The organism is Variovorax sp. P5_A3, from assembly GCF_056400665.1.
Genome location: NZ_JBFUKW010000001.1, coordinates 284,922 through 341,638 on the forward strand (window position 1 = coordinate 284,922; position 56,717 = coordinate 341,638).

54 protein-coding genes and 1 pseudogene (2 of these 55 cut by a window edge) are annotated in these 56,717 nt (G+C 65.3%); 38 read left to right on the top strand and 17 right to left on the bottom strand.

What is annotated here, in order from left to right; translation table 11 throughout:
• Nucleotides 1-507, bottom strand: partial view of a 5-dehydro-4-deoxyglucarate dehydratase gene (gene kdgD / locus AC1D3B_RS01265; RefSeq protein ID WP_478188844.1) — the 5' portion only. The gene continues 405 nt to the left of window position 1, outside the view; the window shows 507 of its 912 coding nt (coding positions 1-507); the start codon lies at nt 505-507; its stop codon lies off the left edge, out of view.
• 37 nt (nt 508-544) lie between these two features.
• The gene (locus tag AC1D3B_RS01270) at nt 545-1,519 is read right to left on the bottom strand and encodes a Bug family tripartite tricarboxylate transporter substrate binding protein (RefSeq protein WP_478188845.1); all 975 of its coding nucleotides are present in this window, start codon (nt 1,517-1,519) and stop codon (nt 545-547) included.
• A gap of 523 nt (nt 1,520-2,042) precedes the next feature.
• Here AC1D3B_RS01270 and AC1D3B_RS01275 point away from each other — a divergent pair.
• Nucleotides 2,043-4,265: a glycoside hydrolase family 28 protein gene (locus AC1D3B_RS01275; protein WP_478188846.1), complete on the top strand. Its 2,223-nt coding sequence runs from the start codon at nt 2,043-2,045 to the stop codon at nt 4,263-4,265.
• 110 nt (nt 4,266-4,375) lie between these two features.
• Here the strand turns inward: AC1D3B_RS01275 and AC1D3B_RS01280 are convergent, their stop codons facing one another.
• A complete protein-coding gene (locus tag AC1D3B_RS01280) occupies nt 4,376-5,218 on the bottom strand; it encodes a FadR/GntR family transcriptional regulator (protein WP_478188847.1) in 843 nt (280 codons plus the stop codon).
• Nucleotides 5,219-5,378: 160 nt separating this feature from the next.
• On the opposite strand from AC1D3B_RS01280, the gene AC1D3B_RS01285 reads away from it, so the two are divergent.
• From AC1D3B_RS01285 to dnaJ, 13 genes are all read left to right on the top strand, one after another.
• Nucleotides 5,379-6,197 (top strand): NAD-dependent epimerase/dehydratase family protein, encoded by an 819-nt coding sequence (locus AC1D3B_RS01285; protein ID WP_478188848.1) that lies wholly within the window; start codon nt 5,379-5,381, stop codon nt 6,195-6,197.
• A gap of 63 nt (nt 6,198-6,260) precedes the next feature.
• Entirely contained in the window at nt 6,261-7,247 is a 987-nt protein-coding gene (locus tag AC1D3B_RS01290) for a TRAP transporter substrate-binding protein (protein WP_478188849.1), read from the top strand.
• Between the two features lie 10 nt (nt 7,248-7,257).
• Nucleotides 7,258-7,752: a TRAP transporter small permease gene (locus AC1D3B_RS01295; RefSeq protein ID WP_478188850.1), complete on the top strand. Its 495-nt coding sequence runs from the start codon at nt 7,258-7,260 to the stop codon at nt 7,750-7,752.
• Entirely contained in the window at nt 7,743-9,095 is a 1,353-nt protein-coding gene (locus tag AC1D3B_RS01300) for a TRAP transporter large permease (RefSeq protein ID WP_478188851.1), read from the top strand. The genes AC1D3B_RS01295 and AC1D3B_RS01300 overlap by 10 nt, the downstream gene beginning before the upstream one ends.
• A 2-nt stretch (nt 9,096-9,097) precedes the next feature.
• Nucleotides 9,098-10,108, top strand: a complete 1,011-nt coding sequence (locus tag AC1D3B_RS01305) for a lactonase family protein (protein WP_478188852.1) — start codon at nt 9,098-9,100, stop codon at nt 10,106-10,108.
• An 11-nt stretch (nt 10,109-10,119) separates the two neighbouring features.
• Complete coding sequence (gene garD / locus AC1D3B_RS01310; protein ID WP_478188853.1) at nt 10,120-11,712, top strand: galactarate dehydratase; 1,593 nt, start codon at nt 10,120-10,122, stop codon at nt 11,710-11,712.
• A gap of 88 nt (nt 11,713-11,800) precedes the next feature.
• Nucleotides 11,801-12,793 (top strand): Bug family tripartite tricarboxylate transporter substrate binding protein, encoded by a 993-nt coding sequence (locus AC1D3B_RS01315; RefSeq protein WP_478188854.1) that lies wholly within the window; start codon nt 11,801-11,803, stop codon nt 12,791-12,793.
• 67 nt (nt 12,794-12,860) lie between these two features.
• Nucleotides 12,861-13,712, top strand: coding sequence for an archaetidylserine decarboxylase (gene asd, locus AC1D3B_RS01320; RefSeq protein WP_478188855.1), 852 nt, complete (start codon nt 12,861-12,863; stop codon nt 13,710-13,712).
• Nucleotides 13,713-13,885: 173 nt separating this feature from the next.
• Nucleotides 13,886-14,221 carry a winged helix-turn-helix transcriptional regulator gene (locus AC1D3B_RS01325; RefSeq protein ID WP_478188856.1) on the top strand — a complete coding sequence of 112 codons (336 nt, stop codon included), beginning with the start codon at nt 13,886-13,888 and terminating at the stop codon, nt 14,219-14,221.
• An 81-nt stretch (nt 14,222-14,302) separates the two neighbouring features.
• A complete protein-coding gene (locus AC1D3B_RS01330) occupies nt 14,303-14,653 on the top strand; it encodes an FKBP-type peptidyl-prolyl cis-trans isomerase (RefSeq protein WP_478188857.1) in 351 nt (116 codons plus the stop codon).
• A gap of 138 nt (nt 14,654-14,791) precedes the next feature.
• The gene (gene grpE, locus AC1D3B_RS01335; RefSeq protein ID WP_478188858.1) at nt 14,792-15,358 is read left to right on the top strand and encodes a nucleotide exchange factor GrpE; all 567 of its coding nucleotides are present in this window, start codon (nt 14,792-14,794) and stop codon (nt 15,356-15,358) included.
• An 80-nt stretch (nt 15,359-15,438) separates the two neighbouring features.
• The gene (gene dnaK, locus AC1D3B_RS01340) at nt 15,439-17,397 is read left to right on the top strand and encodes a molecular chaperone DnaK (RefSeq protein WP_478188999.1); all 1,959 of its coding nucleotides are present in this window, start codon (nt 15,439-15,441) and stop codon (nt 17,395-17,397) included.
• Nucleotides 17,398-17,497: 100 nt separating this feature from the next.
• Nucleotides 17,498-18,631 carry a molecular chaperone DnaJ gene (dnaJ, locus tag AC1D3B_RS01345; protein WP_478188859.1) on the top strand — a complete coding sequence of 378 codons (1,134 nt, stop codon included), beginning with the start codon at nt 17,498-17,500 and terminating at the stop codon, nt 18,629-18,631.
• A 141-nt stretch (nt 18,632-18,772) separates the two neighbouring features.
• Here dnaJ and AC1D3B_RS01350 read toward each other — a convergent pair whose 3' ends face one another.
• From AC1D3B_RS01350 to AC1D3B_RS01360, 3 genes are all read right to left on the bottom strand, one after another.
• Nucleotides 18,773-19,498, bottom strand: coding sequence for a molybdate ABC transporter substrate-binding protein (locus AC1D3B_RS01350; RefSeq protein WP_478188860.1), 726 nt, complete (start codon nt 19,496-19,498; stop codon nt 18,773-18,775).
• Nucleotides 19,495-20,484 (bottom strand): tripartite tricarboxylate transporter substrate binding protein, encoded by a 990-nt coding sequence (locus AC1D3B_RS01355; protein WP_478188861.1) that lies wholly within the window; start codon nt 20,482-20,484, stop codon nt 19,495-19,497. The genes AC1D3B_RS01350 and AC1D3B_RS01355 overlap by 4 nt, the downstream gene beginning before the upstream one ends.
• 158 nt (nt 20,485-20,642) lie before the next feature.
• Entirely contained in the window at nt 20,643-21,314 is a 672-nt protein-coding gene (locus AC1D3B_RS01360) for a FadR/GntR family transcriptional regulator (RefSeq protein ID WP_478188862.1), read from the bottom strand.
• A gap of 120 nt (nt 21,315-21,434) precedes the next feature.
• Here AC1D3B_RS01360 and AC1D3B_RS01365 point away from each other — a divergent pair, with 120 nt between their 5' ends.
• The 5 genes from AC1D3B_RS01365 to AC1D3B_RS01385 all read left to right on the top strand — a co-directional run bounded on the left by AC1D3B_RS01365 (nt 21,435) and on the right by AC1D3B_RS01385 (nt 28,562).
• Nucleotides 21,435-22,307, top strand: coding sequence for a fumarylacetoacetate hydrolase family protein (locus tag AC1D3B_RS01365; protein ID WP_478188863.1), 873 nt, complete (start codon nt 21,435-21,437; stop codon nt 22,305-22,307).
• 39 nt (nt 22,308-22,346) lie between these two features.
• On the top strand, nt 22,347-23,330 hold the full coding sequence (locus AC1D3B_RS01370) for a tripartite tricarboxylate transporter substrate binding protein (protein ID WP_478188864.1): 984 nt from the start codon (nt 22,347-22,349) through the stop codon (nt 23,328-23,330).
• Between the two features lie 484 nt (nt 23,331-23,814).
• Nucleotides 23,815-25,737, top strand: coding sequence for a PrkA family serine protein kinase (locus AC1D3B_RS01375; RefSeq protein WP_478188865.1), 1,923 nt, complete (start codon nt 23,815-23,817; stop codon nt 25,735-25,737).
• A gap of 27 nt (nt 25,738-25,764) precedes the next feature.
• Entirely contained in the window at nt 25,765-27,048 is a 1,284-nt protein-coding gene (locus tag AC1D3B_RS01380) for a YeaH/YhbH family protein (RefSeq protein WP_478189000.1), read from the top strand.
• Nucleotides 26,934-28,562 (top strand): SpoVR family protein, encoded by a 1,629-nt coding sequence (locus tag AC1D3B_RS01385; RefSeq protein WP_478189001.1) that lies wholly within the window; start codon nt 26,934-26,936, stop codon nt 28,560-28,562. The genes AC1D3B_RS01380 and AC1D3B_RS01385 overlap by 115 nt, the downstream gene beginning before the upstream one ends.
• A gap of 9 nt (nt 28,563-28,571) precedes the next feature.
• Here the strand turns inward: AC1D3B_RS01385 and AC1D3B_RS01390 are convergent, their stop codons facing one another.
• Genes AC1D3B_RS01390 through aroQ form a run of 3 tightly spaced genes read right to left on the bottom strand, consistent with a single transcriptional unit; the run spans nt 28,572 to nt 30,771 of the window.
• Nucleotides 28,572-29,207, bottom strand: a complete 636-nt coding sequence (locus AC1D3B_RS01390; protein WP_478188866.1) for a DNA-3-methyladenine glycosylase I — start codon at nt 29,205-29,207, stop codon at nt 28,572-28,574.
• A complete protein-coding gene (locus tag AC1D3B_RS01395; protein WP_478188867.1) occupies nt 29,207-30,319 on the bottom strand; it encodes a mandelate racemase/muconate lactonizing enzyme family protein in 1,113 nt (370 codons plus the stop codon). Before AC1D3B_RS01395 ends, AC1D3B_RS01390 begins: the two co-directional genes overlap by 1 nt.
• Entirely contained in the window at nt 30,316-30,771 is a 456-nt protein-coding gene (aroQ, locus tag AC1D3B_RS01400) for a type II 3-dehydroquinate dehydratase (RefSeq protein ID WP_478188868.1), read from the bottom strand. Before aroQ ends, AC1D3B_RS01395 begins: the two co-directional genes overlap by 4 nt.
• A gap of 65 nt (nt 30,772-30,836) precedes the next feature.
• Between aroQ and AC1D3B_RS01405 the strand changes: the two genes are divergently transcribed.
• The 4 genes from AC1D3B_RS01405 to AC1D3B_RS01420 are packed head-to-tail and all read left to right on the top strand — an operon-like array spanning nt 30,837 to nt 34,353.
• On the top strand, nt 30,837-31,943 hold the full coding sequence (locus AC1D3B_RS01405; protein ID WP_286567130.1) for an S-(hydroxymethyl)glutathione dehydrogenase/class III alcohol dehydrogenase: 1,107 nt from the start codon (nt 30,837-30,839) through the stop codon (nt 31,941-31,943).
• A gap of 17 nt (nt 31,944-31,960) precedes the next feature.
• Complete coding sequence (locus tag AC1D3B_RS01410) at nt 31,961-32,863, top strand: alpha/beta fold hydrolase (protein WP_478188869.1); 903 nt, start codon at nt 31,961-31,963, stop codon at nt 32,861-32,863.
• A complete protein-coding gene (gene fghA, locus AC1D3B_RS01415; RefSeq protein ID WP_478188870.1) occupies nt 32,860-33,726 on the top strand; it encodes an S-formylglutathione hydrolase in 867 nt (288 codons plus the stop codon). Before AC1D3B_RS01410 ends, fghA begins: the two co-directional genes overlap by 4 nt.
• A gap of 18 nt (nt 33,727-33,744) precedes the next feature.
• On the top strand, nt 33,745-34,353 hold the full coding sequence (locus tag AC1D3B_RS01420; protein ID WP_478188871.1) for a 3'-5' exonuclease: 609 nt from the start codon (nt 33,745-33,747) through the stop codon (nt 34,351-34,353).
• Here the strand turns inward: AC1D3B_RS01420 and AC1D3B_RS01425 are convergent.
• The gene (locus AC1D3B_RS01425; RefSeq protein ID WP_478189002.1) at nt 34,350-34,838 is read right to left on the bottom strand and encodes a gluconokinase; all 489 of its coding nucleotides are present in this window, start codon (nt 34,836-34,838) and stop codon (nt 34,350-34,352) included. The genes AC1D3B_RS01420 and AC1D3B_RS01425 overlap by 4 nt on opposite strands.
• Before the next feature lie 117 nt (nt 34,839-34,955).
• On the opposite strand from AC1D3B_RS01425, the gene AC1D3B_RS01430 reads away from it, so the two are divergent.
• Genes AC1D3B_RS01430 through AC1D3B_RS01440 form a run of 3 tightly spaced genes read left to right on the top strand, consistent with a single transcriptional unit; the run spans nt 34,956 to nt 40,877 of the window.
• Complete coding sequence (locus AC1D3B_RS01430; protein WP_478188872.1) at nt 34,956-38,171, top strand: efflux RND transporter permease subunit; 3,216 nt, start codon at nt 34,956-34,958, stop codon at nt 38,169-38,171.
• Between the two features lie 4 nt (nt 38,172-38,175).
• Entirely contained in the window at nt 38,176-39,399 is a 1,224-nt protein-coding gene (locus tag AC1D3B_RS01435) for an efflux RND transporter periplasmic adaptor subunit (protein WP_478188873.1), read from the top strand.
• Nucleotides 39,396-40,877, top strand: coding sequence for an efflux transporter outer membrane subunit (locus tag AC1D3B_RS01440; protein WP_478188874.1), 1,482 nt, complete (start codon nt 39,396-39,398; stop codon nt 40,875-40,877). The genes AC1D3B_RS01435 and AC1D3B_RS01440 overlap by 4 nt, the downstream gene beginning before the upstream one ends.
• On the opposite strand, the gene AC1D3B_RS01445 is transcribed toward AC1D3B_RS01440, so the two are convergent.
• Entirely contained in the window at nt 40,828-41,916 is a 1,089-nt protein-coding gene (locus AC1D3B_RS01445) for a PA0069 family radical SAM protein (RefSeq protein ID WP_478188875.1), read from the bottom strand. The genes AC1D3B_RS01440 and AC1D3B_RS01445 overlap by 50 nt on opposite strands.
• A 119-nt stretch (nt 41,917-42,035) precedes the next feature.
• Between AC1D3B_RS01445 and AC1D3B_RS01450 the strand changes: the two genes are divergently transcribed.
• Nucleotides 42,036-42,392 carry a DOPA 4,5-dioxygenase family protein gene (locus AC1D3B_RS01450; protein ID WP_478188876.1) on the top strand — a complete coding sequence of 119 codons (357 nt, stop codon included), beginning with the start codon at nt 42,036-42,038 and terminating at the stop codon, nt 42,390-42,392.
• A gap of 9 nt (nt 42,393-42,401) precedes the next feature.
• Here the strand turns inward: AC1D3B_RS01450 and AC1D3B_RS01455 are convergent, their stop codons facing one another.
• On the bottom strand, nt 42,402-43,058 hold the full coding sequence (locus AC1D3B_RS01455; RefSeq protein ID WP_478188877.1) for a glutathione S-transferase family protein: 657 nt from the start codon (nt 43,056-43,058) through the stop codon (nt 42,402-42,404).
• A 115-nt stretch (nt 43,059-43,173) separates the two neighbouring features.
• Here AC1D3B_RS01455 and AC1D3B_RS01460 point away from each other — a divergent pair, with 115 nt between their 5' ends.
• Complete coding sequence (locus AC1D3B_RS01460) at nt 43,174-44,391, top strand: polyhydroxyalkanoate depolymerase (protein ID WP_478189003.1); 1,218 nt, start codon at nt 43,174-43,176, stop codon at nt 44,389-44,391.
• Here the strand turns inward: AC1D3B_RS01460 and AC1D3B_RS01465 are convergent.
• Nucleotides 44,388-45,308 (bottom strand): LysR family transcriptional regulator, encoded by a 921-nt coding sequence (locus AC1D3B_RS01465; protein ID WP_478188878.1) that lies wholly within the window; start codon nt 45,306-45,308, stop codon nt 44,388-44,390. The genes AC1D3B_RS01460 and AC1D3B_RS01465 overlap by 4 nt on opposite strands.
• A gap of 82 nt (nt 45,309-45,390) precedes the next feature.
• Here AC1D3B_RS01465 and add point away from each other — a divergent pair, with 82 nt between their 5' ends.
• Complete coding sequence (gene add / locus AC1D3B_RS01470; RefSeq protein ID WP_478188879.1) at nt 45,391-46,464, top strand: adenosine deaminase; 1,074 nt, start codon at nt 45,391-45,393, stop codon at nt 46,462-46,464.
• Between the two features lie 13 nt (nt 46,465-46,477).
• Nucleotides 46,478-47,464 (top strand): Bug family tripartite tricarboxylate transporter substrate binding protein, encoded by a 987-nt coding sequence (locus AC1D3B_RS01475; protein WP_478188880.1) that lies wholly within the window; start codon nt 46,478-46,480, stop codon nt 47,462-47,464.
• A gap of 116 nt (nt 47,465-47,580) precedes the next feature.
• Here the strand turns inward: AC1D3B_RS01475 and AC1D3B_RS01480 are convergent, their stop codons facing one another.
• Nucleotides 47,581-48,021 (bottom strand): CBS domain-containing protein, encoded by a 441-nt coding sequence (locus AC1D3B_RS01480; protein WP_478188881.1) that lies wholly within the window; start codon nt 48,019-48,021, stop codon nt 47,581-47,583.
• A 131-nt stretch (nt 48,022-48,152) separates the two neighbouring features.
• On the opposite strand from AC1D3B_RS01480, the gene AC1D3B_RS01485 reads away from it, so the two are divergent.
• Complete coding sequence (locus AC1D3B_RS01485; RefSeq protein WP_478188882.1) at nt 48,153-49,463, top strand: O-acetylhomoserine aminocarboxypropyltransferase; 1,311 nt, start codon at nt 48,153-48,155, stop codon at nt 49,461-49,463.
• Nucleotides 49,463-50,260, top strand: coding sequence for an alpha/beta fold hydrolase (locus AC1D3B_RS01490; RefSeq protein ID WP_478188883.1), 798 nt, complete (start codon nt 49,463-49,465; stop codon nt 50,258-50,260). The genes AC1D3B_RS01485 and AC1D3B_RS01490 overlap by 1 nt, the downstream gene beginning before the upstream one ends.
• A 13-nt stretch (nt 50,261-50,273) precedes the next feature.
• Here the strand turns inward: AC1D3B_RS01490 and AC1D3B_RS01495 are convergent, their stop codons facing one another.
• From AC1D3B_RS01495 to AC1D3B_RS01505, 3 genes are read right to left on the bottom strand one after another with little or no spacing between them, the layout of a single operon-like run.
• Nucleotides 50,274-50,936 (bottom strand): NAD-dependent epimerase/dehydratase family protein, encoded by a 663-nt coding sequence (locus tag AC1D3B_RS01495; protein ID WP_478188884.1) that lies wholly within the window; start codon nt 50,934-50,936, stop codon nt 50,274-50,276.
• A gap of 22 nt (nt 50,937-50,958) precedes the next feature.
• Complete coding sequence (locus AC1D3B_RS01500) at nt 50,959-51,342, bottom strand: thioredoxin family protein (protein WP_478188885.1); 384 nt, start codon at nt 51,340-51,342, stop codon at nt 50,959-50,961.
• 42 nt (nt 51,343-51,384) lie between these two features.
• Complete coding sequence (locus AC1D3B_RS01505; protein ID WP_478188886.1) at nt 51,385-52,602, bottom strand: YihY family inner membrane protein; 1,218 nt, start codon at nt 52,600-52,602, stop codon at nt 51,385-51,387.
• A 160-nt stretch (nt 52,603-52,762) separates the two neighbouring features.
• Between AC1D3B_RS01505 and AC1D3B_RS01510 the strand changes: the two genes are divergently transcribed.
• The 6 genes and pseudogenes from AC1D3B_RS01510 to AC1D3B_RS01535 all read left to right on the top strand — a co-directional run.
• On the top strand, nt 52,763-53,167 hold the full coding sequence (locus AC1D3B_RS01510) for a DUF2069 domain-containing protein (protein WP_478188887.1): 405 nt from the start codon (nt 52,763-52,765) through the stop codon (nt 53,165-53,167).
• A complete protein-coding gene (locus tag AC1D3B_RS01515) occupies nt 53,164-54,594 on the top strand; it encodes an FAD-binding oxidoreductase (protein WP_478188888.1) in 1,431 nt (476 codons plus the stop codon). The genes AC1D3B_RS01510 and AC1D3B_RS01515 overlap by 4 nt, the downstream gene beginning before the upstream one ends.
• Complete coding sequence (locus tag AC1D3B_RS01520; protein ID WP_478188889.1) at nt 54,591-55,421, top strand: thymidylate synthase; 831 nt, start codon at nt 54,591-54,593, stop codon at nt 55,419-55,421. The genes AC1D3B_RS01515 and AC1D3B_RS01520 overlap by 4 nt, the downstream gene beginning before the upstream one ends.
• Nucleotides 55,422-55,426: 5 nt before the next feature.
• The gene (locus tag AC1D3B_RS01525) at nt 55,427-55,918 is read left to right on the top strand and encodes a dihydrofolate reductase (protein ID WP_478188890.1); all 492 of its coding nucleotides are present in this window, start codon (nt 55,427-55,429) and stop codon (nt 55,916-55,918) included.
• Between the two features lie 421 nt (nt 55,919-56,339).
• A pseudogene (locus tag AC1D3B_RS01530) lies at nt 56,340-56,495 on the top strand (IS6 family transposase); the annotation flags it as partial.
• 81 nt (nt 56,496-56,576) lie between these two features.
• On the top strand, nt 56,577-56,717 hold the 5' end (the start) of the coding sequence (locus tag AC1D3B_RS01535; RefSeq protein WP_478188891.1) for an autotransporter-associated beta strand repeat-containing protein. It continues 6,915 nt past the right edge of the window; only the first 141 of its 7,056 coding nucleotides appear in the window; its start codon is at nt 56,577-56,579; its stop codon lies beyond the right edge, outside the window.

The window sequence follows — 56,717 nt, forward strand, 5'->3', positions numbered from 1 at the left end:
GCCGTCCTTGAAGCCCACGAGGTTCGGGCAGCGTTCGGCCAACCTTTCGAGCGTGGCCGGATAGAGCCTGCTCTGGCCGCGGTTGTAGACGATGACGCCGAACTTCACGCTCTTGCAGACGGCTTCGACGTGCGCCGCGAGGCCTTCCTGGCCGGCTTCGGTGAGGTAGTGCGGCAACAGCAGCACGCCGTGCGCGCCAGCCTGCTCGGCCGCCTGCGCGCACTGGATTGCGAAGCGCGTCGGGCCGCCGGCGCCCGCGATGATCGGCACCACGCCGCGGCAGGTGTCGACGGCGGTCTTGATGATGCCGGGGTACTCGTCGGCGGTCAGCGAAAAGAATTCACCCGTGCCGCCGGCAGCGAACAACGCACTGGCGCCGTAGGGGGCCAGCCATTCGAGGCGCTCGACGTAGCCCTTCTTGTCGAAGCTGCCATCGGCGTCAAAGTCGGTCAGCGGAAACGACAGCAGGCCGGAGCCCATGATGGATTTGAGTTCTTGAGGAGTCATGTCAGTGTGAGTGAGGCGAAGGGGAAAGAGTCAACGGCTAGTCGAGCTTGATCTGCGCGGCAGTGACGACCTTAGCCCAGCGCGAGCGTTCCTTCTCGAAGAACTGCTCCTGCTCGGTCGGTGTCATCGTCACGACTTCGGCGCCCTGACCGGCCAGGCGCGAGCGGATGTCCGCCGTGCGGATGATCGCGATCAGCTCCTTGTTAAGGCGCTGGACCAGCGCATCCGGCGTGCCGCGGGGAACGAGCACGCCTTGCCAGGTGCCGGATTCGAAGCCCGTCACGCCCTGCTCCGCGATGGTCGGCACGTCGCCGATCAGCGGCATGCGCGTGCCCTTGGAAACGCCGAGCACCTTGAGCTTGCCGCTCTGGACGTGCGGCAATGTGGCGAGCATGCCGTTCATCAGCACCTGGGTCTGGCCTGCGACGGTGTCCTGCACCGCCTGGACGCCACCCTTGTAAGGCACGTACTGCCAGCGCGCCCCGCTCGCGCGTTCGAGCGCGACGCCCGCCAGATGGGGTGCGCTGCCGGTGGCCGTCACGGCGAAGTTCAGGTCGCTCTTCTTGGAAAGCGCGACCAGTTCCTTCAAGTTGTTGGCCGGCACGGACGGATGCACGACGAGAAGGTGCGGCGAATAGGCCAGCATGGTCACGCCGCGAAGGTCCTTCGACGGGTCGAAGGACAGCTTCGTGTAGACGGACGGACTGATGGCCAGCGCACCCACATCGCACAGCAGCAGCGTGTAGCCGTCGCCAGGGGCCTTCGCGACGAAATCGGCGCCCAGGTTGCCGTTGGCGCCAGCCCTGTTCTCGACGATGACCGATTGCTTCAACGCTTCCGACAGCGGCTGGCTGATGGAACGGGCAATGATGTCGGACGACCCGCCCGGCGGGTACGGCACGACGATACGGATCGGCTTTGACGGCCAGTTGTCGGCCGCCTGGATGCTGCCAGCGGCCATCAGGCCACCGCCGAGCGCGCCGATCATGAGATCACGTCGATTCAAGGGCATGGATTTGTCTCCGGATGCGAATGGATGGGAAAGAGGCCGGCACTTTGCGCTCGGCGTCTATAGTCAGCTTATCGGTTATCGTATAACTAGTCCGCCCACTTGTCCAGCCTCATGGTCCTCACCTTCGCGTGACATTGGCATCGCGGCGTCTGCCCAGGAGCACGATTCACTTGGGGTTTTCCCCTGTGACACGGACACAGTCGCACTGGCCGAAGTGCGTTGACACGGTCCTCTCATGGGTCGAATAATCGCTACTCTTGTATGACAACCGATAACTAACAACGACCGACGTACCGCTTTCGGGCGGTTCGCCTCAAGTCGAAAGATGGAGACCCCCATGAAAGAACCTCATACACGCGGCCGACCGACATGGATGGCCGCGCGCCGTCTGCACGGCACGACCGTCGCCCCTGCTTTCTGAAAACCCGCTTTCCGTCCCGCTGGCTCGCGACGGGAGGCGCCGCGTCGTTCGACGCGGAGGCTGAACGCTGCTTCAGGCCGGCCTTTCTTCAAAGGTGATTCCATGAACTTGCAGAAATCCGGATCGGCTCGTCGCAAGCCAATCGCTTCCTGGTGGCTGCCGCTCTTCGCGTCGGCCGTGCTTACGGCCTGCGGCGGCGGTGGCGGTGGCAACACCGGCGTCCTGCCGCAGGCCACCAGTCCGACGACCACGCCTGCGGTGATCCAGTCCGCCAACGCGGCACAGCCGGACGCGGCCCTGGCCAAGCCATTCCAGGTCGGTACCACGACCTTCGATCCCGACCTGCCCGCGGAGCCCGCGCTGCCGACCGATGCCCAGGTCTGCGCCACCCTCGAGGCCAGCAACACCCTGGTACGCCGCCCGGATGGCGCGCTGCCGCCGGAGGCCGACCCGTCCATCCCGGGCGTCGGCGTCGCGGTCAATGTCGCGACCGCGAATCCGGACCAGGCCCGCATCCAGGCCGCGCTGGACGCATGCGGTTCCGCTGTCGATGCAGCGGTCGGTGCGGGCATCGCGGCGGTCGACGCCAGCGCAACGGCCAGCCAGAAGGCCGCCGCGCTGCCGAACATCAACATCGCCGGCGCATCCGGCGAAGAGCTCGCAAAGCCCCAATACAAGGCGCCACAGTTTGCAGTGCGACTGGTGCCCAACCGCAGCGGCCCCGGCAACGGTTTCATCTCCGGACCGCTGACGCTGCCCTCGGGCGTGACGCTGTGGATCGACAAGGGCGCGACCCTGTACGCCACGCGTGACGTGATGGCCTATCTGCCCAAGACCACGCCCGCCAAGTACTGCGCCAACACCGCCGTCAGCGCGACACAGGCAGGCAGCTCGGGCAATTGCCTTCCGTTGATCGGCGGCGACTACACGGTCAACTCGGCCGTGGTCGGCGAAGGCAGCATCGACAGCCGCGCGTATGCGGAGATCGTCACGTCCAATGCGCTGTACCCGATCATGAAGGTGGACTTGAGCTGCTCCAACACCTACACGGCCTTCGCCACCAGCACACAGGCGCCCGACGGAACGCCATGCGACAACGGCGGCACCCAGGTCGACTCCAAGTCCTCGGTACGCAACATGACTTGGTGGGATCTCGCCTACCTGGGCAACATGGTGCAGAATGGCACCACCGGGTCCGGGTCGCAGTCCAACTTCCGGATGATGGTGTTCAACTACGCGAAGAACCTGACGCTCTACAAGGTCAGCCTGAACAACAGCGCCAACTTCCACGTCGTGCCCAGCGGCGTGGACGGCCTGACGATCTGGGGCGTCAAGGTGCAGACGCCTTCGCTCGCCGCCTTCGCCAATCCCGCGGGCAACGGCAATCCGCTGTACACGGGTCAGACTTTCAACGCCGACAACGTCAAGAACACCGATGCCTTCGATCCCGGCTCGGCATCCAGTCCCAAGTCCAACGCGCTGACGACGGGAAGCAAGACGACGACGGCCAGCAAGATGTCCTTCGACGGCTACCTGAAGAACTTCGTCTTTGCCTTCAACTACGTGAGCACCGGCGACGACGACATCGCGCTCAAGGGCAGCAACAATCCCAACGCCGTGGGCTTCGGCATCGACGGCAATCGCGGCAAGCGCAGCGATCGCGCCTACGGCATCGTGATCGCGCACAACCACATCTATTGGGGCCACGGCATCTCGATCGGCAGCGAGACCAACTCGGGCGTGACCAACGTTCAGGTCTACGACAACTCGTTCACGAATTCGGAGGAAGGCCTGCGCATCAAGTCCGACTACGCGCGCGGCGGCGAGGTCAGCAACGTCTTCTACAAGAACATCTGCATCCGGAACGCGCAGAACGCCCTGCTGTTCACCGCCTACTACAGCACCAAGGCCCTGCCGAGCGGCGGCCCGAAGGTCCCGAACTTCCACGACATCCACTTGAGCAATGTGCGCATCATGGAGGGCGCGGCGATCAAGCTGCAGGGCTTCGCAGCCAACACCGGCGGCTATTTCACGCCGAGCGCCGCCTACCCGACCGGCTATCTGCCGGCCTATCCGCTGGGTATGACGATGACCGACGTGGTGGCGGACAGCCCAGACCAGATCTCGACCATCGCGTCGGATGCCAACCTGACGCTCGATGGTGTCAACCTTCCGATCTTCGCCTCGACCGCCAATAGCGTCGCGCTCAATGGCGAAGCGACCCAAAAGGTCAAGCCGGAACGCGTGCTCGATTGCAGTCAGGCTTTCGTCGACTTCCCGGCGATCGGCGCATCGAACCCGTTCGGCACCCACTGGGCCCCCTGAAGCACCGCAGCGCCCGTCGAACCGGCGGGCGCTGCAGCGGAATGGAGGAGACGGCCAGGAATGAGGAATGCACTAAGGTCGTCAGTTGTCACACAACAAGACAACCTGCCTCATCCCTCGCCCTGCGCCTGCATATCCTGGGCCGCGACCTTCGCGGCCTCCTGGGCAATGCGCAGGCGCTCACGACTGTTCGTCAGGTGGATCCGCATGGCCGCACGCGCGGATTCGGGGTCCTGTCGAGCGATCGCCGCATAGATTTCCTCATGCTCGCGGTTCACGCGAACCAGGTACTCGCTGCCCTTTTCCTGGGTGCGTATCGCGTTGATGCGGGTTCGCGGAATGATCGTCGTGCCCAGGTGGCTCATGATGTCCGCGAAGTAGGGATTGCCTGTGGCCTGCGCGATCTCCAGGTGAAAGCGGAAGTCGGCAGGCACGGTGTTGGCCGCCTGCGCCACGTTGCGCTCGAACTCGTCGAGCGCTTCCCGCATCGCGTGCAATTGCGCGTCGGTACGGCGCGTCGCGGCCAACCCCGCGGATTCGGTCTCCAGGCTGATGCGGAATTCAAGCATCGCCAGCACATCCACCGAAGTGACCACGTCGCCCGCATCAAGCCGGAACACACCCCCACGCGGCTGCAGCACGAAGGTCCCGACGCCGTGGTGGGTCTCCACCAGCCCCGCCGCCTGCAGCTTGGAGAGTGCCTCCCGCACGACGGTGCGGCTGACACTGAAGGCCTGCATGATCTCGGACTCGGTCGGAAGCTTGTCGCCCGCGCGCAGCGCACCCTCGCGGATCTTCGTGCTGAGATCCTCCACCAGGCCGTGCGCCAGGCCGCGGGCACGCTGGCGCGGCCGCCCCACGAAGGCGTCTCCAGACATGGCGGAACCCGCGCTGTCGCCCGATGCGACTGGCAGCGCCTGAGCTAAGGGATTACCCGGGGTCAACGGTTGCATGCCACGATCATAATCCGAAGCTGTTGTACGACAACATATAAGTTTCAAATCGAGTCCATGATCATTGCGCAATTCGATCGTTGGCGCCATCCACGCCGGTCAGCTTTCAGCGCGGACTCGCGACCTCAATCCCATTCCTGATCCGGGAGACCTCTCCACCATGTCAACGACGAACCCTGACCGCAAGCTCGGTCGCCTGCTGCTGACCGGCGCTGCTGGCGGCCTGGGCAAGGTGCTCCGCGAGCGCCTGCGTCCTTACGCGGACGTGCTTCGCCTGTCCGACGTCGCCGCGCTGGCGCCGGCGCAAGGCGCGTTCGAGGAAACCGTCCCCTGCAACCTCGCCGACAAGGCGGCGGTCGATGCGCTCGTCGCAGGCTGCGATGCCATCGTGCACCTGGGCGGCGTCTCGGTCGAGCGCCCCTTCGAGGAAATCCTCGAAGCCAACATCAAGGGCGTGTTCCACATCTACGAAGCGGCGCGCCGGCATGGCGTCAAGCGCGTGGTCTTCGCCAGTTCCAACCACGTCATCGGCTTCTACAAGCAGAGCGAGCACCTCGATGCGCACGCCCTGCGCCGGCCCGACGGCTATTACGGCCTGTCGAAGTCCTTCGGCGAAGACGTGGCGCAGTTCTACTTCGACCGCTGGGGCATCGAGACCGTCAGCATCCGCATCGGCTCGTCGTTCCCCGAGCCCGCCAACCGCCGGATGATGAGCACCTGGCTCAGCTACCGCGACCTGACCAACTTGATCGAGAAGTCGCTCTTCACGCCCGACGTGCAGCACACCATCGTCTACGGCGTGTCGGCCAATCGGGACGTGTGGTGGGACAACGCCGCCGCCGCGAAGCTGGGCTTCGTGCCGCAGGACACGTCCGAGGTCTTCCGCGACAAGGTCGAGGCGCAGCCGCCGGTCGCGCCGACCGATCCCAACGCCATCTACCAGGGCGGCGCCTTCACGGCGCAAGGCCCCTTCGAGTAAGCCAGTTCTCCCAGAGTCCATCGCCGTTTCATTTCAGACATTCATTCAAACAGAGGAAGAGACATGAAGACTTCAAACCGCAACCTGCTGAGCCTGATCGCCACAGCCGTTCTTTCGCTCGCCGCCATGCACGCACAGGCACGCGACTTCCGTTCCGCGGAAGTGCACTCGAAGGATTTCCCGACCAACATGGCCGTCAAATACATGAGCGACCAGTTGTCGGCCGCGACCGGTGGCAAGGACAAGATCAAGATCTTTGCCGACAGCTCGCTCGGCTCAGAGAAGGACACGGTCGAACAGGTCAAGATCGGCGCGCTCGACATGGTGCGCGTCAGCAGCGCGTCGTTCCACGGCATCGTGCCCGAGTCGGTCATCCCGTCGCTGCCCTTCCTCTTCCGCGACATCGACCATTTCCGCCAGACCATGTACGGCCCGACCGGCGACAAGATCCTGGCCGCCTTCGAGAAAGCCGGCTTCATCGGCCTCGTCATGTATGAGAGCGGTGCACGTTCGGTGTATGCCAAGAAGCCGATCAAGAACGTGGCCGACATGAAGGGCCTGAAGATTCGCGTCCAGCCTTCCGACCTGATGGTGAGCCTGGTGAGCGCGATGGGTGCATCGCCAACGCCGATGCCGATCGCCGAGGTCTACACCGGCCTGAAGACCGGCCTGGTGGACGCCGCGGAGAACAACTACCCGTCCTACGAAGAGGCGAAGCACTACGAGGCCGCGCCCGTCTATTCCGAGACCATGCACGTCATGACGCCGGAAGTGCTGGTGTTCTCCAAGAAGATCTGGGACACCCTGCCGAAGGAAGAGCAGGCCGCGATCCGCAAGGCCGCCAAGGATTCCGTGCCCTACTACGTGAAGCTGTGGGAACAGCGCGAGAAGGACGCCAAGGCCGCTGTCGTCAAGGGCGGCGCCAAGATCGTTCCTGCCGCCGAGATCGACCGCAAGGCCTTCGTCGAGGCCGAGAAGCCCGTGTGGGACAAGTTCGCCGCCACGCCCGAGCTGAAGGCGCTGGTGCAGGAAATCACCGGCTCCAAGTGATGGCCCCGCAATGACCTTGCTGACCCAACTGAACGCGAGGCTGTCGCGCTGGACGATGTACCTCGCGTGCATCTGTCTGGCGGGGCTGCTGAGCGTCGTCGTCTATGGCGTGGTGCTTCGCTACGTCTTCAACGACGCTCCGCCCTATGTCGAACAGGTGGCGCTCCTGCTGGTGATCTCGGTGGCCATGTTCGGCGCCTCCGCCGGCGTGCGGGACGCCGGGCACATCGGCCTGGACTCATTGGTGAAGGCCTTGCCCGAGAAAGCGCAGTTCTGGTGCAAGGTCGTCGTCTACGTCCTCACCATCGCCTTTGCCGCCGCGCTCTTCCTGGGCGGGCTGGAGATGGCGATGTCGACACATGACGCCACCATTCCCACCCTCGGGATTTCCGAGGCGGTGCGCTACGTGCCGATCCTCATCGCCGGCATCCTCATCACGCTGTTCTCCATCGAGCACCTGATCTCCAAGTTCTCCGGCCACGAGGTCGTTCCATCATGGCATTGACACTCCTGTCCATCAGTTTTCTGGTGTTCCTGGTGCTCGGGATGCCGGTCGCGTTCGCGATCGGACTGAGTTGCCTGCTGACCTTCGCGTACGAGGGCCTGCCCTTCGAGACAGCCATCCAGATGATGGTGTCGGGCATGAACGTGTTTTCATTCCTCGCGATCCCGTTCTTCATCTTCTCGGGCGAACTGATGTTGCATGGCGGCATCGCCGACAAGATCGTCGCCTTCGCGCGCAGCCTCGTGGGCCACTGGAAAGGCGGGCTCGGCCTGGCCAACGTGGTCGCGTCGACGCTGTTCGGCGGCGTCTCCGGTTCGCCGGTGGCCGACACATCCGCCATGGGCGGCGTGTTGATCCCTGTCATGAAGCGCGAAGGCTACAGCGCGGCCTATGCGGTCAACGTCACGACGCATGCCTCGCTCTCGGGCGCGCTCATGCCGACCTCGCACAACATGATCATCTACGCCTTCGCCGCGCAAGCCGCGGTGGGCGAGATCGCGGGGCATGTGATCAAGGGCGTGTCGATCGGCGACCTGATGTTCGCCGGGCTGATCCCGGTGTTCTGGATCATGGTCTGCATGCTGGTCGCTGCCTATTGGCAGGCCGCCAAGTACGGCTATCCAAAGCGTGCGGACGGCACGACCGCGGTCGAGCGCTTTCCGGGCTGGGGCACGGTGCTGCGCACCTTCATCGCGGCCATCCCGGGCTTGTTGGTGATCGTCATCATCCTGTTCTGCGTGATGGAAGGCATCGCCACCGCGACGGAGGCCGCGGCGATCGCGGTGACCTATTCGCTGTTGCTGACGGTCGTCGTCTACCGCACGATGACGAGGCAGAACCTGCTCAGGTCGCTCGCCAAGGCATCGAAGACCACGGGCGTGATCCTGCTGCTGATCGGCGTGTCGAACATGCTGCGCTACCAGATGGCGTACCTCGAGATCCCCGACACGATCGAGGCGGCGCTGCTGGCGGCAACCACGACGCCCTGGCTGATGCTGCTGTACATCAACATCATCCAGATCTTCCTGGGCGTGTTCCTCGACATGGCCGCGCACATCCTGATCACCACGCCGCTGTTCCTGCCGCTGGCCATCCAGATGGGCGTCGGTCCGGTGCAGTTCGGGATGATGCTGCTGCTCAACTGCGCGCTGGGCCTGGTGCATCCGCCGGTGGGCACGGTGCAGTTCATCGGCTGCGCGATCGGGAAGATCTCGATCGGCGAGGCAACCAAGACAGCCTGGCCCTACTACCTGGCGATCTTCGTCGCCATCACGCTGGTCACCTACGTGCCCTGGTTCTCGACCTGGCTGCCGTCGATCATCAACGGCCATCCGGTGTTCTGACGATGTTCTGCGTCTACGTTTCCAACGCCGAGAGCGGCGACATCAGCGTCCTGCACCTCGACCCTCGGGAACGCTCGCTGGTGGCCGCGCAGAACGTGCCGGTCGGGGGGGAGGTGATGCCGCTCGCCTTGAGTCCCGATCGCCGGCGCCTCTACGCTGCGCGGCGCTCGGAGCCTCGCGAGGCGCTGAGCTTTGCGATCGACTCGAAGACAGGTCATCTCAGTGCCATCGGTGCCGCGACCCTGCCGCACAGCATGGCCTACATCGCGGCCGATCGCGGCGGCCGATACCTGCTGAGCGCGTCCTATGGCGGCAACCAGATCGCCGTCAACGCCATCGACGCCGACGGCGTCGTGCAGGCCACGCAGCAGGTGGTGCAGACCGGCCCCAATGCGCACGCGATCCAGGCCGATCCGTCGAACCGCTTCGTCTTTGCAAGCACGCTGGGCGCCGGCGTAGTGGTGCAGCTTCGCTTCGATGCGGCCACCGGGCAACTGACGCCCAACACGCCGCCGACACTGCAGCCGCACGCGCCAGCGAGCCCCCGGCACTTCGTGTTCAGCCCGGATGCGCGCTTCGTCTACCTGCTCAACGAGCTGGATGGCGCCATCGACGTGCTCGCCTTCGATTCGACGACCGGCACGCTGGCGCCTCTGCAGACGATCAGTTCGCTGCCGCCTGCCTTCAGCGGCGACCCGTGGGCCTCCGACCTGCACCTGACGCCGGACGGACGCTTCCTCTACAGCAGCGAGCGCCGCTCCAACACCATCGCCGCGTTCCGTGTCGACGCCGCGAACGGCGCGCTCGCGCTCATCGGCCACGTGCCGACCGAAGCGCAGCCGCGCGGCTTCCACATCACGCCCGATGGCCGCTTCCTGATCGCGGCCGGGCAGCTCTCGCATCGACTGCGCCTGTACGAGATCGATGCACAGACGGGGTCTCTGCAGGCGATCGGCGAATGTCCCGTCGGCCGCGGACCCAACTGGATCGAGAGCATCATGCTCGACAGTTGATCGAGGATCCCATGACTTCTTCCGCTTCGGAGCGCCCTCCGCTCTACATCACCATGCACGACCGCGACAACGTCGCGATCGTGGCCAATGACGGTGGACTGCCCGCCGGCACCGTCTTTGCGTCGGGCCTGACGCTGCGCGAGAAGGTGCCGCAGGCGCACAAGGTTGCGCTGGTCGATATCCCGGAAGGCGGCGAAGTCCGGCGCTACGACGTGGTGATCGGCTATGCCCTGAAGGCCATCGCGGCCGGCAGCTGGGTGCACGAGCGCCTGCTGAAGATGCCCGCCGCGCGCGAGCTCGAAGGGCTGCCCATCGCCACGGTCAAGGCGCCCACCATGCCGCCGCTGGAGGGCTTCACCTTCGAGGGCTATCGCAATCCGGACGGTTCGGTCGGCTCGCGCAACATCCTGGCGATCACGCAGACGGTGCAATGCGTGGCCGGGGTCACGGAATTCGCGGTCAAGCGCATCAAGGACGAACTGCTTCCGAAGTTTCCCAACGTCGATGATGTCGTGGCACTGGAGCACACCTACGGCTGCGGCGTGGCGATCGATGCGCCCGACGCCATCATCCCGATCCGCACACTGCGCAACATCAGCCTCAACCCCAACTTCGGCGGCGAGGTCATGGTGGTGAGCCTGGGCTGCGAAAAGCTCCAGCCCGAGCGGCTGATGCCGCCCGGAACGATTCCGTTGATCGACGAACGCAACGTGGCCGACGTCGGCGACAGCGCCGAAAGCAAGCTCGACGTCGTCTGCCTGCAGGACGACGCGCACGTGGGCTTCATGTCGATGGTCGATTCGATCATGCGGCAGGCGGAGGAGCACCTCGAACGCCTCAACGCCCGCCGTCGCGAGACCGTGCCGGCCAGCGAACTGGTGGTTGGCGTGCAGTGCGGCGGCAGCGATGCCTTCTCGGGCGTGACCGCCAATCCGGCGGTCGGCTTCTGCACCGACCTGCTCGTGCGCGCCGGTGCCACCGTGATGTTCTCGGAAGTGACCGAGGTGCGCGACGGCATCGACCAGCTCACCTCGCGCGCCACCACGCCCGAAGTGGCCGACGCCATGATCCGCGAGATGGCTTGGTACGACGCCTACCTCGACAAGGGGCGCGTGGATCGCAGTGCCAACACCACGCCCGGCAACAAGAAGGGTGGCCTGTCGAACATCGTCGAGAAGGCGATGGGCTCCATCGTCAAGAGCGGCAGCAGCGCCATCTCCGGCGTCATCTCGCCGGGTGAAAAGGTCCGGCAGAAGGGCCTCATCTACGCTGCCACACCGGCCAGCGATTTCATCTGCGGCACGCTGCAACTCGCCGCGGGCATCAACCTGCACGTCTTCACCACCGGCCGCGGCACGCCGTACGGCCTGGCCGAAGTACCGGTGATCAAGGTCGCGACACGCAGCGACCTGGCCCGCCGCTGGCACGACCTGATGGACGTCAACGCCGGCCGCATCGCGGATGGCGACGCCACGATCGAGGACGTGGGCTGGGAGCTGTTCCGCCTCATGCTCGACGTCGCCAGCGGCAGGAAGAAGACCTGGGCCGAGCAGTGGAAGCTGCACAACGCGCTGGTGCTGTTCAACCCGGCGCCGGTCACCTGAAAGAATACGAAGTTCGAACCCGGGCTTCCACGCACCGCGCCACAACGACAAGAAGCGCGGCAAATCCAACTCTCAACGGAGACAACACATGCAACGCCGCACCCTCATCCACACCGCCCTCGCCTCGCTTGCCGGCGGGCTTCCGGCCCTGCCTGCATTCGCGCAGGGTCAGTGGCCCACGGGCAAGACCATCACCTATCTTGTCCCGTTTCCCGCCGGCGGCACCACCGATGTGCTGGGTCGGCTGATCGGCCAGAAGCTCGGGCCTGTCCTGGGCACGACGGTCATCGTCGACAACAAGGGCGGTGCCGGCGGCAGTGTCGGTTCCGAGATCGCATCGCGCGCCGCGCCCGACGGCTACACGATGCTGGGCGGCACGATCAGTTCGCACGCAATCAACGTGAGCCTCTACCCCAAGATCGGCTACGACCCGCAGAAGTCCTTCGCGCCGGTCACGCTGATCGGCACGAATCCGGTGGTGCTGGTGGTCAACCAGGCGAGCCCTTACAAGACACTGAAGGACGTGCTGGAGGCCAGCAAGGCCAAGTCGGGCGGGCTCTCGTCGGCTTCCGCCGGGACCGGAACCTCGCAACACCTGGCGCTGGAATTGCTGGCCTACAAGTCGGGCGTCAAGTTCACGCACATCCCTTACAAGGGCAGCGGCCCGGCGATCCAGGACGTGATCGGCGGCCAGGTCGACATGATGTTCGACACCACCGTGGTGGCGGGCCCGCACATCCAGAGCGGCAAGCTGCGCGCGATCGCGGTCACATCCAGCAAGCGGCTGGCCTCGATGCCCGATGTGCCGACGGTCGCCGAGTCGGGCGTGCCGGGACTCAAGGATTTCGAGGTTGTGTCGTGGCAGGCGATTTTCGTGCCCGCCGGCACGCCCGCGCCAATCGTCGACCGCATGCACAAGGAGGTCCGCACGATCCTGGCGCAGCCCGACATGCAGGAAAAGCTCAAGGGCTTCGGCATGGAGCCGGCCGACATGACGACGGCGCAGATCGCCGCGTTCCAGAAGGCCGAAGTCGAGAAGTGGGCCCAGGTCATCAAGGCCGCGAACATCAAGCCTGAGTAGGTCTCGTCCTGCGAAATGCGCGGAAGGCGGTCGATAGAATCCCCCACCGCTTTTCTGGGATGACCACTTGTCCGATCGCTTGCCCGTCCTGCCGCAGTACCTGTTTCCCAAGCAGGCGCTGACCTCTTTCGCCGGCTGGGTCGCGGGCAAGGAACGCGGCGCGGTGACCACCTGGATCATCAGGCGCTTCGTGGCGAAGTACGACGTCAACATGGAAGAGGCGCTCGACAGCGACATCACGAGCTATCCCAGCTTCAACGAGTTCTTCACGCGGGCGTTGAAGCCGGGTGCGCGTCCGTTGGCGAAGGCCGATCTGGTGTCGCCGGTCGATGGCGCCATCAGCCAGTTCGGGCCCATCGAAGGCGACCAGATCTTCCAGGCCAAGAACCACAGTTATTCGACCACCGCCCTGGTCGGCGGCGACGCGACGCTGGCAGCGCAGTTCGAGCATGGCAGCTTCGCTACGCTCTACCTGAGTCCCAGGGACTACCACCGCATCCACATGCCATGCGACGGGCGGCTGCTGCGCATGATCTACGTGCCGGGCGACCTCTTCTCCGTCAATCCCACGACGGCTCGCGGCGTACCCGGCCTCTTCGCACGCAACGAGCGCGTCGTGTGCCTCTTCGAAACAGCGAAGGGCCCGTTCGTGCTGGTGCTCGTGGGCGCCACCATCGTCGGCAGCATGGCGACGGTGTGGCACGGCGTGGTCAATCCACCGCGCGGCGCCGAAGTGCGCGAATGGCGCTACACCGATCGGCAGGTCGTGCTGAAAAAGGGCGACGAGATGGGCCGCTTCCTGCTCGGCTCGACGGTCGTGATGCTCTTTCCCTCGCCGCCGCTGGACTTCAATCCAGCATGGTCGCCGGCTCGCCCGGTCCGGCTGGGCGAAGCGATGGCCAACTACGCGGCGCACTGAAGTGTCGGGGCTGCAACCCGCAGCCTGCTTGCCGTTACAGCTATAAAACTTGTAGCAAGCGTCCATCTGGGCTATAGTCGCCGGCCGTTTCGAGTGGTCACGAGCCAGTCACAAAGAACAAACGGGCCGCGCCAAGCGCCGCCCGGCCGCGGAGCCCCGAGGAGATGAAGTCGATGAGTAGCAAGGAAAACGCAGCCATCAGCCAATTGCTTGCGCTGCTGGAAGCCCGCTACGCGCTGCGCGTCCTCTGGGCCTTGCGGGATGGCCATGCCCAGACTTTCCGGCTCCTGCAGGACAGCGTCGGCAGCATCACGCCCAATACGCTCAATACCCGCATCAAGGAGCTTCGCGAAGCCGGCCTCGTGAACCACGGCAGCGAGGGCTACAGCCTGACGCTCAGCGGCCAGGACCTCCTCAAGCGCCTCTCCGACCTGCAGGCTTTCGCCGGCAAATGGCAGCAGGGCCAGGTCAGGAAGACGCCGCCGCCTCCGCCGCCTCCCGCGCCCTAGCAGGGCCGGCAGCGCGAACGGGGTGCCGCTCCGAGATCGTTAAACTGCGCGGTTTCCTCCCTCATTCCCAAGGAGCGCTCCATGCCCACCACTCCCTCTGGCCTGCAGTACGAAGACACCTCGGTCGGCGACGGCGCCGAAGCCAAGGCCGGCCACCACGTGCACGTGCACTACACCGGTTGGCTCTACAACGACGGCGTGCAAGGCGCCAAGTTCGATTCGAGCCGCGACCGCAACGATCCTTTCGCCTTTTCGCTCGGTGCCGGCCAAGTCATCAAGGGCTGGGACGAAGGCGTCGCCGGCATGAAGATTGGCGGCAAGCGCACGCTGATCATCCCGGCTTCGCTCGGCTACGGCGCGCGCGGCGCGGGCGGCGTGATCCCTCCCAACGCGACCCTGAAGTTCGACGTCGAACTCCTGGACGCCCACTGACCAGTTCGGGCATTACCCGTCTCCCCAAATGCGCCCTCACAGGCGCATTTTTTTGCTTGAAAACACCCCGGCAGACCTCAAATGGCTGCCTATTGTTCGTTTTCACTGTTTTCCGGCGTGGCCGCCGGCTTTTTGAGCATGACTGACCCGCAAAACCATCAAGAAAATCCACAGACCCTCCAGGGCGAGCCCAGCCCCGAAGAGCTGGAGGCGGCACAGGCCGCGAACGAAGTCGACGCGCTGGCCGCAGCCCAAGGCGAGATCGCCGCGCTGAAGGCAAAGAACGCCGAACTTGCCGACCAGTTCCTGCGCGCCCAGGCCGACGTGCAGAACGCGCGCCGCCGCGCCGACGAGGAAATCAGCAAGGGCCGCAAGTTCGCGATCGAAGGCTTTGCCGAAAGCCTGCTGCCGGTGCTCGACAGCCTCGAAGCCGGCCTGTCGATCCAGGACGCCACGACCGAGCACCTGCGCGAAGGCACCGAAGCCACCCTGCGCCAGCTCAAGAGCGCGCTGGAGCGCAACAAGGTGATCGAAATCGCGCCCGCGGCCGGCAGCAAGTTCGATCCGCACCTCCACCAGGCGATCTCCGTTGTGCCTGTGCCGGGCCAGGAGCCCAACACCATCGCCAACGTGCTGCAGAAGGGCTACACGATCGCCGACCGCATCCTGCGGCCCGCCCTCGTGACCGTCAGCAGCCCGAGCTGAAAGCCAACAAGAAACCCACAGGAAATCCCCGCTTCGTCCCTTGAATCGAACCGGGTTATCCACAAGTTCACAACAACCTCATTTCAGATCCCAGGAGAAAAAGCATGGCCAAAATCATCGGCATCGACCTCGGCACCACCAATTCGTGCGTGTCGATCATGGAAGGCAACACCACGCGTGTGATCGAGAATTCGGAAGGCGCCCGCACGACGCCTTCGATCGTGGCCTACCAGGAAGACGGCGAAGTGCTGGTCGGCGCCTCGGCCAAGCGTCAGGCGGTGACCAACCCCAAGAACACGATCTACGCGGTGAAGCGCCTGATCGGCCGCAAGTTCGAGGAAAAGGAAGTGCAGAAGGACATCGACCTGATGCCCTACACCATCACCAAGGCCGACAACGGCGACGCATGGGTCGAAGTGCGCAACAAGAAGCTCGCTCCCCAGCAGATCAGCGCCGAGATCCTGCGCAAGATGAAGAAGACCGCCGAAGACTATCTCGGCGAGACCGTGACCGAAGCGGTGATCACCGTGCCGGCCTACTTCAACGACAGCCAGCGCCAGGCCACCAAGGACGCCGGCCGCATCGCCGGCCTGGACGTCAAGCGCATCATCAACGAGCCGACCGCGGCAGCGCTCGCCTTCGGCCTCGACAAGCACGACAAGGCCGACCGCAAGATCGCCGTGTATGACCTCGGCGGCGGCACCTTCGACATCTCGATCATCGAGATCGCGGACGTCGACGGCGAGAAGCAGTTCGAAGTGCTGTCAACCAACGGCGACACCTTCCTGGGCGGCGAGGACTTCGACCAGCGCATCATCGACTACATCATTTCCGAGTTCAAGAAGGACCAGGGCGTCGACCTGAGCAAGGACGTGCTCGCACTGCAGCGCCTGAAGGAAGCCGCGGAAAAGGCCAAGATCGAACTGTCGAACAGCGCCGCGACCGACATCAACCTGCCGTACATCACGGCCGATGCCTCGGGCCCGAAGCACCTGAACATCAAGCTCACCCGCGCCAAGCTCGAAAGCCTGGTGGACGAGCTGATCGAACGCACCATCGCCCCCTGCCGCACCGCCATCAAGGATGCGGGCGTCAGCGTGTCCGACATCAGCGACGTGATCCTGGTCGGCGGCATGACCCGCATGCCCAAGGTGCAGGACAAGGTCAAGGAGTTCTTCGGCAAGGAACCGCGCAAGGACGTGAACCCCGACGAAGCCGTGGCCGTCGGCGCCGCCATCCAGGGCCAGGTGCTCTCCGGCGACCGCAAGGACGTTCTGCTGCTCGACGTGACCCCGCTGTCGCTCGGCATCGAGACCATGGGTGGCGTGATGACCAAGATGATCACGAAGAACACCACGATCCCGACCAAGTTCGCGCAGACGTTCTCGACCGCCGAGGACAACCAGCCGGCCGTGACGATCAAGGTGTTCCAGGGCGAACGCGAGATCGCCTCGGGCAACAAGCTGCTCGGCGAGTTCAACCTCGAAGGCATTCCTCCGGCATCGCGCGGTACGCCGCAGATCGAGGTGAGCTTCGACATCGACGCCAACGGCATCCTGCACGTCGGCGCCAAGGACAAGGGCACCGGCAAGGAAAACAAGATCACCATCAAGGCAAACTCGGGCCTGTCGGAAGACGAGATCCAGAAGATGGTGAAGGACGCCGAACTCAACGCGGCCGAGGACAAGAAGAAGGTCGAGCTGGCCCAGGCCCGCAACCAGGGCGAAGCCATGGTCCACAGCGTGAAGAAGTCGCTGGGCGAACACGGCGCGAGCCTGGATGCCGGCGAGAAGGAAAAGATCGAAGCCGCGCTCAAGGACGTCGAGGAAGCCCTCAAGGGTGAAGACAAGTCCGCGATCGAGGAAAAGACCAACACGCTGATGAGCGCCAGCCAGAAGCTCGGCGAGAAGATGTACGCCGACGCGCAGGCCGCGGCCGGTGCGGCAGGCGGCGCGGCGGGCCCTGGCCCGGAAGCTGCAAGTGCCCCGGCGGACGACAACGTGGTCGATGCCGAAGTGAAGGAAGTCAAGAAGGGCTGATCCTCATGCCCTGACACGAGGCTGGACCCGCTGCAAGGTGGTCCAGCCTTTTCCGCTTCCTGACCCTGCTTCCTGACGACGACTCCGCCCGACCCCGACCATGGCCACCAAACGCGACTACTACGAAACCCTCGGCGTTCCCAAGAACGCGAGCGAGGAGGAAATCAAGAAGGCTTATCGCAAGCTTGCGATGAAGCACCACCCTGACCGCAACCACGGGGACTCCAAGGACGCCGAGACCAAGTTCAAGGAGGTCAAGGAAGCCTACGAAATGCTGTCGGACACGCAGAAGCGCGCCGCCTACGACCAGTACGGTCACGCCGGCGTGGACCCCAACATGCGCGGCGGCCCGGGCGCCGAAGGCTTCGGCGGCTTCGCGGAAGCCTTCGGAGACATCTTCGGCGACGTGTTCGGCCAGCGCGGCGGCCGCCAGGGCGGCGGGCGCCAGGTCTTCCGCGGCAGCGACCTGAGCTACGCGATGGAGATCACGCTCGAGGAAGCCGCCGACGGCAAGGACGCGCAAATCCGCATCCCGAGTTGGGACGATTGCGGCACCTGCAAGGGCACGGGCGCCAAGCCCGGCACCAAGGCAATCACCTGTACCACCTGTCATGGCCAAGGCGCCGTGCAGATGCGCCAGGGCTTCTTCAGCGTGCAGCAGACCTGCCCGACCTGCCATGGCTCGGGCAAGATCATTCCGGAGCCGTGTGTCACTTGCCACGGCCAGGGAAAGATCAAGAACAACAAGACGCTGGAAGTGAAGATCCCGGCCGGCATCGACGACGGCATGCGCATCCGCAGCACGGGCAACGGCGAGCCCGGCACCAACGGCGGCCCGCCCGGTGATCTCTATATAGAGATCCGGCTCAAGAAGCACGAACTGTTCGAGCGTGACGGCGACGACCTGCACTGCGTGGTGCCGGTCAGCATCACGACGGCTGCGCTGGGTGGCGAGATCAATGTTCCGACGCTCAAGGGGGCGGCGGCGATCGACATTCCCGACGGCACCCAGAGCGGCAAGCAGTTCAGGTTGCGCGGCAAGGGCATCAAGGGCGTCCGGTCCAGCTATCCGGGCGACCTTTACTGCCACGTGCGCGTGGAGACGCCGGTCAAGCTCACCGAGCACCAGCGCAAGCTCATGAAGGAACTCGACGAATCGCTCAAGAAGGGCGGCGAGAAGCACAGCCCGACCGACAAGGGCTGGTTTGACAAGGCTAAAGAGTTCTTTAGCTGACCCCCAGGCTTCGCGCACTTCGTGTCGCTACGCCCACCCCCTTTCAGGGGGCAACACCGGCGGCCCGGCGGAGCCGGTTCCGCGGTGTTTCACGAACGGGTCAGGCTTCGCCGACCTTGGGGCGGAAGCTCATTTCCTGGATCAACCGTGTGAACGCGCGTCCGCTGGCCCGGACGCAGTGATTTCGAAACCGCCCTGCTCGCGAAGGCAGCGTGACCGGGGGCCGGCGATCAGTTCGACGAAGCGACGGGCCAATCCCGGTTCGCGTGCCGTCGAGCTCACTGCGGCCGAGTAGATGGTCGCCAACTCGAACGCCTCGGGTAACGCACCCACCAGCAAGATGCCCGGCGTGTACTTGATCTCGGTGATCTGTGTGCAGCCGATGGCACCGGGCCGCGGGTCGACAGCGAGTTCGCGCATCGCCGTGGCGCCGTTCGGAAAGGTGCGCAGGCGCGACGAAACGGCATCGGCAATGCCCAGCTTCTCCAGCACCGAGGCGAAATGGATGCCGGCGGTCGAGCGTTTCGCGTCGGGGAAATAGATCGAACTTGCCGCAAGCAGGCTGGCTTTCAAGGCTTCGGCTGTCGAGATGTCGGGCACCACCTCGCCTACTTTGACGGCGACGCCCGTGCGCACCCGGCCCAATGCGGCTTCCGAACCCGGCACCAACCGGCCTTCGGCCTGCAATGCGGAGATCATGGCCTCGGTGACGATCATCACGTCGCAGGGCTCGCCAGCCAGCAGCGCCTCCTTCATCGCGCCGACGGCGCCGAAACGGCCTTCGACCTTGGCACCGGTCAGTTCCAGAAAGACGCCCTGCAAGGCCTTGACCAAGCCCTGTGCGGCGCCGGCGCAAAGGATGTTCATTGGTCGGCCTTCGCGCCAGAAAGCTTCACGATGCGGGACCACTTCTCGATGTCTTCGTTCATGTAGCGCGTGAAGTCCGCTACGTTCATGGTCATCGGCGTCGCACCCTGCGCCTTCCACGCGCGAACCACTTCGGGGTTCGAGACGATCTTCACGACCTCGGCGTTCAGCCGGTCGACGATGGCGGCGGGCGTGCCCTTGGGGGCCATCAAGCCCAGCCAGATGGTGGCCTCGTATTTCGGAACCCCGGCTTCGTTGACCGTCGGCACATCGGGCATGACGGCGGAGCGCGCCAGTCCCGTGGTCGCCATTGCCTTGACCTTGCCGCTGCGGACGTGCTCCGTCATGGTCGGCACGGCATCGAACATCATGTCGACCTGGCCGCCCAGGACGTCCGTCCGCGCACCCGCGCTGCCGCGGTAAGGAATGTGAAGGATCGACACACCCGCCATCGCCTTGAAAAGCTCGCCGGCCATGTGGTACGGCGTACCGGGGCCGGAGGATGCGTAGGAAAGCGCGCCCGGCTTCGACTTCGCCAGCGTGATCAACTGGCCCAGGTTGTTGACCGGCAGACCGCTTCGGGCCACGAGCACCAGATCGGAATAGTTGATGGCGGCGACCGGCACGAAATCGCGCATCAACTGGAACGGCTTGTTCGGGATCAGCGATTCATTGAAGGTGTGCGCGTTCGACATCAGGAGCAGCGTGTAGCCGTCCGGCGGACTCTTCGCCACGGCGTCGGTGCCGATCACCGAACCGGCGCCGGGCCGGTTGTCCACGACGAATCCCTGCCCGAGCGCTTCCTGCAGGCGCGTGGCGATGAATCGCGCATACACGTCGGCGGGTCCGCCGGCGGCGAACGGCACGACGACACGCACGGGGCGCGACGGGTAGTCCTGGGCAGCGGCCCACGGCGCGATTGCAAGCAAGGCGACGACCCACCATCGGTGCTTGGCGCGCAGACTTCGAGCCCACAATGTCTTCACGGTTGTCTCCAGGCAGTGGGACGCGAGTTGCCGTCCGATGGCGCAACTATTGGTATGGATTGGTATCAATTTACGCCAATCGGAAACCAATATAACGACCGCCGGTTCCGGGGTCAATGCAGAGCCGGGTTTGTCCGCAATGGCCCCGCGGCGCCGGCTCAGTACCCAAGCAGGTTGCGGCGGACGTGCACGAGGTGCCCGACGCAGAGTTCGCTGGCGCGTGCGCCGTCGCGATCCTTCAGGGCGGCGACCAGTTCGCGATGTTCGCGCTGGTAGTCCAGGCGGCGCTCGGGTGTCGCGCTCTTGCGCTTGAGCATGCCCCACTCGCTTTGGGCTCGCACCTCGTTCATGCGCTGGAAGACGGTCGAGATGAAGGCGTTGTGCGCGGCATCGGCGATGGCCTCGTGCAGCCGACCGTCCCACAGTTCGAACTCCTCGATCGTGCCCGCGGCTTCGCCCTTGTCGCAGCAACTGTCCATTCGGTCGAAGTCGGCCTGGGTGGCGTTGCCGATCACCATCGCGATGATCGCGGGTTCTAGCACCAGGCGGGCACTCATCAGTTCCGCCGGGCTGGTCGCGAGCGGTGAACCGCCGTGGGTGATGTCCGCCAGCGCTTGCGTCACCTCGTCGCTGACATAGGTGCCGCTGCCCACCGTCTGCGTGATGAGTCCCTTGACCTTCAGGTCCGCCAGGACCCGGCGAACCGTCGATCGGCTGAGACCGTATTGCCCGCTCAGCTCCCGCTCGGTCGGCAACCGATGGCCGGCTCGCCATGCACGCGATTTGAGGTTCTCGAGAATGGTTTCCCGGAGGGTCAGGGCACTGTGCACGATCGCGAGGCTGAAAGGTTGAAGGGCGGGCGCGCCGATCGTATCAACCCGACCCGCGCAAGCTCTATTGTGCGCTTGGTATCGGATTGGTAGCATTTGGTCGACATTCAGGAGATCGTTTTGCGCGTTGCTACATATCAGTATCAAGGCCGGCGGCAGGTGGGCCTCATCTCGGACGATGGCGCGACCGTCCGGGCGTTTCAGTTCGACGCACCGCGAACCCGCCGCGGCGCGCTTGCCCTCATCGAGGAACGCGCTTCGGGCGCCACGCAACTGCCGCCGGTCGGCGAGCCCATCCCGTTCAGCGAAGTAAAGCTCGAAGCGCCGCTGCCCATGCCGCGCCGCAACATCTTCTGCGTGGGCCGGAACTACCACGCGCACGCCAGGGAACTGTCCGAATCCGTCTTCAAGGACAGCGCTGTCAAGACCGATGCATGGCCGATCGTGTTCACCAAGGTGCCCGAGTGCGTGGTCGGCCCCAACGACGAAGTCCGGCTGCCGGGCGAAGCGATCTCCGCCCAGATCGACTACGAAGCCGAACTGGCCGTCGTTATCGGCAAGGCCGGCCGCAACATCTCGCGCGACGATGCGCTGTCACACGTGTTCGGCTACACCATCGTCAACGACGTGACGGCGCGCGACGTGCAGATGCGCCACCAGCAATGGGACCTTGGCAAGTCCTTCGACACCTTCTGTCCGATGGGTCCGTGGATCGTGACCGCCGACGAACTGGACGGCATGCGCACCCGGGTGCGTTGCTGGGTCAACGGCGAGTTGCGGCAGGACGGGCAGACCACCGACCTCATCTTCGACATCCCGACACTGATCGAAACGTGCTCGCGCGGTATCACGCTCCATCCCGGCGACGTGATCGCGACCGGCACGCCGGCGGGCGTCGGCATGGGGCTGACGCCGCCGCAATACCTGAAGACGGGCGACGTGGTGCGCATAGAGATCGACGGGCTCGGCACGCTGGAGAACCGGTTCGCCTGAACCGCCCCTGCCCCCAAAGAAACTACGGAGACAAGTCACATGCATCAACCACGACGCGCGCTGCTGCGCGCGGCGCTCCTGGCAGCCGCGTGCTGCGCGACCACCGCCGCACTCGCGCAGGGCGGCTGGCCCGACAAGCCGATCACGATGATCGTGCCCTTCCCTCCCGGCGGCGTTGCCGACACGGTCGCGCGGCCGGTGGCCGAAGCGCTCTCGCGCGAACTGAAGCAGCCCGTGATCGTCGAGAACAGGGCCGGCGCGGGCGGCGCGGTCGGCATCGGCTTCGTGGCCCGCGCACCGGCCGACGGCTACACGGTGCTGCTGAGCCTCTCGTCGATCTCGATCCTTCCCGAGGCCGACGCGATCCTGGACCGCAAGCCGGCCTATCAGATGAACCAGTTCAAGCCGATCGCGCGCTTCACCGCGGATCCGACCGTGCTGGTCGTGCGCGCCGATGCACCGTGGAAGACGCTATCGGAGTTCATCGCCGACGCACGCGTCAAACCCGGTACTTACAACTACGGCAGTTCAGGCAACTACGGGACCATGCACGTGCCGATGGAGATGCTGAAGAACTCCGCCGGCTTCCGGATGACGCACATCCCTTACACGGGCGCGGGCCCGGCCATCGTTGCGCTGCTCTCGGGCCAGGTGGACGCGGTGGCCAGTGGCCCGTCTACCGTGGTGCAGCAGATCAAGGCCGGCAAGCTTCGCGCCCTGGCGCACTGGGGCGACAAGCCGCTTGCCGCATTGCCCGACGTGCCCAGCCTCGAGCGGGCAGGTTACAAGGTGAAGTTCGCGCAATGGTCGGGGCTCTTCGTGCCCGCCGCGACGCCGGACGACATCGTGCGCAAGCTGCGCGCCGCATCCGCCAGAGTGGCCGTGGATCCCGCCGTGGTGCAAGTCATCGAACGCGCTGGCAGCCCCCTGGCCTACCTCGATGCGCCCGAGTTCCAGACCTACTGGGACGCCGATGCGAGCACGATGACCGAGGCGGTGCGGAAGATCGGCAAGGTCGAGTAGAGCTTGCGCCAAAAGGCGTATAGCCTGCACGGAAAAGGCGGCCCCGACGGCCGCCTTTTTCCGTTGCGTCCGCTGGCTTGCAAATATTGCACCGCGATTGTCGCGCTTTGCGTGTTTGTCCGTATGCCTGCAGCCGAACAAGAGCGTTCAATCGAAAACAGATGTTAAAGAAATATGGAAGGAACGGACACGCGCTGATGACGAATCCCGACAGCTTCGGCCGTCGCGCGCGCACCGACTTCCGATTGTTTCGATCGACGCAACCGTCCTTTCCATGAACTTTTTCTGCTTCCTGTTGTTCTTACCCGAAAAGCAAGAAAAGCAATTTGCTCGACGCGTTGTTTGTTCTATGCTTTGATCAAGTTACTGCTTGGGGAGTTAATCCAAAGCGTGCACACATTACCTGGCACCATTCCTGCGAACGATGCAACGTGTGCAGCACGGAGACTCCGGGCAGCGCCCCGCTGACTCGATGGAGGTGTCTATGGATGTCATCAGCAACTTCGCCGCTCGTTACGAGCGTACGCGCGAAGAGGTCCTGTCCCTGCAGGAATATCTCGAGATCTGCAAACGGGAGCCCATGGCGTATGCCACAGCGGCCGAACGGATGCTCGAAGCCATCGGTGAACCCGAACTGGTGGACACGCGCAACGACCCCAGGCTGTCGCGCATCTTCGCCAACAAGGTCATCAAGATCTACCCGGCTTTCCGCGAGTTCTACGGCATGGAGGACGCCATCGAGCAGGTGGTGTCGTACTTCCGGCATGGCGCGCAGGGGCTGGAGGAAAAGAAGCAGATCCTCTATCTGCTGGGCCCGGTCGGCGGCGGCAAGAGCTCGATCGCCGAGCGCCTGAAGCAGCTCATGGAGCACGTGCCCTTCTATTCGATCAAAGGTTCGCCGGTCAACGAAACGCCGCTCGGCCTGTTCGATGCGACGGAAGACGGCGACATCCTCGAAAAGGAGTACGGCATCCCTCGCCGCTACCTGCAGCGCATCCTCTCGCCCTGGGCAGTGAAGCGCCTCGAGGAATTCGGCGGCGACATCCGCAAGTTCCAGGTCGTGAAGCGGTACCCGTCGGTGCTGCGCCAGATCGCGGTCGCCAAGACCGAGCCGGGCGACGAGAACAACCAGGACATCTCCTCGCTGGTCGGCAAGATCGACATCCGCAAGCTCGAGGACTACGCGCAGGACGATCCCGACGCCTACGCCTACTCCGGTGGCCTCTGCCTGGCCAATCAGGGCCTGCTGGAGTTTGTCGAGATGTTCAAGGCGCCCATCAAGGTGCTGCACCCGCTGCTGACGGCCACCCAGGAAGGCAACTTCAAGGGCACCGAAGGCTTCGGCGCCATTCCGTTCGACGGCATCGTTCTCGCGCACAGCAACGAGAGCGAGTGGAAGGCCTTCCGCAACAACAAGAACAACGAGGCTTTCCTCGACCGCATCTACATCGTCAAGGTGCCGTACTGCCTGCGCGTATCTGAAGAGATCAAGATCTACGAGAAGCTCGTGCGCAACTCGTCGCTCGCCGCAGCGCCCTGCGCTCCCGGCACGCTGCGGATGATGGCGCAGTTCTCAGTGCTCACACGCCTGAAGGAGCCCGAGAATTCGAGCATCTTCAGCAAGATGCAGGTCTATGACGGTGACAACCTGAAGGACACGGACCCCAAGGCCAAGTCCATCCAGGAGTACCGCGACTACGCCGGCGTCGACGAGGGCATGAGCGGCACCTCCACGCGCTTCGCGTTCAAGATCATCTCCAAGGTCTTCAACTTCGACAGCAGCGAGGTGGCGGCGAACCCGGTGCACCTCATGTATGTGCTCGAGCAGCAGATCGAGCGCGAGCAGTTCGCGCCCGAGACGGAGCAGAAGTACCTGTCCTACATCAAGGAGTTGATGGCGCCGCGCTACGCGGAGTTCATCGGCAAGGAGATCCAGACGGCGTACCTCGAAAGCTACTCCGAGTACGGCCAGAACATCTTCGACCGCTACGTGACCTACGCCGACTACTGGATCCAGGACCAGGAGTACCGCGACCAGGACACCGGCGAGGTCTTCGATCGCGGATCGCTCAACGCCGAGCTCGAGAAGATCGAGAAGCCCGCGGGCATCAGCAACCCGAAGGACTTCCGCAACGAGATCGTCAACTTCGTGCTGCGTGCGCGTGCCGGCAACGCGGGCAAGAACCCGCTGTGGACCAGCTACGAGAAGCTGCGCACGGTGATCGAGAAGAAGATGTTCTCCAATACCGAGGAGCTGCTGCCCGTCATCAGCTTCAATGCCAAGAGCAGCGCCGACGAACTCAAGAAGCACGAGGACTTCGTCAATCGCATGGTGCACAAGGGCTACACCGCCAAGCAGGTGCGTCTGCTGTGCGAGTGGTATCTACGCGTTCGCAAGAGCTCATGATGAGCTGAAGGAGTTCCGGCCGTGGCCATGCTGCAGCAGATCATCGACCGCCGGTTGTCGGGCAAGAACAAGTCCATTGGCAACCGCGAGCGTTTCCTGCGGCGCTATCGCGAGCAGATCGGTGAAGCAGTGCGACGCGCCGTCAGCGGCCGCGGCATCCGCGATCTCGAGCAGGGCGAGGACATCACGCTGCCCAAGCGGGATGTGTCCGAGCCGGTGTTCGGCCATGGCCAGGGCGGCGACCGCGAGTACGTGCATCCCGGCAACAAGGAGTACGTCAAGGGCGACCGCATCGAGCGGCCGCAAGGCGGCGGCGGCTCAGGCAGCGGCTCGAAGGCCGGCGACGGCGAAGGCGGCGAGGACGACTTCGTCTTCCGCCTGACCAAGGAGGAGTTCATGCGGGTCTTCTTCGAGGACCTCGCCCTCCCCCACCTGATCCGCACGCAGCTCGCCGAAGTGCCCGAATGGAAGAGCCATCGCGCCGGGTTCGTCAGCGACGGCAATCCGAGCAACCTGCACGTCGTCCGCTCGATGCGCGGCGCATTGGCGCGGCGCATCGCGCTCGGCGGCGATTCACGGCGCGAGATTCGCGAGCTCGAGGCCCACCTGCTGCACCTGCAGCGCAGCCCCCGCGCATCCGATGCGATGGTGCAACGCGAGATCCGCGAGACCGAGGCCAAGCTCGAGGAGCTTCGCACCAAGGGACGGCGTGTGCCCTTCCTTGACCCGATCGACCTGCGCTACCGCAACCGCGTGAAGGTACCGGTGCCGTCCGCCAAGGCGGTGATGTTCTGCCTGATGGACGTCTCGGGCTCCATGGACGAGGCGCGCAAGGACATGTCCAAGCGCTTCTTCATGCTGCTGTACATGTTCCTCACGCGGCACTACGAGAAGATCGACCTCGTCTTCATCCGCCACCACACGCAGGCGGCCGAGGTGACCGAGGAAGAGTTCTTCCACGCCACCGAGACCGGCGGCACCGTGGTCTCCAGCGCCCTGACACTGATGAACGAGATCATCCGTGCCCGCTACCCCAGCAACGAGTGGAACATCTACGGCGCGCAAGCCAGCGACGGCGACAACTGGCACCAGGACAGCGGCCGCTGCCGCGAACTCCTGAGCGAGCACCTGTTGCCGGTGGTCCGCTACTACGCCTACGTCCAGGTGGCCGAGGCCGAGCAGAACATGTGGGAGGAATACACCCAGCTGGTCGGCTCGCACAAGAACTTCGCGATGCGCAAGGTGGCCGACGTGCAGGACATCTATCCGGTGTTCCGCGATCTGTTCAAGAAAGAGAGGGCCCAGGCGTGAACGAAAAGACCCGCACTCCGTTGCCCAGCCCCTCGGACTGGACCTTCGAGCTGATCGAGCAGTACCACGGCGAGATCGCCCGCGTGGCGCGCGGCTACAAGCTCGACACCTACGCCAACCAGCTCGAAATCATCACGGCCGAGCAGATGATGGATGCCTACGCGTCGGTGGGCATGCCGGTCATCTACCGCCACTGGTCCTACGGCAAGCAGTTCATCTCCACCGAAAAGAACTACCGCCGCGGCCACATGGGGCTGGCCTACGAGATCGTGATCAACTCCGATCCGTGCATCGCCTACCTCATGGAAGAGAACACCATGGCGATGCAGGCCCTGGTGATCGCCCATGCCGCCTACGGCCACAACAGCTTCTTCAAGGGCAACTACCTCTTCAAGATGTGGACGGACGCTTCGTCCATCATCGACTACCTGGTCTACGCCCGGAACTACATCAGCGAGTGCGAGGAGCGTCACGGCGTGTCCGCCGTCGAAGACCTGCTGGACTCCTGCCACGCCCTGATGAACCACGGCGTCGACCGCTACCGCCGGCCCCAACGCCTGTCGCTCAGCCAGGAACAGACGCGACGCGAGGAACGGGAGCACCATCTGCAGCAGCAGGTCAACGACCTCTGGCGCACCGTGCCCCGCCGCAGCGGGCGCACGGCGGAGGAAGAAGAGGCATCCAGGCGCTTTCCGGCGGAGCCGCAGGAGAACCTGCTGTACTTCATCGAGAAAAATGCACCATTGTTGGACCCATGGCAACGCGAAGTGGTGCGTATCGTGCGCAAAATCGGGCAGTACTTCTATCCGCAGCGCCAGACGCAGGTCATGAACGAGGGCTGGGCGACCTTCTGGCACTACACCCTCCTCAACACGCTCTACGACGAAGGCCTGCTGGCTGACGGCTTCATGATCGAGTGGCTGCAGTCGCACACCAACGTGGTGTTCCAGCCGCCCATCGGCCATCGCGCGTACAGCGGCATCAATCCCTATGCCCTGGGATTCGCGATGTACACCGATCTCCGGCGTATTTGCGAAAAGCCGACCGAAGAGGACAGGCGCTGGTTCCCGGACCTGGCGGGTACGCCGTGGCTGACCTCGCTCGATTACGCGATGCGCAATTTCAAGGACGAGAGTTTCGTCGGCCAATTCCTCTCGCCCAAGCTCATGCGCGATTTCCGCTTTTTTGCGGTGCGCGACCAGGAAAGCGAATCCGAGCTCGAGGTGTCCGCCATCCACGACGACAGCGGCTACCGCCAGCTGCGCGAATCGCTGTCGCGCCAGTACGACCTCAACCACCGCGAGCCCAATATCCAGGTCTGGAGCGTCAACCTGCGCGGCGACCGGTCGCTCACGCTGCGCCACACGCAGCACAACAACCGCCCGCTGCACGACGACTCACAGGAAGTCCTCAAGCACGTAGCGCGGCTGTGGGGCTTCGACGTGCACCTGGAAAGCGTCGACAGCCAGGGCCGCGTGACGCACCGCAAGGTGCCGGGACCTCAGTCAGCCTAGCCCGCCGGATCAGCGCGGCAGTTTGAGCTTTGCGCGGGCCTTCAGCGCCTTTTCGCGCGCATGGCAGCCTTCGATGTGGTCATTCACGAGCCCCATGGCCTGCATGAAGGCATAGACGGTCGTCGGGCCGACGAAACTCCAGCCGCGCTTCTTCAGGTCCTTGGACATCGCCACCGACTCGGACGAAGTCGTCATCGCCCGCAATGCCTCGTGCGTGATTTTCTTCGGCCGCGAGGCGTGGTCCGCTTCGAAGCCCCACGCATAGGCGGCCAGCGAGCCGAATTCCTCGCGCAGTTCGAGCACACGCTGGGCGTTATTGATGGCCGACTCGATCTTTCCGCGGTGGCGCACGATCCCCGCATCGGCGAGCAGGCGCGAGATGTCCTTGGCGCCGAAGCGTGCGACCCGCTCCGGCTCGAACTGCGCAAAACCGCGCCGGAAGGCCTCTCGCTTGTTGAGGATGGTCAGCCAGCTCAGCCCCGCCTGGAAGCCTTCGAGACACAGCTTCTCGAACAGGCGCCGCTCGTCAGTGACCGGAAAGCCCCATTCGCTGTCGTGGTAATCCTGATAGACCTGCGTCGACTCGCACCAGCGGCAGCGCAAGGCGCCATCAGTGCCTTCGAACAGGCCAGCCCGTTCGACCATCACGCGGTGGCCTGGCGGTACTTCTGCCAGGCGTCGGAGGTCGGTGTGGTTCCGGCACCCGGCTCTTGCGGCAGCCCGAAGTGGCCATCGGACACTTCGGCCGGATCGGTGAAACAGGCCTTGATCCAGGGGATGTACTCCAGCACCTCGCAGGCAGGATGCGCATAGCTCAGGTGCACATGCACCTGGCTCATGTCGCCCGCATGCGGCGCCACGGGCAGCCGGAATGCGTGCGCGGCCTCGCAGACCTGGAGGACTTCGGTGATACCGCCCATCCGCGTCACGTCCGGCTGCACCCAGTGGATCGCCTGCTGCGCGAAGAACTCGGAGAAGGCATCGGCCGTGTAGAGCTGCTCGCCGAGCGCGACCGGGATGCGCGTGGCGCGCGCCAACTGGGCGTGGCCCTTGACGTCGTCGTACCAGAGCGGCTCCTCGAACCAGAACACATCGGACGCCTCGGCGCCACGGCAGAAACGCAGGCAATCCGCGAGGCTCCACTTGCCGTTGCCGTCGACCGCCAGCGTGACGGACGACCCGATCGCCTTGCGCACCGCTTCCAGCCGGCGCAAATCGCGATCCACGGTCGAACCGACCTTGATCTTGATGCCGGTGAAGCCCTCGTCCACTGCACGCAGGGCGCCTTCGACCAGCTTGCCGTCGGAGATGCTCAGCCAGCCGATGTCGGTGTTGTAGGCCCGGACCTTCTGGCGCACCTGGCCGCCGAGCAGCTTCCAGAGGGGCACGCCGGCCGACTTGGCCTTCAGGTCCCACAACGCGATGTCGATGGCGGCGAGCGACAGCGTCGTGATGCCGCCGCGGCCGATCCATTGCAGCGCGGGGTTGCGCGCGAGCTTGAGCCACAGCCGGTGCACGTCGTTCGCGTCTTCGCCGATCAGCAGCGGCGCGTGGCAGGTCTCGATGCACCGCGTGATGAGCTGGTCGCCGGGCAGGTGCGCATGCGTGCCGGTGAAGCCGTAGCCCTTGAGGCCATCCTCGGTTTCGACCTGCGCACCAACCACGCCCCAATGCGTGATGCTGTGCGTGCTGTCGGCGATCTGGCTGCCGGTGACCGGCACGTGCAGGATGAAGGGCTGGACGGACTCGATCTTCATTTCGCCTCGCTCACGCGCACCAGCGCCTCGATCGCGAGCGGGTAGCCCTTCACGCCGAAGCCGACGATGATCCCGCGCGCCGCGGGCGAGATATACGAGTGATGGCGAAATTCCTCGCGCGCATGCACGTTGGAGATGTGCAGTTCGATCAGCGGCACGTTCGCACCCTTGATCGCATCGTGCAGCGCGACCGAGGTGTGCGTGTAGGCACCAGGGTTCATGACCACGCCGAGCATGCGACCCGCCGCGACTTCGCGGCCGGCCTCGTGGATCCAGTCGATCAGTTGCCCCTCATGGTTGGACTGGCGGCATTCGATCTCGACGCCGACCTTGGTGCCTGTTTCGGCGCACATGCGCTCGACATCGGCCAGCGTTTCGTAGCCGTATTGCGCGGGCTCTCTCGTGCCGAGCAGGTTCAGGTTCGGGCCATTGAGTACAAGGATTTTCTTCATGACATGTCTCTCCTGTGCCGGGCATCTTATAGTGATCGGCTCCTCCGAACCGAATCAACAAGACCATGAAAACCAAAGCCGCCGTCGCCTGGAAATCCGCCGCGCCCCTGACCATCGAAACCGTCGACCTCGAAGGTCCCCGCTTCGGCGAGGTGCTGGTCGAGATCAAGGCCACGGGCATCTGCCACACCGACTACTACACGCTCTCGGGCGCGGACCCGGAAGGTATCTTCCCGGCCATCCTCGGCCATGAGGGCGCGGGCATCGTGGTCGACGTCGGCCCCGGCGTGACCACACTGAAGAAGGGCGACCACGTCATTCCGCTCTACACGCCGGAATGCCGGCAGTGCAAGTTCTGCCTCTCGCGCAAGACCAACCTCTGCCAGCTCATCCGGGGCACCCAGGGCAAGGGCCTGATGCCCGACGGCAGCAGCCGCTTCAGCCTGGACGGCAAGCCCATCTTTCACTACATGGGCACCAGCACCTTCAGCAACTACACGGTCGCGCCGGAGATCTCGCTGGCCAAGATCCGCGAGGACGCGCCCTTCGACAAAGTCTGCTACATCGGCTGCGGCGTCACCACCGGCATCGGCGCGGTGATCTTCACGGCCAAGGTCGAAGCCGGTGCGAATGTCGTCGTGTTCGGTCTCGGCGGCATCGGCCTGAACGTGATCCAGGGCGCGAAGATGGTGGGCGCCGACAAGATCATCGGCGTCGACCTGAACCCGGCGCGCGAAGCGATGGCGCGCAAGTTCGGCATGACGCACTTCATCAACCCGAAGGACACGCCGAACGTCGTGGACGCCATCGTGCAACTGACCGACGGCGGCGCCGACTACAGCTTCGAGTGCATCGGCAATACCCAGGTGATGCGCCAGGCGCTGGAATGCACGCACAAGGGCTGGGGCCGCAGCATCATCATCGGCGTGGCCGAGGCGGGGGCGGAGATCAGCACGCGGCCCTTCCAGCTCGTGACCGGCCGCAAGTGGGAAGGCTCGGCCTTCGGCGGCGCGCGCGGGCGTACCGACGTGCCGAAGATCGTCGACTGGTACATGGAGAACAAGATCAACATCGACGACCTGATCACGCACACCATGCCGCTGGAGGACATCAACAAGGGATTCGACCTCATGAAGAGCGGAGAGTCCATTCGTGGCGTAGTCCTGTATTGAGGATCGACATGCAGGTCATGCAAGCACCACACACTGTCCGGGCCGGCGTGCTCGACATCGCGTACTTCGAGTCGGGCCCCGCCGACGGCCCACCGGTGCTGCTCATGCATGGCTTTCCGTACGACATCCACAGCTACGTCGACGTTGCGCCGATGCTGGCCGATGCCGGCTGCAGGGTCATCGTGCCGTACCTGCGTGGCTACGGCGCGACGCGCTTCCTGAGCGACGCGACGCCGCGCTCGGGCGAGCAGGCGGCCTTGGGCGCGGACCTGCTGGCGCTGCTGGATGCGCTGGCGATCCCGCGTGCCGTGCTGGCCGGCTACGACTGGGGCGGCCGGGCGGCTTGCGTGGTCGCGGCACTCTGGCCCGAGCGCTGCGCCGGGCTGGTCTCTTTCAACAGCTACAACATCCAGAACATCGCGAAGGCGATGGAACCGGAAGTCGCGGAAAACGAACTCCGGCTCTGGTACCAGTACTACTTCCACAGCGAGCGCGGGCGCGCAGGTCTTGCGGCCGACCGCCGGGGCATCACCCGGCTGTTGTGGCGGCTCTGGTCACCGACGTGGCAGTTCGACGAAGCGACTTTCGAGCGCAGCGCCGCAGCCTTCGATCATCCGGATTTCGTCGACGTGGTGATCCACTCCTACCGCCACCGCTTCGGCCTCGTGCCGGGCGATCCGGACTATGCCCACATCGAGGCGCGGCTGGCCGCGCAACCGCCCATCACCGTGCCGACGATCACCTTCGACGGCGCCGACGACGGCGTGCGGCCGGTGGCGGACGCTTCCGCACACGCGCACCGCTTCACCGGACAGCGCTCGCACCGTGTCGTGCCCGGCACCGGCCACAACATGCCGCAGGAGGCGCCTCGCGTATTCGCCGATGCGGTGCTCGAACTGACACCCGCACTCAAGACATGACAGACACTTTGAAGACACTTTCCGAACACCGCTGCTTCGGCGGCGTGCAGCGCTTTCACGAGCACGCCTCGCGCGAGATCGGCCTGCCGATGCGCTTTTCGGTCTACCTGCCGCCACAGGCAGAGCACGGCCCCGTGCCCGCCGTGCTGTACCTCGCGGGCCTGACGTGCAACGAGGAAACGTTCATGGTCAAGGCCGGCGCACAACGCGTTGCAGCCGAGTTGGGCCTTGCCCTGATCGCGCCGGACACCAGCCCGCGCGGGCCGGAAGTCGAAAAGATCGAAGGTGCGACGGCAAGCTGGGACTTCGGCATCGGCGCCGGCTTCTATCTCGATGCGACCGCCGAGCCCTGGGACGCGCACTGGCGCATGGAGAGCTGGCTGGTCCATGAGCTGCTCCCGCTGGTCACGAAGGCCATGCCGGTCGACGACCGGCGCATCGGCGTCTTCGGCCACTCGATGGGCGGCCATGGCGCGCTCACGCTTGCGCTGCGCCATCCGCGCCGGTTCAAGTCGCTGTCGGCCTTGGCGCCGATCTGTGCGCCTTCTCAATGCCCGTGGGGCAAGAAGGCGTTCAGCGGCTACCTCGGCAATGACACCAGCGCCTGGCTGGCGCACGACGCCTGTGCGCTGATGCAGTCGCAGGTGGTCGCGCCCTACCCGGAAGGCATCCTGGTCGACCAGGGCCTGGCGGACAAATTCCTGGCCGAGCAGTTGCACCCGCATCTGTTCGAAGCCGCCTGCTTTGCAGCCGGTCAGCCGCTTTCGCTGCGTCGACACGAGGGTTACGACCACGGGTACTACTTCATCCAGAGCTTCGTCGCCGATCACCTCTCCCATCACGACAAGATTCTCCGGCGCTGAACCCCATCCTCCCCTCGAATGAACACTCCCCTCCCCCCGCTTCCTGAACGCGAAGAGATTGCGTTGCTCGAACCCTTCGAAGGCCTCGGGCTGCAAGACATCCGCGTGGTCGCCACGCCGCAGGATGCGCAGGACGCCACGAAAGCGCTGCTGGCCAGCGGCGTAGTGGGATTCGACACCGAATCGAAACCGACCTTCGCGAAATTCGAGGTGTCCGGCGGTCCGCACGTCGTCCAGTTCGCGACGCTCCACGAGGCGTGGCTATTCCAATTGCACCGAACGGAGCTGCATGGCGAACTGGGCGCATTGCTTGCCTCGACGGAACTGACGAAAGTGGGCTTCGGGCTGTCGAGCGACCTGGGGCTGATCCGCCAGCGCTTCGGCGTGGAGCCGCAAGCCGTGTTCGACATCGACTCCGAGTTCCGCCGCCTCGGCTACCGCAAATCGGTCGGTGTGAAGACCGCGGTGGCGCTGATGTTCAACCGCCGCTTCATCAAGTCGCGCAAGGCGACCACGTCGAACTGGGCCAACCGGCAGCTCACCGATGCGCAGTTGCGCTATGCGGCCAATGATTCCTACGCGGCGATCCGCGTGTTCGACGCACTCGGGCTTCGGGCCGTTGCCTAGTCCGACGGGACGCCGACGGCCAGCCAGGTGCGCGTGCGCTCGACGAGTTCTTCCTTGGGCGCCGTCGCGTCGAGTTCCAGCACCCCGGGCTCACCCACCGGCGATTCGAGCGTCGCGAACTGGTTGGCGACCAGACTTGCCGGGAACATGTGCGCGCCAGCCCGGGCGGCGACGCGGCGCTCTGATTCCTCTCTGGTGAGCGCCAGGAACAGGAAACGCAACTCCGGCACCGCCGCTCGGAGCCGGTCGCGGTAGTCGCGCTTGAGCGCCGAGCAGGTGAGCACCGCACCTTCCCGATGGCTCGCCAGCTCCCGGCCCAGCGTCGCCAGCCAGCCTGCGCGATCGTCATCGGTGAGCGCGATGCCGGCGCGCATCTTGCTGACGCTTTCCTGCGAATGGAAGTCGTCCCCTTCGATCAACGGCAGCGCCAGTTCCCGCGCGAGCGCCGCGCCGAGGCTGGACTTGCCGCAGCCGGAAACACCCATCACCACCAGCCAGTGAAACTTGCTGTCTTGTGCGGGAACGTAAAGCTGCTGCATAGGCTCCATTGTGTTGCCATCTCTTCTTATGATGGCGGCCTCTTCGTCCAGAAGTAACAAGTCGTGTCCATGGTCCAGCTGGCTCTGCGTCGCCCGTACACCTTCATCGTGATGGCGATGCTCATCGTATTGGCAACGCCCTTCGTGTTGCTGCGGATGGCCACAGACATCTTTCCGGAAATCAACATTCCGGTGATCAGCATCATCTGGAACTACGGCGGCCTGCCCGCCCAGGAGATGGGCCAGCGCATCGCCGGGCAGACCGAACGCAGCCTGACCACGACGGTGAGCGACATCGAGCACATCGAATCGCAGTCGCTGGCGGGCGTGACGGTCATCAAGGTTTTCTTCCAGCCCACCGCCAACATCGAGACGGCGATCGCGCAGGTCGTGGCCTCGATGCAGACGCAGGTCCGGCAGTTGCCGCCGGGCATTACGCCACCGCTGGTCATCAAGTATTCGGCATCGAGCATTCCGGTGATCCAGCTGGCGTTGTCGAGCCCGACGCGGGCGGAAAACTCGCTGTTCGATTCGGCGATCAACCAGTTGCGGCCGCAGCTCATCACCGTGCCCGGCGTGGCCGTGCCATTCCCTTATGGCGGCAAGAACCGGCTGATCTCGGTTGACCTCGACACGCAGGCGATGCAGGCGCGCGGCCTGTCGCCGACCGACGTGGTCAACGCGGTCAATGCGCAGAACCTGATCCTGCCCTCGGGCACGGCCAAGTTCGGCGCCACCGAGTACAGCGTGCGCATGAACGGCTCGCCCGAGGCCATCGCCGGCCTCAACGACCTGCCCGTGCGCACCGCCGCCGGCGCGACCACCTACCTGCGCGACGTCGCCAATGTGCGCGACGGCTTCTCGCCGCAGACCAACGTGGTGCGGCAGGACGGCGTGCGCGGCGTGCTGCTGTCGGTGCTCAAGAACGGCGGCGCGTCGACGCTGGACATCGTCTCGAACATTCGCGCGCTGCTGCCCGTCGCGGCGCAGGGCATGCCGGCGGACATCAAGATCACGCCGCTCTTCGACCAGTCGCTGTTCGTCAAGGCGGCCGTGCAGGGCGTCATTGCCGAAGCGGTCATCGCGGCGGCGCTGACGGCGGCGATGGTGCTGCTCTTCCTGGGCAACTGGCGCAGCACGCTGATCATCGCGCTGACGATTCCGCTGTCGATCCTTGCGTCCATCCTCGTGCTCTATGCACTCGGGCAGACGCTCAATCTCATGACGCTGGGCGGCCTCGCGCTCTCGGTCGGCATCCTGGTCGACCAGGCGATCGTCACGATCGAGAACATCGAGCGCCACCTGCACATGGGCACCGAGCTCAACGAGGCGATCCTGGTCGGCGCCGGCGAGATCGGCTCCGCGGCCTTCGTGTCGACGCTGTGCATCTGCATCGTGTTCGTGCCGATGTTCTTCCTCTCGGGCGTCGCGCGCTTTCTCTTCGTGCCGCTGGCCGAGGCGGTGGTGTTCGCGATGCTGGCGTCCTACCTCCTCTCGCGCACGCTGGTACCGACCCTGGTGATGATGCTGATGGGCGGCGTCCATGCCCAGGCCGCCGCGGAGACGAAGCCGAGCCTGCTGCAGCGCGTCTACCGCAGCTTCGACCGCCGCTTCGAGCGCGTGCGGCGTGCCTACACGCTGGTGCTGTCAGCCCTGCTGGCGAAGCTCGGGCAGTTCATCGTGCTCTTCCTCGGGTTCTGCCTGCTGTCCTGCCTGCTCTTCCCCGTGCTGGGTCGCGACTTCTTCCCGACCGTGGACGCCGGCCAGATCCGCCTCCACATGCGCGCGCCGACGGGCACCCGCATCGAGGAAACGGCGCGGCTGGCCGACGAGGTCGAAGCGGCGATCCGGCAACTGGTTCCCAAGGACCAGCTCGAGACCATCCTCGACAACCTCGGCGTGCCCAACAGCGGCATCAACCTCTCCTACAGCAACGCCGGCACGATCGGCACGCTGGACGGCGAAATCCTGCTCTCGCTGCGCGACGGGCACCGGCCGACCGAGGAGTTCGTGTCGCTGCTGCGCGCAGAACTGCCCAAGCGCTTCCCCGGCACGGAGTTCTTCTTCCAGCCGGCGGACATCGTCACGCAGATCCTCAACTTCGGCCTGCCCGCGGCGATCGACGTTCAGTTCAGCGGCAATGACCTGGATGGCAATTCCGCCCGTGCGGCGGAACTGGTGAAGGCCATCCGGCAGATTCCAGGCGCGGTCGATGCGCACGTCCACCAGCGGCTGGACGGCCCCGGCCTGAACCTGCAGATGGACCGCTCGCGGCTCCAGCAGTTCGGCCTCACGGCGGCGAACGTCGGGCAGAACGTGCTGATCGCGCTCTCGGGCAGTTCGCAGACGGCGCCGGCCTTCTGGCTCAACCCGCAGAACGGCGTGGTCTACAACATCGCCGTGCAGTCGCCGCAGTACAACGTGGATTCGCTCGATTCGCTGCTCAACATCCCGGTCGGCACCGGCGGACCGGCAGCGTCCGGCGGCGCGCCCCAGTTGCTCGGCAACCTCGTGGATGCGCAGCCCGGCCGGCAGCCGGCGGTGGTCTCGCGCTACAACATCAGCCCTGTGGTCGACGTGTACGTCAGCGTGCAGGGCACCGACCTGGCGAGCGTGGCGACCAAGGTGCAGGCGCTGGTCGACGAGATGCGGCCGAAGCTCTCGCGCGGCAGCCAGGTGACGGTGCGGGGCCAGGTGCAGACGATGCAGTCGTCCTTCATCGGCCTCGGCGTCGGGCTTGCCATGGCGATCGTGCTCGTCTATCTATTGATCGTGGTCACCTTCCAGTCGTGGATCGACGCCGCCATCATCATCACCGCGCTGCCGGCGGCGCTGGCCGGCATCGCGTGGATGCTTTTCATCACCGGCACGACGCTGAGCGTGCCCGCGTTGACGGGCGCGATCATGACCATGGGCGTCGCGACGGCGAACAGCATCCTGCTCGTGTCCTTCGCCCTCGAGCGCCTTGCCGCGGGCACGACGCCGCTGTCGTCCGCGCTCGAAGCCGGCGCGACGCGCATCCGGCCGGTGCTGATGACGGCACTGGCCATGATCATCGGCATGATCCCGATGGCCCTGGGGCTGGGCGAAGGCGCCGAGCAGAATGCACCGCTGGGCCGTGCCGTGATCGGCGGCCTGCTGTTCGCGACAGTGTCGACGCTGTTCTTCGTGCCGGCCGTCTTCGCCGAAATCCACAGCCGTCGCGCGCGCCGCAAGGCAGCGCGCAATGCCGCCACACCTGAACCACACTCGCTCGGGGCCGAGCCCCAGGAGACCTGAAACCATGTCGGAGCAACGCCACGCGGCATTGGCCATCCACCCGATCGCCGTCGACGAGGACGGCGAACACCATGAACTGCCGAGACGACGGCAGATCGTGCGCCGGACACGGATCGCCGTACTGATCGTGCTCGCGCTGCTGGCCGTCGGCGCCGCGCGCACCGTGTTCGTGCGCATGAGCAATGCTCGCGCGCTCGAAGCCGGGACCACCGAGCGTGCCGCGCAGTACGTGAAGACTGCCCTGCCCCAGACTGCCGCGGCCGGCCAGACGCTGGCGCTGCCGGGCACGCTGCAGGGCTACGTGCAGTCGCCGATCTCAGCGCGTGCCAGCGGCTACCTGAGGCGCTGGACGAAGGACATCGGCAGCCGCGTCGAGAAAGGCGACTTGCTGGCCGAGATCGAGACGCCGGAAATCGACCAGCAACTTTCGCAAGCCATCGCGGCACGCCAGCAGGCGGCCTCCGGCCTGGAGCTGGCGAAGAGCACGGTCGCACGCTGGGAGAACCTGCGCAAGAAAGACGTGGTCTCGCAGCAGGACCTGGACGAGCGCCGCAGCGCGCTCGCCCAATCCACCGCGAATCTGGCTGCGGCCGACGCCAACGTGCAGCGGCTTCGCCAGACCGAGGGTTTCAAGCGCGTGCTGGCGCCGTTTTCCGGCGTGATCACGCGGCGCAACGTCGATGTGGGCGACCTGATCGACGCGGGAGGCGGCGGCGGTGGGGGCGGACGGCCGTTGTTCCTGCTCGCGCAGACCGATCCGCTGCGGGTGTACATCAACGTGCCGCAGGCCTACGCGCAACTCATCAAGGCCGGTCAGCCGGTCGTCGTGACCCAGGCCGAACTGCGGAGCCAGAGCTTCCGCGGCGAAGTGGCGCGCACCTCGGGCGCCATCGACACGACCACCCGCATGATGCAGGTCGAGGTCTCGCTGCCCAACAAGGATGGCACCCTGTTGCCGGGGGCCTATGTGCAAGTCTCCCTGCCGCTCGCGGCCAGCCAGTTGCTCACGATTCCCTCCAATGCGCTGCTCTTCAGGGCCGAAGGCACGCGCGTTGCGGTGATCGACGGCGAGGGAAAGGTCAAGCTGCGCACGGTGCAACTCGGCCGCAACTATGGCGAGACGGTCGAGGTGCTCGATGGCCTCGGCGCCACCGATCGGCTGGTGCTGAATCCTTCGGATTCGCTGGCCGAGGGCGACGTCGTCGTGGCAGCCAAGGAACCGGCGTGAGCTTTCGGAGAATTTCGGTACTGGCTGTCGCGCTGCTGTCGGGCTGTGTCGCAGGCCCGGACTACCGGAGGCCGCCGGTCGACGTGCCTGTGACCTGGCAACTCGAGGAGCCCTGGCGCCAGGGCACGCCCAGCGACACCGATGCCAAGGGACCGTGGTGGGTGCGCTTCGGCGACCCGCAGCTCGATACGCTGCAACAGAAGGCGCTGGCCAGCAACCCGACACTCGACATCGCCGCCGCACGGCTTGCGCAGGCGCGCGCTTCGCTGTCAGGCACCGAAGCCGCACTCTATCCGCAGATCGGGCTCGGCACGCGCGCATCGAGGTTCCAGATTTCCCAGAACCGCCCGCTCACCAACTACAACGCGCCGAACTTCTCCACGGTGCAGAACGACTTCGCGCTCGCGCTCACGGCAAGCTACGAACTCGACCTCGCCGGACGAGTGCAGCGGTCGGTCGAGGGTGCGACCGCATCGGCCGCGCAGTCGGCGGCCGATCTCGAGAACACGCGACTGCTGCTCACGACGGACCTGGCGTCGAACTACTACGCCCTGCGTTCGACGGACATCGAACTGGACGTGCTGGCGCGCTCCATCGCGTTGCAGCGCCGCGCCCTGGATTTCGTGACCGACCGTCACGAACTGGGCGCCGTGTCCGGCCTGGACGTGGCGCAACAGCAGGCCCTGCTCGACAACACGCTCACGCAGGTCGATGTCCTGAAGAAGCAGCGCTCGCAATACGAGCACGCCATCGCCACGCTGACCGGAACGCCGGCCCCGCAATTCTCGATCGCACCCGACATCAAGCCCCTGGCGCCGCCCGCCATCCCCATCGGGGTGCCGTCGGACGCGCTGGAGCGCAGGCCCGACGTCGCATCCGCCGAGCGCGCAATGGCTGCCGCGAACGCGCAAATCGGCGTGGCGACCGCGGCTTTCTATCCCAGCGTGATGCTGCTGCCGGCCGGCGGCTTCGACAGCCGCACGCTCTCGACCCTGTTCGACGCGAACAGCCTGCTGTGGTCGCTCGGCGTCTCTGCCACGCAGACGATCTTCGATGGCGGCCGCATCCGGGCGAACGTCGATTTCTCGCGGGCCGGCTATGAGGCCTCCGTCGCCAACTACCGTCGCGTCGTCCTGACCGCCATGCAGGAGGCCGAGGACGGCATCACCGGCCTCGCCTCGCTGGACCGCGCGGCGACGCAATCCCTCGTTGCGGTCGAAAGCTCGCGTCGGGTGCTGGAGATGGCGGCCAGCCGCTACGAGGGCGGCGCGTCGATCTATCTCGACGTCATCACCGCACAGCAGGCCTTGCTGAACACCGAGCGCCAGGCGGCGCAGATCAACGGCCAGCGCATGCTGACCTCCGTCTTCCTGGTGAAGGCATTGGGCGGCGACTGGTGCGGCGTGGAGCCCCGGAACACGACCGAAGCTAGAACAGGCTGCCCTGCCCCGCTGCGCCAGGTGGTCGGAACGCGCTGAGATCGAGCGCGATGCGCTGGCGGTTGAAGCCGATGCGGTTGGTCGCCTTCTCGAAGCGCTGGCGGATCAGGTCGGCCCACAGCCCGCTGCCTTTCATGCGGGTCGCGAAGTCGGCGTCGTAGTCCTTGCCACCCCGCATCTCGCGGATGCGCGCCATGATGCGGCCCGCGCGCTGCGGGTAGTGCAGCTCCAGCCACTGCTTGAAGAGCGGCGCGACTTCCCAGGGCAGCCGGATCACGGTGTAGAAGGCGCAACGCGCGCCGGCCTCCCATGCCGCTTCGAGCACCTGTTCCATGTCTTCGGTGACGAAGGGAATCTGCGGCGCCACGCTCACGCCCACCGGCACGCCTGCATCGGCGAGCGTGCGCAAGGTGCGCAGCCGCCGGTGCGGCGCAGCGGCGCGTGGTTCCAGCTTGCGTGCGAGTTCGCCGTCGAGGGTGGTGATGGTGATGTAGACCGCCGCCAGATCCTCGGCCGCCATCGGCGCGATCAGGTCGAGGTCGCGCTCGACCGCGCTGGACTTGGTGACGAGGCCGAAGGGATGGCGAGTCTCCTTCAGCAGTTCGATCACCGACCGGGTGAGCCGCAGTTCGCGCTCGATCGGCTGGTAGCAGTCGGTCGCGGTGCCGATCGCGAGGTGGCTGGGCTTGTAGTTCTTGCGGCCCAGTTCGGCGCGCAGGACTTCGGCGATGTTGCGCTTGGCGATCAGCTTGGTCTCGAAGTCGAGCCCCGGCGAGAGGTTGAGGTAGCTGTGCGTTGGGCGCGCAAAACAGTAGATGCAACCGTGCTCACAACCGCGATAGGGATTGAGCGACCGGTCGAAGGGAACGTCGGGCGAATCGTTTTCGCTGAGCACCGACTTCACGTCCTCGAAGCGAACCTCCGTCGCGAGCGGAGGCAGCGGCTCGGCCATGCCGTCTTCGAGCGTGCCCCAGCCGTCGTCGAAGGCGTTCCGGACATCCCGCTCGAAGCGGTGGGGCAGGAAGGTGGCAGCGCCCCGGCCTTTCAGGGCGTGCAGGGGAATGAAAGCGTCGGCCATGGGGGTGTCCGGATACTGTATGAATCAACAGTATTTCACCATTCCGCCGACCTTGCAGCAAGCAGTTGTTAACCCCGGCGCTGCGGAAGCGTAAGCTTCACCTTTCTACCGGAGCCCCCATGCCGCGTCGCCCCGAAAACCTCTACCCGCAATACCACGCCCACATCTATTTCGGACCGCCCACGGTCGCGCAGGCGAGGCAGCTGGCAGAAGATGCAGGGCACAACCTGCTGGTGGTGGTCGGACGCGTGCACGAGAAGCCGGTCGGACCGCATCCCCAATGGAGTTGCCAGATTGCCTTCGACGCGGCGGAATTCGACGAAGTCATCGCGTGGCTCGACGCGCATCGGAATGGCCTCGACATCTTCGTGCACGGCCTGACCGGCGACGACTACCTCGACCACACGGCGCACGCCATGTGGTTGGGCAATGAATGGCCCCTTGACCTGCGAATGTTCCGCCAGGCGCCGGCCTGAGTCAGCCGCTCAGAACTCGGCGTCAAGTTCGTCGATTTCCTCGGGCTCCTGCTTCGCCGCCTTGATCCACTCCTGCATCGCAGGCAGTTCGATGATCCGCTTGCAGTAGGTGGCGCAGGCCCGGTCGAGCGCGACGTCGTAGGTCATGAAGCGCGTGACGACCGGCGCATACATCGCGTCCGCCATGCACGGCTGCTCGCCGAACAGGAAGGGGCCTCCGTACGCGCCGAGGCATTCGCGCCAGATGGCGACCACCCGGTCGATGTCGGTCTGGGCTCGCGACCAGATCTTGAAGCCGGGGAACTTCGCCTTGACGTTCATCGGCAGCGAGCCGCGCATCGAGCTGAAGCCCGAATGCATCTCGCCGCAGATCGCCCGGCAGTGCGCGCGGGCCTTGGCATCAGCGGGCAACAGCCCGGCCTTTGGCTTGATCTCGTTGAGGTATTCGCCGATCGCAAGCGTGTCCCACACCTTGATGCTTCCGTGCTGCAGCGACGGCACCAGCATGGAGGCCGAGAGCAGCAGCATCTCGGCCTTCATCGCCGGATCGTCGGGCGGGATGATCTTCTCGGTGAACTCCAGGCCCGCGAGCCGGCACATCAGCCAGCCGCGCAGTGACCATGCACCGTAGTTCTTGCTGCTGATGGTGAGTACGGGTTTGGCCATGAGTCGCTCCTCGGCTGCCGGATCGGCATGGAAGCTGTGCAAGGCCTGTGCCAGAAAGGTGCACCTCGCCGAGCATGCCATCCAGCTTGGCCCGCAACTTGCCTACAGCATGTGCATGCTGTACCGGGCCTACCAAACCAACGCCGACCTTTTTTCGCCATCCCGGCTCGCGGCCCAGTATCTCGGCAAGGCGCTGTGGCACCCCAAGGCCGATCGCGGCATGGCCCGGCGAGTGGCCGCGGCGATGGAGGTCTACGCGCAATTGCGGCTCACGCACTCGCGTCCACCCTACGGCATCGACAGCGTGATGGTCGACGGCGAGGAAGTCGCGGTGCACGAAGAGGTCGCGCTGGTCGCGCCCTTCGGCACGCTGCTGCACTTTCGCAAGGACACCAGCGCGGTGCATCCGCCCGTGCTGCTGGCCGCACCACTCTCGGGCCATTTCGCCACGCTCCTGCGCGAAACGGTGCGCACCTTGCTGCGCGACCATGACGTCTACATCACCGACTGGCACAACGCGCGCGACGTGCCGCTGTGGCATGGCGGGTTCAGTCTCGACGACTACACGCTGCAGCTCATCCGCTTCCTCGAAGCCATGGGCCCGGGCGCACACATGGTCGCGGTGTGCCAGCCTTGCGTCGCCGCCCTGGCGGCCACCGCCCTCATGTCGGAAGACGACAATCCGGCAACACCGGCGAGCCTGACGCTGATGGCCGGCCCGGTCGACTGCCGCATCAACCCGACGGCGGTGAACAAGCTCGCGAACGAGCGCTCCATCGGCTGGTTCGAACGCAACCTGATCAGTCGCGTGCCATGGCCGCATGCCGGCGTGATGCGCCGCGTGTACCCCGGCTTCCTGCAACTCAGTGCGTTCATGAGCATGAACCCGGACCGCCACAAGCAGCAGTTCGCCAAGCTCTACCAGCACCTGGTCGACGGGGAGGTCGACCAGGCCACCACCATCCGCAACTTCTACGACGAGTACCTGGCGGTGAACGACCTGCCGGCCGAGTTCTACCTGGAAACGGTGGAGCGCGTGTTCCAGACCTATGACCTGCCCCGCGGCGAACTCACGGTGGGCGATCGCAAGGTCAATCCCGCCGCGATCCGCAAGACCGCGCTACTCACGGTGGAAGGCGAGCGCGACGACATCTGCGCCGTCGGCCAGACCGTGGCCGCGCAGGACCTGTGCACCAGCGTTCGCCCCTACCTGAAGACCCACCACCTGCAAGCGGGCGTCGGCCACTACGGCGTGTTCAGCGGCAGCAAGTGGAACACCCAAATCTACCCGCGCGTGCGCGAGGCAATCCACACCGCTGCAGAACTGCACTAACGCTTGAGCTTCGGCTGGCGCAGCCGGGCGTGCAGATGCGCAATCAGTTCCTGTGCCAGCACGTTGCGCATCGGCCCCGGGAGATAGACCAGCACCACACGTCGCTCGATATGCGGCTTCTGCAATTCCAGCACCACCAGTTCTTCATCGCGCAACGTCGATGTGTAGAGCTTCGGCATCAGGCCGAGCGCATGGCCGCTGCGCACCAAGGCATAGAGCGTTTCGGAATAGCTGACGCGGTAAGGCTCGGTGCCTTGCGCAAACTGGGCGCGCGCGGGATCGCCCAGCGCCGGCATGCTGCCGCTTTCGAAGAGCACCAGCCGTTCACTGCCGAGTGCCTCCCAGTTCGCCTCCACCGCGTGCGCGAGCGGATGATCCCGCCGAACCACCAGCACGAGCGGATCGCGGAACAGGTCGACGCAGACGAGTCCGCCGGGCGGCTCGGTGATGGCCGCCACGGCCATGTCGAGTTGGCCGCTTCGCACTTCGGCCAGCAGGGTGTTCGAAGGCGCATCGCGCCACGCGAACTCGACGTCGCGCGCCTTGCCGCCGTCCGTGAATTCCGCGACTGCCGATGCGACGCGGCCACTGGCCGAGGGAATCACGCCCACGCGCACGAAAGCCCGTCCCCGCTGCACCGTGCTTTCGATGTCGCGCAGTGCCACGTCGAAGGTGTTGACGAGGAAGTCCGTGCGCGCCAGCACTTCGGCTCCCACCGCCGTGAGTTCGAGCTTGTGCGTAGAGCGGGTCAGCAGTTCGGCGCCGAGCAGCTTTTCCATCTGCTTGATGGCGTTGCTCAGCGCCGGCTGCGTGATGGAAAGCCGCTTCGCCGCGCGACCGAACTGCCCCTCCTCCACCAGCACCGAGAAGAACTGCAACTGGCGCAGGGTCAAGGCTCGAAGGGGCGAAGAGGACATGCGGCTCGTTATCAGTTGGCTGAATCAAATTATAGAAATTCAAAATTTTCCTTATCGACGCATCGTCCCTAGACTTCGCCCCATGACCCACCCTGCGGCAGCCCCGGCCCTCACCCTCGAATCGTTCCTGCACGCGATTCCGAAGGTCGAACTGCATTGCCATCTGTTCGGCACCGTGCGGCACGACACTTTCGCCGCGCTCAACCGCCGCGCCGGTGCACCGCTCGCCGAAGAGGAAATCGAAGGCTTCTACACGCGCGGCGAGAAGCCGGTCGGTGTGTTGCGCGTGCTGCGCGCCCTCGATGCCCAATTGGTGCGCACGGCCGACGACTTGCACCGGCTCACCATCGAATACCTCGAGGACGCGGCCAGCCACAACGTGCGCTACAGCGAATTCTTCTGGAACCCGACCGGCACGGTGCAGGAATCGGGCATCGACTACCCGATGGCGCAGGACGCGATCGTGCGCGCCATCCACGATGCACGACAGCAGTTCGGCATCACCGGCCGGCTGATCGCGGCGATCGACCGTGAAGCCAGTCCCGAGGCTGCGGTCGAGATGGTGCAGTGGGTGACGCAGAACCGCTGCGACGAAGTCATCGGCATCGGCATCGACTACCGCGAGGTCGATCGCCCGCCCGAACTCTTCATGCAGGCCTATGCGGACGCCCGGCGCGCCGGGCTCAAGACCACCGCACATGCCGGCGAGTTCGGCATGCCGTGGACCAATGTGCGCACCGCGCTCGACGTGTTGAAAGTCGACCGCATCGACCACGGCTACACGGTCGTCGACCAACCCGCATTCGCGCGCGAGTGCGCGGATCGTGGCGTGCTGTTCACCGTGGTGCCGACCAACTCCTATTACTTGCGCACCCTGCCACCCGAACGCTGGGCGCTCGATCACCCGATCCGCCGCATGCCCGGCCTCGGCCTGCGCATCCATCCGAACACCGACGATCCGACCCTGCACAAGGTCACGCCCACGCAGGCGTGGCTGATGATGCTGCGCGACTTCGGCTTTGGCATCGACGACCTGCGCACCTTCATGCACAACGGGCTCGATGGGGCATGGATCGATGACACGCTGCGCCGCGAATGGTGCGGCCAATGGACCGATGAATTCGACGCGCTCAGCACCCGCCTCCTGCAAGACTGAACTCACCCACGCCATGACCCATCATTTCCGCCGCTCCCTCCTGCTCTCCTCGATGCTGACGGCTGCCTTGCCGGGCGCGGCATTCGCGCAAGCCGCCTGGCCGGCCGCCAAGCCCATCACCCTGATCGTTCCGTACTCGGCCGGCGGCAGCGTGGACTTCAGCGCGCGGCTCGTTGCCACCAAGCTGGGTGAACGGCTCAAGCAATCGGTGGTGATCGAGAACGTGACCGGGGCCGGCGGTGCGATCGGCGTCGCCAAGGCCGTGAATGCGGCGCCGGACGGCTACACGCTCGTCGCCGGACCGGACAGCGCCATCGCGATCGGCAAGCTGATCAATCCCGCCGCCTTCAAGTTCGACCCGCTCAAGGACCTCGCGCCGGTCGGCATGCTCAACACCGCGCCGATGGTGCTCGTCGCCCGTCCGGGCCTGCCGGTCAAGGACTTCGCCGACTTCGTCAAGCTCGCGAAGGCATCGCCCGGCAAGTACAACTACGCGACCTCCGGCGTCGGCACCGTGCTGCAGCTTGCGATGGAACTGCTGAAGGAACGCACCGGCATTTTCGTGACCCACGTGCCCTACCGCGGCGGCGCACAGATCGCCACGGACGTGATCGGCAACCAGGTCGACCTCGCCATGCTCGTCAGCGCCAGCGCCATCCCGCACGTGAACGCCGGCCGCCTGAAGGCGCTCGGCGTGACCAGCAGCAAGCGCCTCGAGGCCCTGCCCAACGTGCCGGCCTTCGACGAGATGCCGGGCCTGAAAGGCTATTCGATGGTGAGCTGGACCGGCATCTTCGCGCCGGCAGCTACCCCGCCCGCGATCGTGAGCCGCATCAACCAGGAGCTCAACGCAGTGCTGAAGGATCCCGAAGTGCGCGCCAAGCTGCAGGAGCAAGGCGCCGTTCCGGGCAGCGGATCGCCCGACGAGCTAGGCCAGTTCGTCCGCGCGGAATACGCCCGTAACCAAAAAATCGTCCAAGCCGCAAATATCAAGGAATAAGGCCGGCGCAGCCAGGCCCCTTTGTAAAACACCGCGGAACCGGCTTAGCCGGGCCGCTGGTGTTGCCCCCGGCAGGGGGTAGGCGGCCACACGACGTGGGCAAGCCTGGGGGCGAGCTAAGTCTCTTCTGGCCAGTCGCGGATGTAGGCCTTCAACATCTTGTTCTCGAAATTCTGGCTGTCCACCACGGCCTTGGCCACGTCGTAGAAGCTGATCACCCCCATCAGCATCCGCTTGTCCATCACCGGCATGTAGCGCGCATGGCGCTCCAGCATGATGCGGCGGATTTCGTCGAGATCGGTTTCGAGGGTGCAGGTCACGGGATGGTCGTCCATCGCCTTGCGCACCAGCGTGCCGCCCACCTGCCCGCCGTTGGCGACGATCGCGACGATCACTTCGCGGAAGGTGAGCATGCCGACCAGATCACCATGCTCCATGACCACCAGCGAGCCGATGTCCTTGTCGGCCATGGTGTTGACTGCCTCGGCCAGGGGTTGATCGGGCGTGGCAGTGAAGAGCGTATTGCCCTTGACCCGCAGGATGTCGCTGACCTTCATCGTGATGCTCCTCTCTTGGTGGTGCCGAATTGAATATAGCCCACAATGGCCGCCCATCCACTCGCCCATGTCAGCGTCGCAGGGTTTGCACGCGTAACGGGGCATTGCAGAAACGACTCTGAAAGGCGCTCATGTCCGGCTACTCCGACCCCGGCTTCGACACGCTCGCATTGCATGCCGGCGCGGCACCCGACCCCACCACCGGCGCGCGTGCGGTGCCGATCCACCTGACGACGTCCTTCGTGTTCGAGTCGAGCGATCACGCGGCGTCGCTCTTCAATCTCGAGCGCGCAGGCCATGTGTACTCGCGCATCAGCAACCCGACCAACGCGGTGCTCGAACAACGGGTGGCAGCGCTCGAAGGCGGCATCGGCGCGATCGCGACGGCGAGCGGGCAGGCGGCGTTGCACCTGTCGATCGCGACGCTGATGGGTGCGGGCTCGCACATCGTCGCGAGCACGGCGCTCTACGGCGGATCACAGAACCTTTTGCATTACACGATGCGCCGCTTTGGCATCGACACGACCTTCGTGAAGCCGGGCGACCTTGACGGCTGGCGCGCGGCGATCCGTCCGGAGACCAAGCTGCTGTTCGGCGAGACGGTGGGCAATCCGGGCCTCGACGTGCTCGACATCCCGGCCGTCAGCGAGATCGCGCACGCGGCCAAGGTGCCGTTGCTGGTCGATTCGACGCTGACTTCGCCCTATCTCATCAAGCCCTTCGACTGGGGCGCGGACCTGGTCTATCACTCGGCCACCAAGTTCCTGTCGGGGCATGGCACGGTGATCGGTGGCGTGGTGGTCGACGGAGGCAGTTTCGACTGGGAACGCTCAGGCAAGTTCGCCGAGCTGACCGAGGCCTACGACGGCTTCCACAACATGGTCTTCAGTGAGGAGAGCACGGTGGGCGCCTTCCTCCTGCGTGCCCGGCGCGAAGGCCTGCGGGACTTCGGCGCCTCGATGAGCCCGCACACCGCGTGGCTGATCCTGCAGGGCATCGAGACCTTGCCGCTTCGCATGGAGCGCCACATCGACAACACGCAGAAGGTGGTGGAGTTCCTCGCGTCGCATCCCTTCGTAGCGCACGTGGGGCATCCGCTGCTGGAGACGCACCCCAGCCATGCGCTGGCGAACAAGCTGCTGCGGCATGGCGCGAAAGGGGCCGGCGCCGTGTTCAGTTTCGACCTCAAGGGCAACCGCGAGCAGGGCAAGAAATTCATCGAGGCGCTGAAGTTGTTCAGCCATCTGGCGAATGTCGGGGACTGCCGCAGCCTGGTGATTCACCCGGCGAGCACCACGCATTTCCGCATGACGGACGAGGCACTGGCCGGTGCGGGCATCTCGCAAGGAACGATCCGACTGTCGATCGGCCTCGAAGATCCAGCGGACCTCATCGACGACCTGAAGCGCGCCCTCAAGGCCGCAGAAAAGGCAGGTGCCTGATGGACTTCGTCGTCAACGGCCACCGCACCTACTGCTACACCGGCGGCAAGTCGCTCGACGCCGCCAAGCCGACGGTGGTCTTCATCCACGGCGTCCTCAACGACCACAGCGTCTGGATTCTCCAGAGCCGCTGGTTCGCCAATCACGGCTGGAACGTGCTTGCGGTGGACCTGCCGGGCCACTGCAAGAGCGAGGGACCGCCGCCCGCGACGGTCGAGGAAGCGGCCGCTTTCATCGTTGGGCTGCTCGATGCGGCCGGCGTCGCCAGGGCGGCGCTGGTGGGTCACAGCTTCGGCTCGCTGATCGCGCTAGAAACCGCGGCACGCTCGCCGGAGCGCGTCACGCACCTCGCGCTGGTGGGCACCGCCTATCCGATGACCGTCTCGCCGGCGCTGCTGGACGGCGCGCTCAACGATCCGCAGCGCGCGATCGGCATGGTCAATACCTTCTCGCACTCGCGGCTGTCGCCGCCGCTCGGCCCCGGTACCTGGCTCTATGGCAGCTCGCGCGCTCTCATGCGCCGCGTGCTGGTGAGCAATCCGAACGCGAATGTCTTCCACGTCGGATTCAAGGCCTGCAACGACTATGCGAACGGCGAGCAGGCGATGGCGACCGTGCAGTGCCCGACGCTGTTTCTCCTCGGCGAGTCCGACCAGATGACGCCTCCGCGCGCCGCACGCGCGCTCGCCGCCAAGGCGCGCAACGCCAAGGTCGTGACCGTCAAGGCCGGCCACGCGCTGATGAGCGAGGCGCCGGACGACGTGCTGTTCGCGCTGAGCGCCTTCCTCAAGAACTGACGGCGAAGCGGCGTCAGCGCAGCGCGTTGATGTCGCGGATTTCGACCAGCGGCATTGGGGCGCCACGCTTGGCGACCACGAGCATCGCGCGACCCACCTGCACGCTGGTGGTCACGCGGTCGGGCGCCCACCGGCGCAGGAGGCCGAACACCGGCCTTCCGATCACGTAGGCCGCCTGGTAGAGCGCTGTCTTCGACCGCACGCCATGCATCGGCTCGATGAAACCCGGCCGGAACATGTACGCGGCCCTGAAGGGAAGGCGCATCAGCGCGTTCTCGGTCGCACCCTTGACCCTGGCCCACATGCTCGGCCCCCGCTCGGTGCTGTCGGTGCCGGCGCCGGACACGTACACGAAGGTCATCTGCGGATTGAGTCGCGCCAGAGTCTGCGCCACAGCGAGGGTGAGGTCGTAGGTGATGCGGCGGTAGTCTGCCTCGCTCATGCCGACGGAAGAGACACCCAGGCAGAAGAAGCAGGCATCGAAGCCCGAGATCTGGTCCTCGACGGCCGAATAGTCGGTCATGTCGGACAGGACGAGCTCCCTGAGCTTCGGGTGCGAATCGCCGCTCGGCTTGCGCCCGACGCAAAGCACCCGGGTCACATCGCCGTCGACGAGGCATTCGCGCAGTACGCCCTGCCCCACCATGCCCGTTGCACCAAAGAGCATGATCTTCATGAAGGTTCCCGAGGGCGTTGGATCAGGCGACCGTGAAGGTCTCGGGCTCGCGCGCCAGGGCGCCGAGCAGCGTGGTGACTTCAGGCACTGACGCCTGCGGCGGACGCAGCGCGCCCAGCAGGCGGGCCAGGGTCTCCGCATGCGGCAACAATGGGCCGAGAAAGCGCGTGCCGGCGGCGTCGGCAACCAGCATCGTCGGAAAGGTCTCGACGTCGAAGTCGTCCGCGATGTCCGCGTGGTCCTCGACGTCGACCCATGCGAACCTGAATTCCGGATGCGCGCGCGCCACCTGCTCGAAGAGCGGCCGGTATTCGCGGCACGCGCCGCACCACTCGGCACACAGGCAGACGACCCACAGCGGGCCGCCGGGCGATGAAGGGTCTGCAGAAACGGAAGAGTCGGTCAAGGGCGGAACGGAAGATCGGGAAAAACAAATCGTGCCGTGCAATTATCGAGTCGGCAACAAATCCTGCAGCAGAAGTGCATCCAAAGGGCCTTTGCGCCACAAGCTCTCGAGCGGCGGCGCCTGCGGCATGAGCAATTCCTTCAGCAGCGGCTCGATCGGTGTCACGGTCGGGTCGGCCAGGATGACATAGCGCGGATCCTCGTTGTCCGGCTCTTCGGCAAGCGGGGCGATCCAGTCGATCCCGATCAGGGTTTCGAGCACCGGCGCGAGTTGCAGCGCGTCGATCCGCATCCGGGCCACCAGTTCGGCCGCGCCGAGGCCCTTGGCCGGACTGTTCTTCGCTTGATGGAGCTGCTGCAGGACTTCGACCGCCAGTTGCAGCGGCCAGCCCGCCATGCCGCCCCGCCGCGCCACGCCTGTCATCAGGCTGGGCAGGTAAGCCGCGATGACCGCGCCGAACAGCACGATGAGCCACGCGACGTAGATCCAGATGAGCAGGATCGGCACCGTCGCGAAAGCGCCATAGAGCACCGAGTAGGTCGGCACGAGGCTGAGGTAGTAGCCCAGCACCCGCTTGGAAATCTCGATCGCTGCGGCAACGAAGATCCCGCCGGCCCACGCGTGCGACCACTTGACGTGCGTATTGGGCACATAGTGATAGAGCGCAGCCATGCCGCCCGCCAGCAGCACGAACTCGAAGATGTCGAACAGCAGCTTGACCACGCTGACGCCGACCACATCGCGCGAAGCCGAGAAGAAGGCCGCGGTGGTGCTCAGGCTCAGGGCCAGCACCAGCGGACCCAGGGTGATCGCAGCCCAGTAGATCAGCACCCTTTGCGCCAGGGGCCGCGGGCTGCGCACGCGCCAGATGTTGTTGAGCGTCTTGTCCATGGTGAGGATCAAGGCGACCGCCGTGACCAGTAGCACCACGAGCCCGGCCACGCCCAGGCCGCTGGCCTTGCTCGCGAACTGGTTGAGGTAGCCCAGCACTTGGCGGGCGATGTCGTCCGGGATCAGGCTTTCGATCAGCCAGCGCTGCAGCCGGCCCTGCATCTTGGAGAAGATCGGGAACACCGTGAACAGCGCCGCCGCCACGGTGAAGAAAGGCACCATGGCGATGGTGGTGGTGAAGGTCAGGCTGCTCGCTGTCAGCCCAAGGCGATCTTCGCGGAAACGCTCGCCAAGGACTGCAGCGGTATTGCCCCAGGGAAAATGCGAAAGATCCCTCCAAAGTTGCCGCCGATTCATGGCCGGTATCATGCCTGACCATGGCTCACCCCCAGGCTTCGCGCACTGCGTGTCGCTTCGCCTACCCCCTGCGAGGGGGCGATACCGGCAGACTGGCGGAGCCAGATCTGCGGTATCCCTCGAACGCAGTGTGCGGGTCGCGGGTGTGCGTGTCGGCCAACCATTTTTTTTCGTGATCACATCCTCAATTCCTCCTGCTTCCGTGTCCGCCACCCGCTGGCTGGCGGTCGGCAGCCTCGTCGGGCTGATCGTGCTCGGGCTCGCCTGGGAGATGTGGCTGGCGCCGCTGCGGCCGGGCGGGTCGTGGCTGGCGCTCAAGGTGCTGCCGCTCGTCGTCCCGCTCGCGGGGCTGCTCAAGAACCGCATGTACACCTACCGCTGGGTCAGCCTGATGGTCTGGCTCTATTTCACCGAAGGCGTGGTGCGCGCCTGGAGCGACACCAACGGGGTCGGGCAGGTGCTCGCGCTGATCCAGGTGGTGCTCTGCCTGGCGCTGTTCACGGCCTGCGTGTGGCATGTTCGACTTCGCCTGCGGCACGCCGCGCAGGCGCGAAGCCTGGAAGGAGCGACGCCATGAGCGTCTTGGTGGAAAAGTTGCGGGCCATCGTCGGCGCCGCGAACGTGTTGACCGACGGCGATCTCACCGCCTGGGAGCAGGACTGGCGCAAGCGCTCGCGAGGCAAGGCGCTGGCGGTCGTGCGGCCGGCCGATGCAAGTCAGGTGGCGGAAGTCGTCAAGGCCTGCGCCGACGTCGGTACGTCGATCGTGCCGCAGGGGGGGAATACGGGCCTTGCGGTCGGCTCCATCCCCGACGAGAGCGGCACCCAGGTGCTGCTGAGCCTGCAGCGGATGAACGCGATCCGCAGCATCGACGCCGCGAACCTCACCATGACCGTCGAAGCCGGCTGCGTGCTGCAAACCTTGCAGGAAACCGCGCGGAACGCCGGCTTCCTCTTTCCGCTCAGTCTCGCGGCAGAGGGCAGTTGCACGATTGGCGGCAATCTCGCGACCAACGCCGGCGGCACCCAGGTCGTGCGCTACGGCAACACGCGCGACCTGTGCCTGGGCCTCGAAGTCGTCACGCCGCAGGGCGAGATCTGGGAAGGCACCAGCGGCCTGCGCAAGGACAACACCGGCTACGACCTGCGCGACCTGATGATCGGCAGCGAAGGCACGCTCGGCATCATCACCGCCGCGACGATGAAGCTCTATCCGCTGCCCGCCGCGCAACTCACGGCATGGGCCGCGGTGCCCTCGCTGGATCACGCAGTGACGCTGCTCGGACTCGCGCACCAGCGACTGGGCGCGGGCCTGACGGGCTTCGAGGTCATGGGCAAGTTCGCGCTGAGCCTGGTGGCCAGGCACTTTCCCGCGATGCGTGTCCCGTTCATCGACGACGAGGCCGTGCCGTATTGCGTGCTGCTCGAGAACTCGGACAGCGAGTCGGAGGATCACGCCCGCTCGCGCTTCGAGGCCTTGCTCGAAACCGCCTTCGAAGCCGGTTGCGTGACGGACGCCGTTGTCGCAGAGAACCTCACGCAGGCCCATCAACTCTGGCACATCCGCGAAAGCATCCCCCTCGCGCAGGCCGAGGAAGGGCTGAACATCAAGCACGACATTTCGATCGCCGTGTCGCGCATCCCCGCCTTCGTGGCCGGGACCGACGCCCTGCTCGCGCGCGAGATCCCCGGCGTGCGCCTCGTCAACTTCGGGCATCTCGGCGACGGCAACCTGCACTACAACGTGCAGGCGCCGGCCGGTGGCGACAACGCCGCCTTCTTGCGCGACTACGAAGACCGCATCAACGCGCTCGTCTACGACGCGGTCGCACAGTTCGACGGCTCGTTCTCGGCCGAGCATGGTGTCGGATCGCTCAAGGTCGACCAGCTCGAAAAACACAAGTCGCCCGTCGCCCTTGGCATGATGCGCTCCATCAAGCGCGGGCTGGACCCGCAGAACATCCTGAATCCGGGTCGCGTGATCCGGACGGAGACACCTCAATGAATCGCCCCATCCGCTCCCAATACGAAGACTTCATGCGCCACGTCGACACGACGGGCGTGCAGAAAGGAGACCGCACCGGCACCGGCACGAAGAGCGTGTTCGGCTACCAGATGCGCTTTGATCTGAACGAAGGCTTCCCGCTGGTCACCACGAAGAAGGTGCATCTCCGGTCCATCATCCAGGAACTGCTGTGGTTCCTGACCGGGTCGAGCAACAACAACTGGCTGAAGGAGCGCGGTGTCACGATCTGGGACGAGTGGGCGCGCGAGGACGGCGACCTCGGGCCGGTGTACGGCGTGCAATGGCGCAGCTGGCCGACTCCGGACGGCGGCCACATCGACCAGATCCAGCAGGTGATGGACACGCTGCGCAGCAACCCCGATTCGCGGCGCATCATCGTGAGCGCCTGGAACGTTGCCGAGCTGTCGAAGATGGCGCTGATGCCCTGCCATGCCTTCTTCCAGTTCTACGTGGCGCCGCCGCAAGCGGCCGGCGAGCGCGGCAAGCTCAGCTGCCAGCTCTACCAGCGCAGCGCGGACATCTTCCTGGGCGTGCCGTTCAACATCGCGAGCTACGCCTTGCTCACGCACATGATCGCGCAGCAGTGCGATCTGGACGTCGGCGACTTCATCTGGACCGGCGGCGACTGCCACATCTACAGTAACCATGCCGAGCAGGTGGCGCTGCAACTCAGTCGCGAGCCTCGCCCTTATCCGACACTGGTGATCAAGCGCAAGCCGCCATCGATCTTCGACTACGAATATGAAGACTTCGAGGTGACCGGCTACGACCCTCATCCGCCCATCAAGGCGCCCGTGGCGGTCTGATCGCGATGCGCGTCAACCTGATCCTCGCCCGCGCCAGCAACGGCGTGATCGGCCTCAACGGCGTGATGCCCTGGCATCTGCCGGAGGACCTGGCGCATTTCAAGAAACAGACCGGTGGTGCGCCGGTGATCATGGGCCGGAAGACCTGGGATTCGCTGCCGCCTCGTTTCCGACCGCTGCCAGGTCGTCGCAATATCGTCATCACACGCCAGACGGATTGGCAAGGCGACGGCGCAGAGCGCGCGCCAAGCCTGCACGCGGCCTTGTCGATCTGCGAACGCGACAACGCACCTGAAGCATGGGTGATCGGCGGCGCGCAGATCTATGCGGAAGCCGAACCCCTTGCGCAACGTGCCCTCGTGACCGAGATCGATCGCGACTACGAAGGCGACGCATGGGCACCGAAATTCGGCGCCGGCTGGCACGAAACCGCGCGCGAATCTCACACGGCAGCCAACGGCCTTCCGTTCAGCTTCGTCACGCTCGAACGGCGTTGACTGCCCAAAGCTCTTGAGCTATTGGGGGTATGGCTGGGGGTACTGATCGCATCGTACCCCCGCTATGCTGTCCACCATCAAGATCAAATCGGCCAAGCCTGAGATGCCGATCCAGGCCCGCAGCGCAGCGGGTGTCCAATCACGCGCACGTCCAGCGATAGCCTGAGTCGACGAAAGCGGCGCGATCCTTATCGTGCGCGTGAGAGATGCAGCAGCCTCCCCGGCAAGCGATCGACGCTCGCTTCGTCCTCGACGACAACAACATGAAACCGGAGATCAGCGCGCACATAGGCCAGTCTGAGCAATGTGTGCGGTTTCCATGGCGGCGTCTACTGCCCTTTAGGGAAGGCGCGCGCTTGCCGGATTGCCCATATGCTCGGCCCAAATAAATTCTGGGGGATCCAAGTGGGAAATCGAGCCCGCCCGGCGCGTCTTCGAGCGCGCCATCGGCCTGCAGCACGACGCGCCCGAGAAGATCACGATCGACAGGAGTGGCACCAACACCGCGGCTGTGCATGACCTGATCGAGGACAGTGACGCGGCCATCGAGCTACGCCAGAACAAGTACTCGAACAACAACCTGGCGTTTTGAGCCCGCTGTCTCGCAGCCCCATTCGCTCGTCACGCACTCCTTATTGCGACAGAACCGGATTTCATCATGAACAAGTCGTATCGCAGCCTCTGGAACGCTGCCTTGTCATCCTGGGTGGCAGTGCCCGAGACGGCGCGCACACAGAGCGGCGGCAAGGCCCGAGCGCGAACTTGTCCGGGCGCATTGCGGCGAACCGTCCTGGCCTTC

Coding starts and splice junctions, on each gene's coding strand:
- AC1D3B_RS01290 (WP_478188849.1), top strand. CDS start 6,261: ATGAAGACTTCAAACCGCAACCTGCTGAGCCTGATCGCCACAGCCGTT.
- AC1D3B_RS01325 (WP_478188856.1), top strand. CDS start 13,886: ATGAGTAGCAAGGAAAACGCAGCCATCAGCCAATTGCTTGCGCTGCTG.
- AC1D3B_RS01425 (WP_478189002.1), bottom strand. CDS start 34,838: ATGGGTGTTTCCGGCTGCGGCAAGTCCAGCCTCGGCGCGGCGCTCGCG.
- AC1D3B_RS01505 (WP_478188886.1), bottom strand. CDS start 52,602: ATGATACCGGCCATGAATCGGCGGCAACTTTGGAGGGATCTTTCGCAT.
- AC1D3B_RS01515 (WP_478188888.1), top strand. CDS start 53,164: ATGAGCGTCTTGGTGGAAAAGTTGCGGGCCATCGTCGGCGCCGCGAAC.
- AC1D3B_RS01275 (WP_478188846.1), top strand. CDS start 2,043: ATGAACTTGCAGAAATCCGGATCGGCTCGTCGCAAGCCAATCGCTTCC.
- AC1D3B_RS01480 (WP_478188881.1), bottom strand. CDS start 48,021: ATGAAGGTCAGCGACATCCTGCGGGTCAAGGGCAATACGCTCTTCACT.
- AC1D3B_RS01315 (WP_478188854.1), top strand. CDS start 11,801: ATGCAACGCCGCACCCTCATCCACACCGCCCTCGCCTCGCTTGCCGGC.
- AC1D3B_RS01465 (WP_478188878.1), bottom strand. CDS start 45,308: ATGTCCTCTTCGCCCCTTCGAGCCTTGACCCTGCGCCAGTTGCAGTTC.
- AC1D3B_RS01330 (WP_478188857.1), top strand. CDS start 14,303: ATGCCCACCACTCCCTCTGGCCTGCAGTACGAAGACACCTCGGTCGGC.
- AC1D3B_RS01295 (WP_478188850.1), top strand. CDS start 7,258: ATGACCTTGCTGACCCAACTGAACGCGAGGCTGTCGCGCTGGACGATG.
- AC1D3B_RS01420 (WP_478188871.1), top strand. CDS start 33,745: ATGAACACTCCCCTCCCCCCGCTTCCTGAACGCGAAGAGATTGCGTTG.
- AC1D3B_RS01525 (WP_478188890.1), top strand. CDS start 55,427: ATGCGCGTCAACCTGATCCTCGCCCGCGCCAGCAACGGCGTGATCGGC.
- AC1D3B_RS01305 (WP_478188852.1), top strand. CDS start 9,098: ATGTTCTGCGTCTACGTTTCCAACGCCGAGAGCGGCGACATCAGCGTC.
- grpE (WP_478188858.1), top strand. CDS start 14,792: ATGACTGACCCGCAAAACCATCAAGAAAATCCACAGACCCTCCAGGGC.
- AC1D3B_RS01285 (WP_478188848.1), top strand. CDS start 5,379: ATGTCAACGACGAACCCTGACCGCAAGCTCGGTCGCCTGCTGCTGACC.
- AC1D3B_RS01490 (WP_478188883.1), top strand. CDS start 49,463: ATGGACTTCGTCGTCAACGGCCACCGCACCTACTGCTACACCGGCGGC.
- AC1D3B_RS01375 (WP_478188865.1), top strand. CDS start 23,815: ATGGATGTCATCAGCAACTTCGCCGCTCGTTACGAGCGTACGCGCGAA.
- AC1D3B_RS01455 (WP_478188877.1), bottom strand. CDS start 43,058: ATGGCCAAACCCGTACTCACCATCAGCAGCAAGAACTACGGTGCATGG.
- garD (WP_478188853.1), top strand. CDS start 10,120: ATGACTTCTTCCGCTTCGGAGCGCCCTCCGCTCTACATCACCATGCAC.
- AC1D3B_RS01390 (WP_478188866.1), bottom strand. CDS start 29,207: ATGGTCGAACGGGCTGGCCTGTTCGAAGGCACTGATGGCGCCTTGCGC.
- AC1D3B_RS01380 (WP_478189000.1), top strand. CDS start 25,765: ATGCTGCAGCAGATCATCGACCGCCGGTTGTCGGGCAAGAACAAGTCC.
- fghA (WP_478188870.1), top strand. CDS start 32,860: ATGACAGACACTTTGAAGACACTTTCCGAACACCGCTGCTTCGGCGGC.
- AC1D3B_RS01410 (WP_478188869.1), top strand. CDS start 31,961: ATGCAAGCACCACACACTGTCCGGGCCGGCGTGCTCGACATCGCGTAC.
- AC1D3B_RS01495 (WP_478188884.1), bottom strand. CDS start 50,936: ATGAAGATCATGCTCTTTGGTGCAACGGGCATGGTGGGGCAGGGCGTA.
- AC1D3B_RS01460 (WP_478189003.1), top strand. CDS start 43,174: ATGCTGTACCGGGCCTACCAAACCAACGCCGACCTTTTTTCGCCATCC.
- add (WP_478188879.1), top strand. CDS start 45,391: ATGACCCACCCTGCGGCAGCCCCGGCCCTCACCCTCGAATCGTTCCTG.
- AC1D3B_RS01370 (WP_478188864.1), top strand. CDS start 22,347: ATGCATCAACCACGACGCGCGCTGCTGCGCGCGGCGCTCCTGGCAGCC.
- aroQ (WP_478188868.1), bottom strand. CDS start 30,771: ATGAAGAAAATCCTTGTACTCAATGGCCCGAACCTGAACCTGCTCGGC.
- AC1D3B_RS01280 (WP_478188847.1), bottom strand. CDS start 5,218: ATGCAACCGTTGACCCCGGGTAATCCCTTAGCTCAGGCGCTGCCAGTC.
- AC1D3B_RS01435 (WP_478188873.1), top strand. CDS start 38,176: ATGTCGGAGCAACGCCACGCGGCATTGGCCATCCACCCGATCGCCGTC.
- AC1D3B_RS01300 (WP_478188851.1), top strand. CDS start 7,743: ATGGCATTGACACTCCTGTCCATCAGTTTTCTGGTGTTCCTGGTGCTC.
- AC1D3B_RS01350 (WP_478188860.1), bottom strand. CDS start 19,498: ATGAACATCCTTTGCGCCGGCGCCGCACAGGGCTTGGTCAAGGCCTTG.
- AC1D3B_RS01405 (WP_286567130.1), top strand. CDS start 30,837: ATGAAAACCAAAGCCGCCGTCGCCTGGAAATCCGCCGCGCCCCTGACC.
- AC1D3B_RS01445 (WP_478188875.1), bottom strand. CDS start 41,916: ATGGCCGACGCTTTCATTCCCCTGCACGCCCTGAAAGGCCGGGGCGCT.
- AC1D3B_RS01270 (WP_478188845.1), bottom strand. CDS start 1,519: ATGCCCTTGAATCGACGTGATCTCATGATCGGCGCGCTCGGCGGTGGC.
- dnaJ (WP_478188859.1), top strand. CDS start 17,498: ATGGCCACCAAACGCGACTACTACGAAACCCTCGGCGTTCCCAAGAAC.
- AC1D3B_RS01475 (WP_478188880.1), top strand. CDS start 46,478: ATGACCCATCATTTCCGCCGCTCCCTCCTGCTCTCCTCGATGCTGACG.
- AC1D3B_RS01395 (WP_478188867.1), bottom strand. CDS start 30,319: ATGAAGATCGAGTCCGTCCAGCCCTTCATCCTGCACGTGCCGGTCACC.
- AC1D3B_RS01520 (WP_478188889.1), top strand. CDS start 54,591: ATGAATCGCCCCATCCGCTCCCAATACGAAGACTTCATGCGCCACGTC.
- AC1D3B_RS01485 (WP_478188882.1), top strand. CDS start 48,153: ATGTCCGGCTACTCCGACCCCGGCTTCGACACGCTCGCATTGCATGCC.
- AC1D3B_RS01450 (WP_478188876.1), top strand. CDS start 42,036: ATGCCGCGTCGCCCCGAAAACCTCTACCCGCAATACCACGCCCACATC.